Source organism: Micromonospora sonchi (genome assembly GCF_014646235.1).
Classification (GTDB): Bacteria; Actinomycetota; Actinomycetes; order Mycobacteriales; family Micromonosporaceae; genus Micromonospora; species Micromonospora sonchi.
This window is the reverse complement of sequence record NZ_BMNB01000010.1, coordinates 1-57671: the sequence shown is the minus strand read 5'-3', so window position 1 is coordinate 57671 and position 57671 is coordinate 1. Positions and strand designations below refer to the sequence as shown.

The 57671-nt window shown below is 72.1% G+C and carries 48 protein-coding genes and 2 pseudogenes (1 of these 50 running past the window's edge); 21 read left to right on the top strand and 29 right to left on the bottom strand.

Going from position 1 to position 57671, the window contains the following annotated elements; all coding sequences use genetic code 11:
- Together IEY61_RS12725 and IEY61_RS31165 are read right to left on the bottom strand one after the other, a co-directional pair.
- Nucleotides 1–92 (bottom strand): annotated as a pseudogene (locus IEY61_RS12725) (DUF397 domain-containing protein) (its annotated part extends 85 nt beyond the left edge of the window); the annotation flags it as partial.
- Nucleotides 93–128: 36 nt separating this feature from the next.
- Entirely contained in the window at nt 129–299 is a 171-nt protein-coding gene (locus tag IEY61_RS31165; RefSeq protein ID WP_229705861.1) for a Scr1 family TA system antitoxin-like transcriptional regulator, read from the bottom strand.
- Between the two features lie 239 nt (nt 300–538).
- Here IEY61_RS31165 and IEY61_RS12720 point away from each other — a divergent pair, with 239 nt between their 5' ends.
- On the top strand, nt 539–3799 hold the full coding sequence (locus IEY61_RS12720) for an NACHT domain-containing protein (RefSeq protein ID WP_373293148.1): 3261 nt from the start codon (nt 539–541) through the stop codon (nt 3797–3799).
- Between the two features lie 70 nt (nt 3800–3869).
- Here the strand turns inward: IEY61_RS12720 and IEY61_RS12715 are convergent, their stop codons facing one another.
- The 7 genes from IEY61_RS12715 to IEY61_RS12685 all read right to left on the bottom strand — a co-directional run bounded on the left by IEY61_RS12715 (nt 3870) and on the right by IEY61_RS12685 (nt 11083).
- Complete coding sequence (locus tag IEY61_RS12715; RefSeq protein ID WP_189043813.1) at nt 3870–6179, bottom strand: HelD family protein; 2310 nt, start codon at nt 6177–6179, stop codon at nt 3870–3872.
- Between the two features lie 531 nt (nt 6180–6710).
- On the bottom strand, nt 6711–7022 hold the full coding sequence (locus IEY61_RS12710) for an antibiotic biosynthesis monooxygenase family protein (protein WP_189043811.1): 312 nt from the start codon (nt 7020–7022) through the stop codon (nt 6711–6713).
- Nucleotides 7019–8272, bottom strand: coding sequence for a beta-ketoacyl synthase N-terminal-like domain-containing protein (locus tag IEY61_RS12705; protein WP_189043809.1), 1254 nt, complete (start codon nt 8270–8272; stop codon nt 7019–7021). Before IEY61_RS12705 ends, IEY61_RS12710 begins: the two co-directional genes overlap by 4 nt.
- The gene (locus IEY61_RS12700; RefSeq protein WP_189043807.1) at nt 8269–9543 is read right to left on the bottom strand and encodes a beta-ketoacyl-[acyl-carrier-protein] synthase family protein; all 1275 of its coding nucleotides are present in this window, start codon (nt 9541–9543) and stop codon (nt 8269–8271) included. Before IEY61_RS12700 ends, IEY61_RS12705 begins: the two co-directional genes overlap by 4 nt.
- On the bottom strand, nt 9540–9938 hold the full coding sequence (locus IEY61_RS12695) for a cupin domain-containing protein (RefSeq protein WP_189043805.1): 399 nt from the start codon (nt 9936–9938) through the stop codon (nt 9540–9542). The genes IEY61_RS12700 and IEY61_RS12695 overlap by 4 nt, the downstream gene beginning before the upstream one ends.
- Nucleotides 9931–10710, bottom strand: a complete 780-nt coding sequence (locus IEY61_RS12690) for an SRPBCC family protein (protein ID WP_189043803.1) — start codon at nt 10708–10710, stop codon at nt 9931–9933. Before IEY61_RS12690 ends, IEY61_RS12695 begins: the two co-directional genes overlap by 8 nt.
- Before the next feature lie 46 nt (nt 10711–10756).
- A complete protein-coding gene (locus IEY61_RS12685; RefSeq protein ID WP_189043801.1) occupies nt 10757–11083 on the bottom strand; it encodes a TcmI family type II polyketide cyclase in 327 nt (108 codons plus the stop codon).
- Nucleotides 11084–11479: 396 nt separating this feature from the next.
- Between IEY61_RS12685 and IEY61_RS12680 the strand changes: the two genes are divergently transcribed.
- The 5 genes from IEY61_RS12680 (at nt 11480) to IEY61_RS12660 (ending at nt 15628) form a co-directional block, all read left to right on the top strand.
- Nucleotides 11480–12280, top strand: coding sequence for an AfsR/SARP family transcriptional regulator (locus IEY61_RS12680; protein ID WP_189043798.1), 801 nt, complete (start codon nt 11480–11482; stop codon nt 12278–12280).
- Between the two features lie 116 nt (nt 12281–12396).
- On the top strand, nt 12397–12744 hold the full coding sequence (locus tag IEY61_RS12675) for a TcmI family type II polyketide cyclase (RefSeq protein WP_189043796.1): 348 nt from the start codon (nt 12397–12399) through the stop codon (nt 12742–12744).
- Nucleotides 12745–12756: 12 nt separating this feature from the next.
- The gene (locus IEY61_RS12670; protein WP_189043794.1) at nt 12757–14106 is read left to right on the top strand and encodes an FAD-dependent oxidoreductase; all 1350 of its coding nucleotides are present in this window, start codon (nt 12757–12759) and stop codon (nt 14104–14106) included.
- A 352-nt stretch (nt 14107–14458) separates the two neighbouring features.
- Nucleotides 14459–15280, top strand: coding sequence for a helix-hairpin-helix domain-containing protein (locus IEY61_RS12665; RefSeq protein WP_189043791.1), 822 nt, complete (start codon nt 14459–14461; stop codon nt 15278–15280).
- 141 nt (nt 15281–15421) lie between these two features.
- Nucleotides 15422–15628 (top strand): hypothetical protein, encoded by a 207-nt coding sequence (locus tag IEY61_RS12660; protein WP_189043789.1) that lies wholly within the window; start codon nt 15422–15424, stop codon nt 15626–15628.
- 75 nt (nt 15629–15703) lie between these two features.
- Here the strand turns inward: IEY61_RS12660 and IEY61_RS12655 are convergent, their stop codons facing one another.
- From IEY61_RS12655 to IEY61_RS12640, 4 genes and pseudogenes are all read right to left on the bottom strand, one after another.
- Nucleotides 15704–17248, bottom strand: coding sequence for a hypothetical protein (locus IEY61_RS12655; protein WP_189043787.1), 1545 nt, complete (start codon nt 17246–17248; stop codon nt 15704–15706).
- A 446-nt stretch (nt 17249–17694) separates the two neighbouring features.
- Nucleotides 17695–18531: a DUF5995 family protein gene (locus tag IEY61_RS12650; protein ID WP_229705860.1), complete on the bottom strand. Its 837-nt coding sequence runs from the start codon at nt 18529–18531 to the stop codon at nt 17695–17697.
- Between the two features lie 107 nt (nt 18532–18638).
- Nucleotides 18639–21509 (bottom strand): helix-turn-helix transcriptional regulator, encoded by a 2871-nt coding sequence (locus IEY61_RS12645; RefSeq protein ID WP_189043785.1) that lies wholly within the window; start codon nt 21507–21509, stop codon nt 18639–18641.
- A gap of 94 nt (nt 21510–21603) precedes the next feature.
- Nucleotides 21604–21831 (bottom strand): annotated as a pseudogene (locus IEY61_RS12640) (hotdog fold thioesterase); the annotation flags it as partial.
- A 283-nt stretch (nt 21832–22114) separates the two neighbouring features.
- Between IEY61_RS12640 and IEY61_RS12635 the strand changes: the two are divergent.
- Nucleotides 22115–22873, top strand: coding sequence for a class I SAM-dependent methyltransferase (locus tag IEY61_RS12635; protein WP_189043783.1), 759 nt, complete (start codon nt 22115–22117; stop codon nt 22871–22873).
- A gap of 121 nt (nt 22874–22994) precedes the next feature.
- Nucleotides 22995–23411: an MBL fold metallo-hydrolase gene (locus IEY61_RS12630; RefSeq protein WP_189043781.1), complete on the top strand. Its 417-nt coding sequence runs from the start codon at nt 22995–22997 to the stop codon at nt 23409–23411.
- A gap of 83 nt (nt 23412–23494) precedes the next feature.
- Here IEY61_RS12630 and IEY61_RS12625 read toward each other — a convergent pair whose 3' ends face one another.
- Complete coding sequence (locus IEY61_RS12625) at nt 23495–24760, bottom strand: MFS transporter (protein WP_373293141.1); 1266 nt, start codon at nt 24758–24760, stop codon at nt 23495–23497.
- 165 nt (nt 24761–24925) lie between these two features.
- On the opposite strand from IEY61_RS12625, the gene IEY61_RS12620 reads away from it, so the two are divergent.
- Nucleotides 24926–25906 (top strand): LacI family DNA-binding transcriptional regulator, encoded by a 981-nt coding sequence (locus tag IEY61_RS12620; RefSeq protein WP_189044087.1) that lies wholly within the window; start codon nt 24926–24928, stop codon nt 25904–25906.
- A gap of 44 nt (nt 25907–25950) precedes the next feature.
- Here IEY61_RS12620 and IEY61_RS12615 read toward each other — a convergent pair whose 3' ends face one another.
- Nucleotides 25951–26577 (bottom strand): TetR/AcrR family transcriptional regulator, encoded by a 627-nt coding sequence (locus tag IEY61_RS12615; protein ID WP_229705859.1) that lies wholly within the window; start codon nt 26575–26577, stop codon nt 25951–25953.
- 68 nt (nt 26578–26645) lie between these two features.
- On the opposite strand from IEY61_RS12615, the gene IEY61_RS12610 reads away from it, so the two are divergent.
- Nucleotides 26646–27803 carry an FAD-dependent monooxygenase gene (locus tag IEY61_RS12610; protein ID WP_189043775.1) on the top strand — a complete coding sequence of 386 codons (1158 nt, stop codon included), beginning with the start codon at nt 26646–26648 and terminating at the stop codon, nt 27801–27803.
- 29 nt (nt 27804–27832) lie between these two features.
- Here IEY61_RS12610 and IEY61_RS12605 read toward each other — a convergent pair whose 3' ends face one another.
- A complete protein-coding gene (locus IEY61_RS12605; protein WP_189043773.1) occupies nt 27833–28264 on the bottom strand; it encodes an NUDIX hydrolase in 432 nt (143 codons plus the stop codon).
- Between the two features lie 44 nt (nt 28265–28308).
- Here IEY61_RS12605 and IEY61_RS12600 point away from each other — a divergent pair, with 44 nt between their 5' ends.
- Together IEY61_RS12600 and yidC are read left to right on the top strand one after the other, a co-directional pair.
- Nucleotides 28309–28602, top strand: coding sequence for a DUF6412 domain-containing protein (locus IEY61_RS12600; protein WP_229705858.1), 294 nt, complete (start codon nt 28309–28311; stop codon nt 28600–28602).
- An 87-nt stretch (nt 28603–28689) separates the two neighbouring features.
- Nucleotides 28690–29520: a membrane protein insertase YidC gene (gene yidC / locus IEY61_RS12595; protein ID WP_189043771.1), complete on the top strand. Its 831-nt coding sequence runs from the start codon at nt 28690–28692 to the stop codon at nt 29518–29520.
- Between the two features lie 54 nt (nt 29521–29574).
- On the opposite strand, the gene IEY61_RS12590 is transcribed toward yidC, so the two are convergent.
- From IEY61_RS12590 to IEY61_RS12575, 4 genes are read right to left on the bottom strand one after another with little or no spacing between them, the layout of a single operon-like run.
- Nucleotides 29575–31908 carry a beta-xylosidase/alpha-l-arabinosidase gene (locus IEY61_RS12590; RefSeq protein WP_189043768.1) on the bottom strand — a complete coding sequence of 778 codons (2334 nt, stop codon included), beginning with the start codon at nt 31906–31908 and terminating at the stop codon, nt 29575–29577.
- Between the two features lie 36 nt (nt 31909–31944).
- Nucleotides 31945–32805, bottom strand: a complete 861-nt coding sequence (locus tag IEY61_RS12585) for a carbohydrate ABC transporter permease (protein WP_189043766.1) — start codon at nt 32803–32805, stop codon at nt 31945–31947.
- Nucleotides 32806–32807: 2 nt separating this feature from the next.
- Nucleotides 32808–33806, bottom strand: coding sequence for a carbohydrate ABC transporter permease (locus IEY61_RS12580; protein WP_189043764.1), 999 nt, complete (start codon nt 33804–33806; stop codon nt 32808–32810).
- Entirely contained in the window at nt 33803–35113 is a 1311-nt protein-coding gene (locus IEY61_RS12575; protein WP_189043762.1) for an extracellular solute-binding protein, read from the bottom strand. Before IEY61_RS12575 ends, IEY61_RS12580 begins: the two co-directional genes overlap by 4 nt.
- Nucleotides 35114–35252: 139 nt before the next feature.
- Here IEY61_RS12575 and IEY61_RS12570 point away from each other — a divergent pair, with 139 nt between their 5' ends.
- Both IEY61_RS12570 and IEY61_RS12565 read left to right on the top strand, forming a co-directional pair.
- Nucleotides 35253–36260, top strand: coding sequence for a LacI family DNA-binding transcriptional regulator (locus tag IEY61_RS12570; RefSeq protein ID WP_229705856.1), 1008 nt, complete (start codon nt 35253–35255; stop codon nt 36258–36260).
- A gap of 170 nt (nt 36261–36430) precedes the next feature.
- Nucleotides 36431–37456 carry a hypothetical protein gene (locus tag IEY61_RS12565; RefSeq protein ID WP_189043760.1) on the top strand — a complete coding sequence of 342 codons (1026 nt, stop codon included), beginning with the start codon at nt 36431–36433 and terminating at the stop codon, nt 37454–37456.
- A gap of 47 nt (nt 37457–37503) precedes the next feature.
- Here IEY61_RS12565 and IEY61_RS12560 read toward each other — a convergent pair whose 3' ends face one another.
- From IEY61_RS12560 to IEY61_RS12550, 3 genes are read right to left on the bottom strand one after another with little or no spacing between them, the layout of a single operon-like run.
- Nucleotides 37504–37968, bottom strand: a complete 465-nt coding sequence (locus IEY61_RS12560) for a hypothetical protein (protein WP_189043758.1) — start codon at nt 37966–37968, stop codon at nt 37504–37506.
- Nucleotides 37943–38572, bottom strand: coding sequence for an RNA polymerase sigma factor (locus IEY61_RS12555; protein WP_189043756.1), 630 nt, complete (start codon nt 38570–38572; stop codon nt 37943–37945). Before IEY61_RS12555 ends, IEY61_RS12560 begins: the two co-directional genes overlap by 26 nt.
- A 22-nt stretch (nt 38573–38594) precedes the next feature.
- A complete protein-coding gene (locus IEY61_RS12550; RefSeq protein ID WP_189043754.1) occupies nt 38595–39908 on the bottom strand; it encodes a S8 family peptidase in 1314 nt (437 codons plus the stop codon).
- A gap of 205 nt (nt 39909–40113) precedes the next feature.
- Between IEY61_RS12550 and IEY61_RS12545 the strand changes: the two genes are divergently transcribed.
- Nucleotides 40114–42720 (top strand): CHAT domain-containing protein, encoded by a 2607-nt coding sequence (locus tag IEY61_RS12545; RefSeq protein ID WP_189043753.1) that lies wholly within the window; start codon nt 40114–40116, stop codon nt 42718–42720.
- Between the two features lie 117 nt (nt 42721–42837).
- Here IEY61_RS12545 and IEY61_RS12540 read toward each other — a convergent pair whose 3' ends face one another.
- Genes IEY61_RS12540 through IEY61_RS12515 form a run of 6 tightly spaced genes read right to left on the bottom strand, consistent with a single transcriptional unit; the run spans nt 42838 to nt 48699 of the window.
- The gene (locus tag IEY61_RS12540) at nt 42838–43734 is read right to left on the bottom strand and encodes a DUF6807 domain-containing protein (RefSeq protein WP_229705855.1); all 897 of its coding nucleotides are present in this window, start codon (nt 43732–43734) and stop codon (nt 42838–42840) included.
- Complete coding sequence (locus IEY61_RS12535; RefSeq protein WP_189043752.1) at nt 43731–44342, bottom strand: hypothetical protein; 612 nt, start codon at nt 44340–44342, stop codon at nt 43731–43733. The genes IEY61_RS12540 and IEY61_RS12535 overlap by 4 nt, the downstream gene beginning before the upstream one ends.
- Nucleotides 44326–45201 (bottom strand): carbohydrate ABC transporter permease, encoded by an 876-nt coding sequence (locus IEY61_RS12530; RefSeq protein ID WP_189043751.1) that lies wholly within the window; start codon nt 45199–45201, stop codon nt 44326–44328. Before IEY61_RS12530 ends, IEY61_RS12535 begins: the two co-directional genes overlap by 17 nt.
- A complete protein-coding gene (locus tag IEY61_RS12525; RefSeq protein WP_189043750.1) occupies nt 45201–46184 on the bottom strand; it encodes a carbohydrate ABC transporter permease in 984 nt (327 codons plus the stop codon). The genes IEY61_RS12530 and IEY61_RS12525 overlap by 1 nt, the downstream gene beginning before the upstream one ends.
- Nucleotides 46185–46215: 31 nt before the next feature.
- Nucleotides 46216–47550: an ABC transporter substrate-binding protein gene (locus IEY61_RS12520; protein ID WP_189043749.1), complete on the bottom strand. Its 1335-nt coding sequence runs from the start codon at nt 47548–47550 to the stop codon at nt 46216–46218.
- 18 nt (nt 47551–47568) lie between these two features.
- A complete protein-coding gene (locus tag IEY61_RS12515; protein ID WP_189043748.1) occupies nt 47569–48699 on the bottom strand; it encodes a LacI family DNA-binding transcriptional regulator in 1131 nt (376 codons plus the stop codon).
- 237 nt (nt 48700–48936) lie between these two features.
- On the opposite strand from IEY61_RS12515, the gene IEY61_RS12510 reads away from it, so the two are divergent.
- The 6 genes from IEY61_RS12510 (at nt 48937) to IEY61_RS12485 (ending at nt 57424) form a co-directional block, all read left to right on the top strand.
- The gene (locus IEY61_RS12510; RefSeq protein WP_189043746.1) at nt 48937–50265 is read left to right on the top strand and encodes a Gfo/Idh/MocA family protein; all 1329 of its coding nucleotides are present in this window, start codon (nt 48937–48939) and stop codon (nt 50263–50265) included.
- A 24-nt stretch (nt 50266–50289) separates the two neighbouring features.
- Complete coding sequence (gene uxaC, locus IEY61_RS12505; RefSeq protein WP_189043744.1) at nt 50290–51717, top strand: glucuronate isomerase; 1428 nt, start codon at nt 50290–50292, stop codon at nt 51715–51717.
- Nucleotides 51714–53015 carry an enolase C-terminal domain-like protein gene (locus IEY61_RS12500; RefSeq protein ID WP_189043742.1) on the top strand — a complete coding sequence of 434 codons (1302 nt, stop codon included), beginning with the start codon at nt 51714–51716 and terminating at the stop codon, nt 53013–53015. The genes uxaC and IEY61_RS12500 overlap by 4 nt, the downstream gene beginning before the upstream one ends.
- The gene (locus tag IEY61_RS12495; protein ID WP_189043740.1) at nt 53006–54496 is read left to right on the top strand and encodes a mannitol dehydrogenase family protein; all 1491 of its coding nucleotides are present in this window, start codon (nt 53006–53008) and stop codon (nt 54494–54496) included. Before IEY61_RS12500 ends, IEY61_RS12495 begins: the two co-directional genes overlap by 10 nt.
- Before the next feature lie 173 nt (nt 54497–54669).
- Nucleotides 54670–55845: a Gfo/Idh/MocA family protein gene (locus tag IEY61_RS12490; protein WP_229705854.1), complete on the top strand. Its 1176-nt coding sequence runs from the start codon at nt 54670–54672 to the stop codon at nt 55843–55845.
- Nucleotides 55846–56056: 211 nt separating this feature from the next.
- Nucleotides 56057–57424, top strand: coding sequence for a pectate lyase family protein (locus IEY61_RS12485; protein ID WP_189043736.1), 1368 nt, complete (start codon nt 56057–56059; stop codon nt 57422–57424).
- The last annotated feature ends 247 nt before the right edge of the window (nt 57425–57671 follow it).

Here is a 57671-nt window from a genome sequence, read left to right as displayed (position 1 = left end):
GCGACAAGGCCCGGCAGGTTGTCCGCGACCTCGACACAGTTGCCGCCGTTGTCACCGCTGCGGGTGCTCTTGAGCCAGCGCACACCGGTCAAATGACCCGGAGGAGAACTGCCTCGGAGAGGACCACCTCAAACTTCGGTGCGGGTGGGAAGGCGACGTTCCAGGAGCGATTGACGTTGTAACCGGACCTCGACCAGCCGCTCCCGTTCGTCTTTTGAGATGCGCGAGCGATTCTGATAGACGCCATGGGCATAGCACCTCTTCTGGAGCAGCCCGGGATTCTGCCGATTGAACTGCATCGCCTCGTTGGCGCCGGCTATCTGGGGTGGCGGCGGCTGAGGATCACCACGTACCGGCAGGGGCGGTCGGTGACGTTGTGGTAGGAGCAGGGTGCCGGTTCGCCGAGTTCGAGGCAGTCGCCGGCAGGCAGGTCGTGTTCGACGTCGCCCTCCCGGAAGCGCAGGCGGCTTCCCGACGCGGGCCTCCGGCCGAGCCCAGGTGAGCCGCCACGTTCCGGGCTGCGTACGCCCGGGCGGTGATGGGACACTCCAGTGTGCTCAGACCCTCCTCGCGCCGTGGTTTGACCTACGCCGACGCCGTGCGGTTGCTCGGCGCCGGAGACAGCCCGTTCATCTCCGCTCTCGGCCGGCTCGCCGGCGCGGGCGGCACGGCGCTGAGCGTCGCCACGCTCGGCGCGATCGATCTCTTCGCCGTCCGCGACGAGATCGTCAACTACGGCAACCAGGCGGTACGCGGCATCCGTGAACGCCTCTCCGGCCTCGGCCGGTACGACCGCACCCAACGCCTGGTCGCCGCACACACCGTGCTCGTGATCAGCTCGTTCTTCGAGGCGTTCGACGAGACCCTGACCGCGATCGGCGTCGACCCCGCCGAGCTGGAGATCACCCTCGCCGAGCAGGTCGCCCTGGGCGCCCGCACCAACGCCGAGTTCGAACGGCTCGGGGTGCTGAACGCCCTCGTCGACCACCAGGTACCGCTGCCCTCGCCCCTCGTACCGTTCGAGGTGCTCACCGCCCAGCTCAATGACTACTTCCGCGACCTGATGGGATCGGTCGTGGTCTTCGTCAGCAAGCTCGTCGGCGGTGAGAACGCCATCCGGGGCATCGAGTTGTACTTCAACGAGGACGAGCCGCAGCGTGGCATCGCGGCCACCGCACTGCGCCGGTACGAGATCGGCTACCGGTCGCTCGCCGCCGAGGTGCCGGAGTTCGTCATCTGGGCGGCGATGACGGACGCGGCCGCCAGCCGGGCCACCACCCGACGGATCGGTACCGAACTCGCCCGGCAGTTCGCCGAGCTGACCACGGGCCTGGCCGGCATCCGTGCACTGCTGGCGGATCTCGCGGCCGGAAACGCCGCCACCAGCCGGATCGATCTCGCGGCTCGGTACCGCCGTGAACTCCACAGTCCCGTCCTCGCCATCGGCGACCTGCCCGATGGCGTCACTCTGCCCACCACCGCCGCTCTCTACGTCAACCCGCGGGCCCGGGTAGGCGCGGCCGAGTCGGACGCGCGGGTGGCCACCGAGGCGTGGTGGGCCGACGCGATCGTCGTTGCGGACCTACAGCCGTTCCTGGCCGGCTATCTCACCGGCCCGGAGGCGGTCACCGGGCCACTGCTGGTGCTCGGCCAGCCCGGCTCGGGCAAGTCGCTGCTGAGCCGGATCCTCGCCGCGAACCTCCCGCCGACGGACTTCCTGTGCGTACGGGTGGAGCTGCGCTCAGTCGCCGCGGACGCGTCGGTTCAGGAACAGATCGAGAGCGCTGTCTACCAGAGCGTCGGGGAGCGGTTGGCCTGGCCGGAGCTGGTGCGTTCGGCAGGGGGCGCGCTGCCCGTGGTGCTGCTCGACGGCTACGACGAGCTGCTTCAAGCGTCCGGGGTCAACCGCGCCAACTATCTGGAGCAGGTCCGCGACTTCCAGCGACGGGAGGCGGAACTGGGCCGCCCGCTGGCGGTGCTGGTGACCTCCCGGACCGTCGTCGCCGACCGGGCCCGGGTACCGGAGGGCAGCATCGTGCTGCGCCTGGAGCCGTTCGACGAGCCACAGATCGACCGCTGGCTAAGCGTGTGGGCCGCCACCAACAAAGCCGGCCTCGCCCGCCGCTCGCTCGTACCGCTGACCACCCCGGTGGCGCTGCGCTACCGCGAGCTGGCGGAGCAGCCGCTCCTGCTGCTGATGCTGTCGTTGTACGACGCCTGGGACAACGCACTGCAAGCCACGGCCGGTGGACTCGACCGCGCCGAGTTGTACGAGCGGCTGTTCACCGACTTCGCCCGCCGCGAGATCGGCAAGCGGGAACCCGCAACCCCCGCCGGCAGTGACCGGGCGGCAGTCGGCCGGGAGATCCGCCGGCTGGAGTTGATCGCCCTGGCGATGTTCAATCGCGGCGCCCAGCTCATCACCGAGGCGCAACTCGACGCCGACCTGGACCAACTGTTGGGCGAGGACCGGGTGGAGCCGGCCCGACCCGACGGGTACGACCGCCCACTCACCGCGGCCCAACTGCTGGTGGGACGGTTCTTCTTCATTCACGAGTCGACGGCTCGGGAGGGTACCGACGCCCCGCAACGCAGCTTCGAGTTCCTGCACGCGACCTTCGGGGAATTCCTGGTGGCCCGCCGCGTGGTGGGCACCCTCGCCGAGTTGGCCGAGGAACGGGCACACCAGCAGCGGCGAGACTTCCCGGGCACGCTGGACGCCGGGCCGCTGTACGCCTGGCTGTCGTTCGCGGTGCTGGCGGGCCGCGCCCCGGTCATCGAGTTCTGTCGCGTGCTGCTGGCGCGGTTCTCTTCGGACCTGCACCAGCAGTGCCGCGCCCTGCTGTACGCCCTGCTCCGGGACGCCGGACACCCCCAGCCGACGTGGTCGCTGGCGAACTACCGGCCGGTGCGGCAGGCAGTGTCGGCCCGGCACGCCGCCTTCACCGCGAACCTGGTCACCCTCATGGTGCTGCTCAGCCCGGACGGGATCGACTCGGACGACCTCTTCCCACCCGCTCAGGGATCGTCGTGGCGTTCACACGCGCTGCTCTGGGAGAGCCAACTGCCGAGCGACGGGTGGTACAGCCTGTGGCAAACCGTGCGGATGACGTACCGGTTTCCCGAGGGCATCAGCGTGCTGGACCTGCACAAGGCCCGGCCCGAAGGTCATCTCGTGTTGGAAGACGGCGCAGCGGTCACTCTCGCCGGGTCGCTGCCGCTCGGCCCGACGAGAACGGACCTCGGCAACAGCGACGCGTTCCGCGACTACAGCGACGCGTTCCGCGACTACAGCGTCGCCGCTGCCAGTCCGGTCGGCGGGTGGCTACGGGAAGCTGCGTTCCGGTCGGACGGCTACTTCACCCGCATCCTCGCTCACAGCTTCACGCCCTTCTGGCGGTACGTCGCACTCGACCAGGTCCGGATCTATGCCGCCGGCCCGCCCGGCACCGACGCGGCAACTCTGCTGGAGCTCCTGCTCGCCCCCGAGCCCTTCGACGACGACTCACTGCGGCGGCGGATCGAGGCGTACACCCTGTGTGTTGACGCTCTCCATGACAACGAGGCGATGCCGGCGCTGGTCATGCGCGCCCTCGCGGCGGACGCCGCGCGCATCGCCCCGGCCACCGTCCTCGAGGTGCTGTCGATGATTCTCACGACGCCCTCAGCCAACCGCCCCAACCACTTGATCCGTCACGGGAAAAGAGTCGCGGAGATCCTGGCGCGGGTGCACGTCAGGGGAGGTGCCCCACATCTGATCCGCTCTGTCTACATGACGTACGAGAAAGCCGTCCGGTAGGTCAGCGGGCCGTTCGAGGTCACGGCGAGGTCGGTGTTCGAGCGGCTCGGCATCCCCTTCCCCGAATACCTCAGCCGGTAGGCCGCTCGGCGGGGTCGGCGTCCCGCAGGGCGGCGGGCAGCGCCGCGTGGTGCAGGACGACCAGGGTCGCGACGGCTCGGGTGAGTACGACGTACAGACGGTTCATGCCGCGCGGCTCGGCGGCCACGATCTCGGTCGGCTCCACGACGATGACGTGGTCGTACTCCAGGCCCTTGACCAGGCTGGCCGGGACCACCACGACGTCGGGCGCGTCGACGAGCCCGGCGAGGGTCTCGGCCCGGTCGTCGGCGGCGATGACGGCGACGGTCGCGTCGCGCGGGGCCTGCCGTACCGCGTCGCGGAGCGCGGTGTGCAGGTCGTCGACCTGCCGTACGGAGAGCGTGCCGCCGGGCCGGTACGACCGGGTGGGCGCGCTCCCGGGGGCGAGGGCCCGTGCCGCGTAGTCCGCGATGACCTGCGGCACCCGGTAGCCGGTGCGCAGCTCCAGGGTGCGGATCTGGCGCTTGCCGATCCGGGCGAGCAACTGCGGCCAGGTGTCGGCCGCCAGTGGATGGGTGGCCTGCCCGAGGTCACCGACGACGGTCATCGAGGCGTACTCGACGCGCCGGGCGATCATCCGGCACTCCATCGGGGACAGATCCTGGGCCTCGTCGAGGATGACGTGCAGGTACGGCTCGTCGGCGGCGGAGTCGTCGTCGGGTTCCTCGACCGGCAGCGGCTCGGCCAGCACCGGCACGTAGCCCTCCTCGCCGTGCGGGTCGAAACCGTCGGTCCAGCCGACGACGTGGTGCCCTTCGCGGAGGATGACCGCCTCGGCCCAGCGCTGCGCGGCGCCGATCGCGTCGTTGTCGATGGTCGGTCCGGCGAGGGCGAACGGGGTCGCCAGGTTGGGGGCGTACAGCTCCCATCCTTCCCGCAGCCCGCAGCTGAGCACGAAGGTCGCCACCGTCCGGGTGCCGGTGGTCAGCTCGCGCAGCCGCCACTCGGGCTCGGGCGCGCGCGGTGCGGCGGGTGGCTCGCCGAGCAGCTCGGCCAGTTCGTCCAGGAGCGGCACGTCGTCCACGGACCAGTCGGTGCGGCTGCGGTACGTCGCGGCCAGCGTCTCGGCGGCCTCGGGGTCCAGGCCGATCACCCGGTTGGCGTCGCCGAGCCAGCCGAGCACCTCGGTCGGGGTCAGCGTGGGCCACCAGGCCCGCCGGAAGCTGTGCAGCTCGTCGCGATCGCCGACCTCCTCGGCGAACAGCTTCCGGTCGAGGTGCCGGCCCTCCACCTGCTGCCACAGGGCGTCCACCAGCACGGCGGCGGCGGTCGGGCCGGCGGCGTTGGGCCCGGTGCCGCTCGCCTCGCAGCCGACGCGGACCCGACGGCGGGCCGCCGCCAGCTCCGCCGCGTCGAGCGTGAGCACCTGGCCCGCGTACACCAGTCGCAGCCGGCGTGGTGCGCTCGGCGGCGACTGCCAGCCCAGCTCGACCAGCACGTCCCGCATGCGCTCGTCGCCCTTGATCCGCGCGACGTACGCGCGGTCCCGGCGGGTGGCGGTCACCCCCTCCACCAACTCGCCGAGGGACCGCAGGTGCACGCTCTCCTCGCCGAGCGAGGGCAGGACCCGGCTGATGTAGCGGGTGAAGACCGTGGAGGGACCGACCACCAGGATGCGGCCGTCGGTGAATCGGCCCCGGTTGGTGTAGAGCAGGTACGCGGCCCGGTGCAGCGCGACCTGGGTCTTGCCGGTGCCCGGTCCGCCACTGATCAGGGTGACGCCGGGGGCGGGTGCCCGGATGGCCTCGTCCTGTTCCCGCTGGATGGTGCTGACGATGTCGCGCATGTGCGGCCCACGCGAGCGGCGCAGCGCGGCCAGCAGCGCCCCCTCGCCGAGCACGCGCAGGTCACCGGCCCGCTCCGGGGAGAGCACGTCGTCGTCGAGGTCGATCACCTTCGGGCCGCGGCAGATGATGACCCGGCGGCGCACCACGCCGAGCGGCTCCCCCGACGTCGCCCGGTAGAACGCCGCAGCGGCCGGCGCCCGCCAGTCGACCAGGAGCGGTTCCAGACCGTCGCGTACGCCCAGCCGGCCGATGTGGAAGCTCTCGCCGTCGTCGAAGTCGAGCCGGCCGAAGACGATGCCCTCCGCCTCGACGTCCAACGCCCGCAGCCGCACCGTGGCCTGGTGCACCATCGCGTCCCGTTCGACCAGGCCGGTGGCCGGGCCGCCGGCCGCCCGCCGGTGGCCCTCACCGGCGAGGTCGTTCGCCCGCGCGCGCATCCCCTCCAGCAGGTCGTAGACCCGGTCCACGACCTGCTGCTCCGCAGCGATCTCCCGGCCCCTGACATCAGACACGATGGCCCCCCGAACGCGTGGCTTGACTGTCCGGCGAAGCGTATGACCAGCTCAGGGGCGGAAAAATCAGTCTTCGCGACGATCCGAAGGGCGATTTCGCCCCCTACAATGAAAGTGGCACCGGAAGACAGATCACTTCGCGCCGGGGCGATCCCGCGCCACGCCGGGCTGCGACGGCGTCGCGATCGTCTGGGTCTCGCTTCGCCTCGTCCGGGCACCGGCCCGACCCGATCGCAACGCCACCTGACGGGTCGCCGGTGGGGCGGGCGGAGGGGCGATCCGGTGCCGAGGATCGGCGGGTTCGGCCGGACAGTGCAGCGGGCCGGTCATGGAATTGCCACCCCCACGTCGGTGCGCGCGGGTACGGCCCGCGGGTTCTGCCTGCTAAACCCTATGGCAGTACGCATTCACGTTGCCAGATGCAAATGGCTGACCGAAACGGCCGACTGGCGGGATTGCCGACGTGGTTCCCGAGGAGGCAGGATCGGTTCTGTCTGCCGACGCTCAGTGAGCAACGGATGACACAGGCGATCAGGCCGGGACCGGGGTCTGGGCGTGGACGTGAAAGCGCAGCGAACGGGCGTCGGTGAAGCACTCCCGCATGGGCCGGACCAGGTCGCGGTGCTCGGGGCTGCGTTCCCACGCCTCGAAGTCGGCCAGGCTGTCCCACTCGCTGGTGATCAGCCACTGTTCCGGGTCGGTCGACGAGCGGCACACCTGGTCGACCAGGTGGCCCGGTACGCCGTCGGCGACCAGGTGCCGGACCGCCTCGTACGCCCGCAGGAAGTCCTCGGTGCGTTCGGCCGGCACCCGGACCAGGAAGACCACTCGTCCTCGCGTCATCGTCGATCCTCTCCGGCCGGTGCCGCCCCGCGCAGCACCAGCGCGCTGTTGAATCCGTCGAAGCCCCGCGCGCAGACCAGCGCCACCCGGGCACGCGGACGCCGGTGCTGGCGCAGGAAGTCCAGCTCACAGCCGTCGGCGACGGTCTCCGGGCCGGCCGACGCGGGCAGCGTGTCGTGCCGGTAGGCGAGCAGGGCGGTGGCCACGTCCAGCGCCGACCCGCCCTGGTGCGCTCGCCCGGTCAACGCCTTGTGGGTGCTCACGGGCGCCGCGTCGCCGAAGACCGCCCGCAGCGCGGTGGCTTCGGCGCGGTCGTAGCGGGGCACCCCGAGCGCGTCGGGGACCACCACGTCCACCTCGGCCGGCTCGGCCTCGGCCCGGCCCAGCGCCAGCCGCATCGCCCGGGCGTACTGGTGTGGGTCGCCGGCCGAGGTGGCTGAGGTGTGCACGGCGTCGTGGGTGGCGCCCCAGCCGGCCACCTCGCCGTAGATCCGGGCACCGCGGGCCGCCGCGTGGCCGTACTCCTCGAGCACGAAGACCGCACCGCCCTCCGCCGGCAGGTAGCCGCAGGCCGCGGCGTCGAACGGCCGGTAGGCCCGCTCCGGGTCGGCCGCCTCGCTGAGCAGCCCGGAACTCAGCTGACAGGCCAGCGCGTACGGGCTCAGCGGGCACTCGGTCGCCCCGGCCAGCACCACGGAGGCGCCGCGCCGGATCGTGCGTACGGCGTGGGCGAGGCTGTCCAGCCCGCCGGCCGACTCCGTCACCAGCACCCCGCACGGCCCCTTGGCCTGGTGCCGGATGGACAGCTGCCCGACGCTGGCCGCGTAGAACCAGGCGATCGACTGGTACGCGCCGACCGTGCGCGCCGGAGACGACCAGAGTCGTTGCAGTTCCCGCTGACCGAACAGGTTGCCGCCGGAGGAGCTGGCCAGGGTGACCGCCCAGCCGTACGGGTCGGGTGCCTGCTCGGGCAGACCGGCGTCGGCCAGCGCCAGCCGGGTGGCCGCGAACCCGAGGTGGGTCCAGCGGTCGGTCTGCACCAGGGTGCGGTTGTCGATGTGGCGGGCCGGGTCGAAGTCCGCCACCTCGCCGCCCAGCCGGGTCGGGTATCCGCTGGCGTCGAAGAGGGTGATCGGCCCGGTGCGGCGCTGGCCAGAGAGCACGGTACGCCAGTGCTGCTCCGCGCCCACGCCGCTGGGGGCGACCACCCCGATCCCGGTCACCACCGCCCGACGCCGCCGCTCCGTCACGCCGACACCTCCCGGGCGAGCCGGCGGAACAGCATCGCCGACTGGAAGCCGCCGAAGCCGCTGCCGACCGAGAGCGCCACGTCGACCGGCACCTCCCGGGCGGTGTTCGGCACGTAGTCCAGGTCGCACTCCGGGTCCCGGGTGGCCCAGTTGGCCGTCGGCGGCACCACACCGAACTCGATCGCGAGGGCGCAGGCGGCCATCTCGATCGAGCCGATGGCGCCCAGTGAGTGCCCGACCATCGACTTGATCGAGCTGATCGGCACCCGGTACGCGGCCGGGCCGAGGGCCCGCTTGAACGCCGCCGTCTCGTGCCGGTCGTTCTGCCGGGTGCCGGAGCCGTGTGCGCTGATGTAGGAGACGTCCTCGGGACAGAGCCGGGCCTGGCGCAGCGCGTCGGTGATGGCCAACCCCATCTCCTGGCCGTCCGGGCGCAACCCGGTCATGTGGTAGCCGTTGCTACGGCTGGCGTAGCCGGCGACCTCGCAGTAGACGTGCGCGCCGCGCCGGCGGGCGTGACCGGCCTCCTCCAGCACCAGCACCGCAGCCCCCTCGGCCAGCACGAAGCCCCGCCGGTCGGCGTCGAAGGGCCGCGAGGCGTGCGCCGGATCGTCGTTGTCCGGGCTGGTGGCCTTGATGGCGTCGAAGGAGGCGACGGTGACCGGGGAGATCGGCGAATCGGCGGCGCCGGCGAGCAGGATGTCCGCCTCACCGTCCGCGATGAGCTGGTGGGCGTACCCGATGGCGTCGATGCCCGAGGTGCAGCCGGTGGAGACGACCTGCGCCGGGCCGTGCAGCCCGTACCGGCAGGCCACGTCGGCGGCCAGGGTGCTGGGCACCAGTGCCGAATAGAGGTACGGGCCGCCGAGCGCGGCGTCGACCAGCCAGTGCCGGCCACGGTCGCTGACCGTGACGTACTCCTGTTCCAGGGCCATGGTGCCGCCGACGGCGGTGCCGAGCACGACCCCGGCCCGGTCACGCTCGGCGTCGGTCAGCTCCAGGCCGCTGTCGGCGACCGCCTCCGCGGCGCAGGCCAGCGCGAACTGCACGTACCGGTCGGCGCGTCGTTGCTGCTCGGCGGTCAGCCCGGCGGCGTACGCGTCGAAGTCGCACTCGGCGGCGATCTGGGAGCGGAACGGCGACGGGTCGAAGAAGCTGATCCGCCGGGTCGCCGTACGTCCCTCGGTGAGGTTCTTCCAGAACCGGTCCCGGGTGACGCCGCCGGGCGCGACCACTCCGATGCCGGTGACCACGCTGCGACGGCTGGTCACGATGCTTCCCGCTGCTCAGCCGGCTCGGTGTCGACGTGACCGAGTTCCGGCCGGGGGGCCAGCGGTCCGAGGTGGAAGACCACCTCGGCGGGCAGGTGGCCGGTGTTGCGCAGCCGGTGTCGGACGTTGCGGGCCACGAACAGCGCCTCGCCGGCGGCCAGCGGCACCGGTTCGTCGTCCAGGTCGACGGTGATCGAGCCGCGTACGACGTAGAGGAATTCCTCGCTGTAGGGGTGGTAGTGCTCGGCGATGCGCTCCCCCGGCGCCATGGTGGCCACGCCCATGAAGCCGGAGGTGCTGCCGACGGTACGGGGGCCGAGCAGGACCCGCAGCTCGCCGCCGCGACGGCGGTCGGCGGGCACGTCCCGGGCGGCGACCATGGCCAGGTCAGTCATCGTCGTCCCCCGTCCCGGCGCCGCGCTCCCCCGCCAGCCGCTCGATACGCTCCTTGATCACCGTCAGCTGCACCACGCTGTTGGTGTTGATCCGCTCGGTCATTTCGGCGTTGTTCACCGGTGCGGTCGGCTTCATCGCGAAGTCCTGCGTCCAGGTCATTCGGACGCCCTCCGGTTCCTGGCGGTAGGTCCAGTGGATGTGCATGTGCTCGAAGGGGCCGGTCTCCACCCGGCGGGCCCGCACCTGCCAGGTCGTCGGATCGGGGGTACGCTCGCTGACCCAGCTCCACACCACCCCGTTCTCGTCGGGATGCATGGTCAGCCGGAACCGGACGGTGTCACCGTCGCGGCCGAGGATCTCGGCCTTCGCGTACTCGGTGAACAGGTTGGGCCAGCCGGCGACGTCGTTGGTGACCGACCAGACCAGCTCGAGCGGCGCGACGATGAGGATGCTGTTCTCGGTGTGCCCGGGCGGGTCGTCGGACGCCGGATCGGCGGGCGCGGGCGGGCCGCCGGAGATCGTCGGGTCGGCACGCCCGGCGACCAGGTCGGCCACGGCGGGGATGCTCAGCTGGGCGGCCTGCTCGGGAATGGTCACCCGCCACCGGTCGGCGACGACCGCGGCGAGTTCGAGCAGCGCGAGGGAGTCCATCCCCAACTCCTCAAGGGAGGCGGCCGGCGCGCGGGCAGCGGCGTCCGGGTCCAGGCCGCAGTTGGTCACCAGGATGTCGGTTATCTCGCCGGTCAGCGAGCGGCCGTCGGTGACGGTCATGGTCTCCTCCTCGGGTGTACGGGGCTAACCGCGCGCGCGGTGGCGGTCACGAGCACCGTCCGTCGAAGCGGTAGAAGCAGCGGGCCATGGCGTCCCGGGGCGAACGCCAGTCGGGCAGGTAGGGCGTGATGAAGGGGCGCAGCCGGGCGCTGACCCGCTCGAACTCGGGATGTTCCCGGGCCGCCGCCACCGCGCCGTCGCCCGGCGAATCGGTCTCCAGCAGGTGCACGTACAGGTCGTGCAGCCGGTACAGCGACCGGTGCCGGACACCCACCAGGTGGGGCAGTTCGGTCGTGTCGGACTCGGCGAAGATCTCGGCCACCGCGTCCTGGGCGCTCGGTACCACCTTCGCGATGATCACCGTTCGATCCATGCCGGTCCTCCCCGTGGTGCGGTGGCGACGCCTCCCGGCGTCCTGACGACTTCCGACACCATGCGGAGGCCGACGTCACCCGAGCGTCATCGAGACGAAGCGACACGACCGTCCATGGTGACGCTACGTTGACGCAACCTGTGAATAGGCTGAAAGCGCCCGACCGCATGATCGGCAAGGTTGTTCCAGTTCAGAGCCGACTTCACGGATGGCAAAAGGTCAGCTTGTCGACATCGATGTTGACTCAGAGTAACTGTTATTGATAATCTTCGCGACGGTCTGACCCAGCTCCGCACGCATCCGCGCGCGGCCCAGCTAGTCGACGGTGGCGTCCCGGCGACCGTGCCGGGATCCGACCGAGACCCGCAGCCGACGTGTTTCTCAGGGGGTGCCGACGTGGCCGCCGATCCGCCCGCCCGAGAACACCGGAACGTCAAGGTGGAGCTGCACCTGCTCGGCGGCTTCCGTCTCACGCACCGCGGCACGCCGGTGCTGGTGCCCCGGGGCCTGCAACGGGTCATCGCGCTGATCGGGCTGCGGCCCGGCGCGACCCGTACCCATCTCGCCGGGTTGCTGTGGCCGGAGGCCACCGAGGAACGGGCGCTGTCGTCGCTGCGGACCGCGCTGTGGCGGCTGCGCCAGGACCCGTACTGCCCGCTGATCATCACCGCCGACACCGTCCGTCTCGACCCGGCGGTACGGGTCGACGTCGACGATCTGGAAGTCACCGCCGCCCGGGTACGCGACGGCCAGGCGCCGGACGACGCCGCGCGGGCGCTCACCGCCGGCCGCCACGACCTGCTCCCCGGCTGGTACGACGACTGGGTGCTGACCAACCGCGAACGGCTACGCCAGCTCCGGCTGCACATGCTCGAACAGGTCGCCGGCCAGCACCTGGCCGCCGGGCGGCACGGCGAAGCCCTCGAGGCCGCACTGGAGGCGATGGCCGCCGAACCGCTGCGGGAGACGCCGCACCGGCTGGTCGTCCGCATCCATCTCGCCGAGGGCAACGCCTTCGAGGCGGTGCACGCCTTCTACGTCTACCGGGATCTGCTGCTCCGGGAGCTGCGCCTGGAGCCCTCCCCCGCGATGACCGCGCTGCTCGACGAGACCCTCGAACCGATCCGCCGGGCCAGCCGGCCGGCACCTCGACCACCGCGGCACCCGAACACCCGGCCGACGTTCCAGGCCCGCTGACCGCCGTCACCGCAGCACCCGGGCCCGTTGACGGGCAGGTGACAGTCCTGGATACAGGGTGAGCGGATCGTGGCCCGGCGACGAGTCCGGGCACGACCACCGGTGAGAGGGGTCCGATGAGCCGTCTAGTCATCGTCAGCAGGATCACCCCGGGCGCGGAGGATCGGGTGGGACAGATCTTCTCCGAGTCCGACTCGACCGAGTTGCCCGGTCTGACCGGGGTACGCCACCGCTCGCTGTACTGCCTGCACGACCTGTTCGTACACCTGATGGAGACCGACGAGGTCGGCCCGGACGCCCTCGCGGCGGCCCGCAACCACCCGCTCTATCTCCAGGTCAACAAGCGGCTCTCCACGCACACCTCGCCGTACCTGCCCACCTGGCGCTCGCCGCGCGACGCGATCGCCAACTGCTTCTACCGATGGGACGCCGCCGATGTTCCCGCGCCGCGCGCCGCCGGCTGACCAGGCGAGATCGTGGCGACCCGAACCCCGCACGTACTGATCATCGGCGCCGGCACGGGCGGTCTCTGCCTGGCGCACGGGCTGCGCCGGGCCGGCATCGGTGTCGCCGTCTACGAGCGACACCGCACCCGTGCGGACGGGCTGCTCGGCTACCGGGTGGGCATCGGCCCGACCGGCAGCCGGGCGCTGCGCGACTGTCTGCCGCCAGAGCTGTTCAAGACCTACCTCGCCACCTGCGCCCGCTCGCCGCGCTACTTCAACGTGCTGAATCAGAAGCTGCGCCACACGGCGTCGTTCCCGCTGCGGCCGGACAGCCATCCGGTCGACACCGAACGGTCGGTGGCCCGGATGACGCTGCGTCAGGTGCTGCTGACCGGGCTCACGGACGTGGTCCACTTCGACCGCACCTTCACCCGGTACGCCCAGCACGACGACGGCACCGTCACGGCCCACTTCGCCGACGGCACCACGGCCACCGGCGACCTGCTGGTGGCGGCGGACGGTACGCATTCGGCGGTCCGCCGCCAGCATCTGCCGCACGCGGTGATCCGGGACGCCGGCACCATCAACATCGCCACCCGGATCCCGCTGACCGAGCACACCCGGTCGCTACTTCCGCCGACCGTGCAGCGAGGCATCTCGCTGATCTTCGGCACCGGCGGCGTGATGGGCGTGCTGCACGTGATGGAGTTCAAGTGGGACGCCCACGGCCGGCTCAAGCCGGACGTCTCCCCGGCCGACGCGGCGTTGCTCGCCGACTGGCCCGGGCTGCGCCACGACACCACCCGGGACAACATCAACCTGGTGGTCTGGAGCACCGCCCGCCGCTTCCCCGCCGACGTGATGAGCCGCCGCGGCGCGGAGCTGATCCAGGTGGCCCTGGACCTGACCGCCAACTGGCACCCGCGCCTGCGGGAGTTGCTGAGCCGGGCCGACCCGGGCAGCGCCCTACCGATCCGGGTCTCCACCTCGGAGCCGGTGCCGGCGTGGAAGAGCAGCACCGTCACCCTGCTCGGCGACGCGATCCACACCATGACACCCGGACGCGGAGTGGGTGCCAACACCGCGCTGCGCGACGCGAACCTGCTGCGACGTCAGCTGATCCTGGCCGCCGCCGACGCGAAGACCCTGGTGCAGGCGGTCGCCGACTACGAGGCCGCGATGCTGCCGTACGGCTTCGCCCGGGTGGCCGACTCGTTGAACCGCAGCGGAACCAACGGCGACGACCGGATGTACCGGCCGGTCTTCGGTCGGCTCGCCCTGCTCGGCGCCCGCGGGTACTTCCGGGTCACCAGCCGGGTGCCGCCGCTGCGTCGCAAGTTCGTCGACGACTTCTACACCTACCGGGGCGAGCAGGACTGAACCGCCTCCACCGCGCCCGTCACGTCGCCCCGGGTGAAGAATCACCGCTGGCCGCGCAGGGGCGGTTGTCACCAGGCACGTCATGTCACAGGGACATTTTTATGTCTCTGTGACATGACGACTGGTCGATGATGCGCCCTTCGTGGCGACGCTCCTACGGCGACCAGCGCCCGCCCGCTCATCCCTGTCGATCAACCCCACACTGTCCGTTTCGTACCGGCCACCTGCGGTAGCCCTCCGTGCGTCCGCACGGACTGTTACCGAGGCTGGCTGTTGCCTCCGCCACGCGTGTGCGAAGCTGCGGCGAGCTTTTCTCGCGACGATCCGGACGTGAACTTCAGGGAGGTTTGCCGTGGGCGAGTCCTTCGGTAACTGGCTGATACTGCTCGTGGTGCTGCTGGCCGGGCTGGCCGGCGGCTGGCTGCTGCTGCGCGGCCGACGCAACGATGCGCCCGCGCGGACGAGCGGCGCCACCACGGAGGCGACCGAGCCGGCACCAGCCACGACCACTGACACCCAACAATCGAGCACCACCGCAGCACCCGCCGAAGCGGCCACCAACGAGCCGGCCGCCGCCGAACCGGCTACTGAGCCGGCCGTCACCGAACCGGCCGTCACCGAACCGGCTACTGAGCCGGCCATCACCGAACCAGCGCCGGCGGTGGTCGCCGAACCCGCCCCGGCCGCTGCGACCTCGGACACCACCACGCCGGAGCCGGCTACGGCCGACCCGGTCACCGCGCCCACCCCCGACCCGGTCACCGCACCCGTGGCGGACACCGAACCCCAACCGGCGGACGCGGAGCCCCAACCGGCGGGCGCCCTGGAGGAACCGACCGTGGCACCCGTCGAGGAGGTGGCCGCGCCGACGACCGTTGCCGGCTCGTCGCCGCGACGCAAGGCGACCGCCAAGCGGGCTCCGGCCGCCAAGAAGATTCCCGCCACCACTGTCGAGGATGCCGACGACGACTTCCGGCGCATCCAGGGTGTCGGGCCGAAGATGGCCGCCGCCCTGCACGGCGCAGGAATCCGGACCTTCCGCCAACTGGCGGAGCTGGACGAGGCGGCGCTACGGGAAACGATCCGGGGTGCCGGGCTGCGGGCCACGGCCAGCGTGGCCACCTGGCCCCAGCAGGCGAAGATTCTGGCTGCCCAGGCCGGCAGCGACGCCTGACAACCGTCGCTGAGCCGCCGTCGGCATCCGCTGGCCGGCCGGCACAGGCACGACCCCGAGCAACATCGGGGAAAGTGTTGCCTCCGGTCGGGGTGGGTACAAGGCCGGTCACCTCGTACCCGCCCCGAGTGGAGGAGAGCCATGCGTGGCACGTCGATATTCGGAGTCCTCGTCGTGATCTGGTTGATCATCGGCGCAGTCGCCGCCGGCCAGCGCGGCTACTACACCGACGAGGAGACCAACTGCGCCGAACTCGGCACCATCCTGGTCACCATCGTCGCCGGACCGTTGAACTACGTCGGCGCCAACCCGAAAGTCGACTGCGAGCTGCCCCAGCCCTCGCAGTGACGGCGGTGCGGGGATCGACCACGCGGTTCCGCCCGCCTCCGGTCACCGGGACCGGCGGCGGGCGGAGTGACGCCCTCAGCGGAAGCAGTGCGAGATCGGCACCTTGCTGCCGAGACAGTTGGTCGGATCGTTCTCGATGACGACGCTCTCCTCGTCGATGTGGACCTGGGCCCGCTCGGCGTGGATGCCGCCCCCCTTCACGGTGGCGCGGTTGCCGGTCACGCGGCTGTCGTACAGCTTGGCGGATCCGGCGGCGACGAACAGCCCGGCGCCCCGGGACTGCCGACCCACGGCGGCGTTGCCGGTCACGTCGCTGGTGCGCACCAGCAGGTTGGACTTCTCCGCGTAGATGCCGCCGCCGCGGCCGCGGGTGGTGTTGCCGCTGACCACACTGTCGTCCATCGGCAGCAGGCCCTGCACGGTCGAGATGCCGCCGCCGGAGACGGCGGCGAGATTGTCCCGGACCGTCAACTGTCGCAGCACCAGCACCGCGTCGGAGTTGGCCAGCCCACCGCCGATCTGCGCGCTGTTCTCCGCGACCAGGCTGTCGACGACCTTGGTACGGGCGGAGAAGCTGGCCAGGCCGCCGCCCTGCTCAGCGGTGTTCTGGACGAAGGTGGAGGAGTAGACGTCCCCGGCCGCCCGGTAGTTGGCCAGGCCGCCGCCGTAGCTGTTCGCGTTGTTGTGCCGGAACTCGGTCCGGTGCATGACCATCACGCCCCCGTTGAGCAGGCCCCCGCCCTTGCCCTGGGTGCCGGCGGCGCGGTTGCCGACCAGCGTGCTGTCGGTGATCTGGAGGTTGCCGTCGTTGAAGATGCCCCCGCCACCACCCTCCGCCGACAGGGAGGTGCTGTCGGCGACCGTGACCCGTTCGAGCACAGCGGTCGCGCCGTGCACGATGTGGACGCTGCCACCGTCCGCAGCCGATCGACCGTTGCGCAGGGTCAACTCGCGCAGGGTCAACTCGCCGCCGTCGCGGACGGTGAAGAACCGGAAGTTCTTCGCGCCCGCCGCCCGGGCGATGGTGGCGCCGGAGCCCTCGATGGTGATCCCGTGGTAGATCACGGGTAGACCGGCCGTGTCGTCGGCGGGGTTCGTCGGTGGCGCCTCCGCATCGCCGGGGGTCTCGGCGGCGTCGGCGGCCTCCCGCGCGTCGCGGATCCCGCCGTCGTACTCGTCGACCTGGCGGAACGCGTGCGTCAGGCGATAGGTGCACCCCTGGGCCAGGCGCAGCGTGGCACCGCCCTTGGCGTTGGCCTGGACCAGCGCGGCGATGAGCCGGGCCGAGTCGCAGGGCACCTGCACCGCCGCTCGACTCGGCGGGCGTCCGTTGCGCGCGCTTTCCGGATCGGTCGCCTGGTCACCGTCCTCGTCCCGGTCCCACCCGGGTGCCTGCTCCCGCTTGCCCTCCGGCGCCCGGTCCGCCCCAAGCACGTCGGTTTCGACCAGGGCCTGTCCGGACGGTGGCGGCGCCGGTTGGTCGCGGTCAGCGGCCGAGGCGGCGACGGTGAGGCCCGCCGCGCCAGCCACCAGGCTGCCCGCCACCAGGCCGCCGGCCAGCACCCAACGGGACCGCCGTCTGGGCGTGGCGGGCCCTCGGCTCCCTTCGTACGTGGACATCAGCTTTCTGCCTTTCGTGCGAAACACGGCCGCACCGGTATCGGGCGCGGAGCGGCTGATGTCGCCTCAGCCACCAGAGGCACCGTATGGCGCAGGAAGGCAGATAACCGGCATACATGAATGATTAAGCCATTCGCGCTCATGTCCTCGGAGCGCACCGAGCCACGCGCTCCCCCGGCCGGGTGCAACGGCGCGGGGTGGCGGGGCGGGGTCCGGGCCGTGCGGCGGGACGGCGCCGGGGCACAGCGGTCATGGCCGGGGGCGTACCCGGTGAGGGCCGGCCGACACCCCCCCCGGAGCCGGCCGGCCCTCTGATCCCCCGTGGTCCCCCCTGGTCCCCCGTGGTCCCCCCTTGCCCCCGTGGTCCGATCCGGGCGACGCCGCCCGGCGGGTCGGACCGCCCCCGCGCTCCACGCGCAGCAGAGCGCGGGGACCCCCCGTCCCGGCTACTGCAGAAGCGCCCCGAGAGGCGACAGCAGCAACCGACCGAGCGCCGCGGCCGCATTGTCGAGTCGCTTGCGCTCGCGTTCGTGTCGGTCCGGGTCGTGCCGGCACCGCCAGATACGTTGTGCGTTACGCCAGGCGACATCGCGCGTGTACCCGATCAGCTCACCCTGATACCAGTCGTCGATGTTGCCGTTGAGCATGTCGATGAGCAGTTGCCACCGATCCAGGTAGCCCCGACGCAGGTCGGGGATCTTGTCGGCGAAGATCTTGTTGATCTCCAGATAGTCGTGGTGTTGGTCGCTGCCGTTGACCGGCTCGGACTCCAGGTGGGCGAAGGTGGTCACCAGCGCGAACGGCAGATCGAAGTTGATGTGCGCGTTCACGCCGGCCGCCGCCGAGGGCAGCGGGCGCGCGTCCGGGCCACACATCCGCTCGAACAGGCACGCCCAGGCCTTCGGCGTGCCGGGGCTGCGGTCGCTCCACAGCCGCAGCGCGTCGAAGTAACGCGCGGCGAACTCCACGTCCAGCCGGGACAGGAAGACCGGATCGACGAACCGATCGGCGTAGAGGCCGTCCAGCACGCTGCTGGTGATGACGAGGTACAGCCGGTTGAAGTCGGCCAGTGGACAGCTCTCCATCAGCGGAGGCAGCCGGACCAGCAGCTTCTGCAACTCGGTCAGATGCTCGACCACGGCGGGCACGTCGGCCGGGTGATCGGCGAGCAGGTCGACGATGTCCCGGTGCACCGGCCCCCAGACCGGTTCGATCGTGCCGGCCTCGCCCTCCGCGCCGCCGTGAAACACCACCGCACCGAAGCCGGTGACTCGCTCACCCATGCCTTCTTCTCCGCCCTGGTCGCCGGCGCCGCCGTACCTCGCCGGCACCGCGCTCAGCCTGTCAGCCAGGCGGAGCGGCGACATCAGTAGAACGACGTATCCGACCCCTACCGGCGGCTGTGCAGGAAGATGGCGCTTGCCTGGACCCGGGTACGCACGTGCAGCTTGTCGAAGATGTGCGAGACATGGACGCCGATGGTCCGCTCGCTGATGAACAGCCGCTGGCCGATCTCCTTGTTGGTCAGGCCCTCGGCCACCGCGGCCAGCACCTCGCGCTCGCGGGCGGTGAGCGCGGCGAGTTCCTCGCCGCCCGGCCCGGCCGGCGGCGCCGCGCTCTCCGCGCGTTCCTCCAGCCCGATCCGGGCCCGGCCGGCGAGGGTACGCATCTCCTCGGCCAGCGGCACCGCGCCGAGTCCCTGCGCCGTCTGGTACGCCTGCCGCAGCAGCTTGCCGGCGGTGGCGGTCTGGCGTCGGCGGGCCAGCAGCGCCTCCGCCTGCCGCAGCCGCGAGTAGGCCGCCGGATACGGGTGGTTACGACGGTCCCACTCGGCGGCGGCCCGCGCCCACAGCTCCGGGTCCGCTCCGTCGAGGCGGCTCACCTCGGCCGCGCAGAGCGCCAGGTACCCGTCGACGACGTCGCGTACCGGCCGGGCCGCCCGCTCGCTCTTGCGGGCCACCCGGTCGGCGATCTCCCGCAGTCGGCGCACCGCGGTGTCGTCGACCGCGACCGTGCGGCCGGCGTACGCCTCGGCCTCGGCGCGCAGACCGTGCCAGACGAGCACGGCGAGAATGACCAGGTCGTCGGAGCGGGTCTCGGTGAGGCCGCGCTGCACCGCGTGCCGGGCCAGGTCGTGACGCCGCTGCCACATCGCCAGCCCGGCGCGCAGGGTGAGCAGGGGGATGACGTGCCGGGCCCCGCCGTCGGCGAGCATGGTGGCCGCCGCGTCGAGATCCCGGTCGGCGGCCTCGGTGTCGCCGTAGCCGACCGAGAGCCGGCACCGGGCCAGCAGCAGCTCGACCGCGTCCGCGCCGGAGGGCCGGTGCCGCAGCGCCGCCGCGACGACCTTCTCCGCCTCGGACCACTGCCCCACCCGAAACAGGCCGTTGGCGGCGATGGCCAGCAGCCGGGTCCCGTAGCTGCGGCCCAACCCCAGTTCGGTCACCCGCTCGGCGCCCCGGCGGGCCACCACCACCCCCTCTTCGAGGATGTTCAGCGGGCCGGTGAGCAGCTCCGCCAAGTGCAGGTAGGCCAGGGCCACGTCCTCCGGGCGGCCCGCGCGCTCGGCGGTCGCCAGCGCCCGGCGCAGCACGGCCAACCCGGCGTTCGGATCCTGACGGTACGCCTCGGAGAAGCCCAGCGCCATGCTGGCCAGCACCACCTCGGTGGTGGCCCCGTCGGCCTGCTCCGCGAGGGCCAGCGCCTCCCGCGCCCGCTGGCCGGCGTCGGCGTACCGGCCCAGGTGCAGCAGCAGCTCCGCCAGGCGGGCGGCGGCGGTGGCCCGCTGCCGGGGCGTGCAGTCGGCGGCGTCCAGCGCGTGCTGGTACTCCGCCTCGGCCAGCGCCGAACGGCCCGCGGCGGCGAGATAACGGGCCCGGCGGATGTGCAGCTCGCAGGCCGGGAGATCGGTGTCGGCGTCGGCCAGTTCCTCCAGCAGGGACAGTGCCCGGGCGTACTCACCGCAGTGGTGGGCGGCCTCGGCCGCGTGCCCGAGCAGGGCGGTGTGGTCCACGTCGGGCAGGCCCCCGGCCAGTTCGACCGCGACCGACCAGTGCCGGTGCGCCTCGGCGTAGCCGTACAGTCGCTCGGCCTCCCGGGCGGCGGCCAACGCCGCCGGCAGCGCCCGCGCCGGCTCGCCGGCCAGCCGCCAGTGATGCGCCAGCCGGGCCTGGTGCAGCTCGCCCGGCGCCGAGGTCAACGCCTCGGCGTAGCGGCGCTGCAGCACGGCTCGCTCGGCGGGCAGCAGCTCGTCCGCCAGCACCTCCGCGACCAGCCGGTGGCGCAGTCGGTAGCCGTCGTCGGAACCGACCAGCAGCCGGTGTGCGACCGCCGCGCGGACGGCGTCCAGCAGGTCGTGCTCGGGCAACCCGACGACCTGGGCGAGCAGCCAGTGCTCGACCGGTTCCACCCCGGCGGCGACCGCGTGCACGGCCCGGTGCGCCGGCCCCGGCAGGGCGTCCACCCTGGCCAGGAAGACCTCACGCAGGGTGTCGGAGAGACCGTCCCGGCCGTCACGCAGATCCCGGGAGAGTTCCTCGACGACGAACGGGTTGCCGCCGCTGCGCCGCCACAGTTGCTCGGCCGCCTCGGGCGCCAGCGGACGGCGCACCACCGCCGCGGCGAGCTGCTCGGTCGCGGCCCGGTCCAGCGGGGCCAGGTCGATCACCCGTACCGACCGCAGCCGGCGCAGCTCGGTGAGCACCCGGCGCAGCGGATGCGCGCCCTGGAGGGACTCCGAACGCACCGCCGCGAGCACCGACAACTGGAGGTCACCCAGGCCGGCGAGCAGGTAGAGCAGCAGCTGGCGGGTGGTCCGGTCGAGCCACTGCAGATCGTCCAGCACGAGCACCACGGGGCGTCCCGCCGCGATCACGCTCAGCCCCCGGGAGACCCGCTCCAGCAGCGCGCCCGCGCCGTCCGGACCGGTCGCTTCCTCGGTGAACACCGCCAGCAGCGCACGGACCGAGGCAGCGTCGGGCGGGGCCAGGTCGGCGTCGAGTCGGCGTAGTGCCTGGCGCAGCGGGTGCAACGGCGAGGCGTCGCCGATGTCCAGACAGGAGCCGGTGAGCACCAGGGCATCCCCGTCGCGCAGCCGCTCACCGACCTCGCGCAGCAACCGGGTCTTGCCCACGCCACTCTCGCCGGTGAGGAAGACGGCGGCGGTGTTTCCCGGCGCCACCGCGTCGAGCAGCGCGGCACGCACCGTCGCCACCAGTTCGGCCCGACCGACGAGCGGTGTGGTGTCCACGTCGCTGGCCATGGCTCGCAGCCTAGCCACCGGCCCCCTTCTCGCTCTACTGCCGCCTGGCCGCACTCCTACGCCTCGCGTCGACATCGCGCCCAGTGGTGGGGGTCGGGCGGACGAAGGTGATCTCACCGCTGGCGGCGACGGTGACCGGGCCGTGGCTGTTGCACGCCAGCGCGAAGGCCGTGTCGGCCAACAGGAACACGAACCCGCCGTGGGCTATCCGGTGGCCGTTGACCATGTCGGCGGTGATCCTCATCCGGGCGACCGCCACGCCGCCGCCGGCGCTGACCAGCTCGATGCCGAGCCGGTTGGACGCGACATCGGCATCGAACATCTCGTGCGCGGCGGTGCGCTGCGGATCCACGCTGGCTCCCGGGTCCCGATCGGCCGGGCGGTCCTCGCCCGGTGGGACATCATGTCATCGCCGGGTCGCCGCCCGTACGCACCCGGAGAGGGGTGTGGGGCCGACCGGCATCACCGTCGACCCCACGATCATCACTTTGCCATTAAACCGACGGGCGGTCCATCGCCGTCCGCCAGGCCGGGCCGTTCTAGCAATTGCAAAACTGTGGCAATAGTTCTGGACAGCGCCGACACCCGTAACTAGCGTGATCGAGATGAGTCCTTACATCGCCGACGTCGACGCGTGGCAGGAAAGCTGGGATCGGCAGCAGGAGGCGTACCTGCCGGACCGGGAGCACCGCTTCACCGCCATGCTCGACGCGGTCGACGCCATCCGCGACACCGCACCGCCGCGGCTGCTCGATCTGGCCGGCGGCACCGGCACGATCTCGCTGCGGGCGCTGCGCCGCTTCCCCGACGCCGAGCTGACCCTGGTCGATCTCGACCCCGCCCTGCTCGCCCTCGCCGCCGCCGCGCTGCGCGACCGGGTCACCATCGTCACCGCCGACCTGGGCCGCACCGACTGGCACACCACCCTGCCGCATCGTGGGTACGACGCGGTGCTCACCGCCACCGCACTGCACTGGCTGCCCGCCGACCGGCTGGCCACCCTCTACGGCGAGGTTCACGACCTGCTGCGGCCGGGCGGCCTGCTGGTCAACGCCGACCACATGCCGGACGACACCCTGCCGAAGCTGACCGAACGCCTGCTGGACCGGGCCCGGGAGCGACGGCAGGCCCGGTACGCCGCTGGCGCCGCCCTGTCCTGGTCCCAGTGGTGGGAGCAGGCAGAACGGGACGAGGCGCTGGGCCCCCTGGTGCGGCAACGGCACGCCATCTACCCCGCCGGCCACAGCCCGGAGTGGAACCCGCCGATCTCCTGGCACCTCGCCGCCCTCACCAAGGCCGGCTTCACCGAGGTGGGCACCCTCTGGCGCGGTGGTCCCGACGCCGCCGTCGTCGCCGTCCGCTGACCACCCGACACCCTCAAGATCCGCACAACATCAGGGAAGATGTTGCCTCATCAGCCGGCGAGGCAGCATCTTCCCCGAAAGTGCTGCCGAGGGCCGAGTACGCGGAAAAGGGGGTGGTGGCGTGGTCGAGTTTCAGCAACTCGCGGGACGGGTCTGGGTTTGTGCGGGGGACCCGGATCCGGATTTCGTGCAGGCCGGTGTCGCGCTGGTCGCCGACGAGCGCGGGAGCGTCCTGATCGACGCCGGGCAGAGCCCGTCGCATGCCCGGGAGATCCAGCTGGCGTTGGCCGCCGCCGGTCTGCCGACGCCTCGCTGGCTGGTCTACACCCACCACCACTGGGACCACGTCTGGGGTGCCTGCGCCTGGCCGGACGTGGAGATCGTCGGTCACGTCACGGGCGCCGAGTTGCTGCGCGCCGAGGCGGCCCGGCCGTGGAGCATCCCGTACCTGCGTGCGGAGGTGCTCTGCAACCGGCGGCTGGGGCCGAGCTTCCCGGCGTACTGGTACGCCACGTCTCCAGCCACAGCCCGCCGATGACCCTCGCGGCAGCCCGCGCGGCGATCGTCCGCTGATCCGCCAACGGGGCTGGTTGGCGAGCCGGTCCTCGGGCCGTCGGTCGGTCACGCGTCCGGGGTCGGTGCGCCCGCCCGCGCCGGCACCCCGGTGCCGGCGGGCGGACGGGCCGCACGGACCAGCAACAGCGTCGGCAACAGCAGCAGCGGTACGACCACCAGCGCCCGCAGCGTGCCCACGTGATCGCCGAGCAGGCCGAGCAACGGGGGCCCGGCGAGGAACGCGGTGTAACCGATCACCGCGACCACGCTGACCCGGACGTGGGCGTGTTCCTCCTCGTCGGCGGCGGCGCTCATGCCGACCGGGAAGCCGAGCGAGGCGCCGATGCCCCACAGCGCGACGCCGACCACCGCGACCGGGCCGGAGCCGGCGAGCACCGCCAGGCCGGCGCCGACGATCGCGAGCACGATGGTCGTGGCGAGCACCGGTCCCCGCCCCCACCGATCCAGCGCCACCGTGCCGAGGGTGCGGCCCAGCGTCATGCCGACCACGAAGACGCCGAAGACCGCCGCGCCGGCCGCCTCGCTGAAGCCGTACCCGTCGATGAAGGCCACCGCGAGCCAGTCGTTGGCGCTGCCCTCGGCGAACGCCGCGGCCAGCACCAGCAGGCCGATGAGCAGGGTCCGCGGCTCACGCCAGGCGGCGAGCAGCCGCCTGCGCCGGCCGGCCGCGGTGCCGGGATCGGCGTCGGGCTCGGCCGGTAGGAACGCCCGCGCCCCGAGCAGGGTGCCGGCGAGCACCAGCACGGCCAGCACGCCGAGGTGCGGGCCGACCGGTACGCCCAGCCGGGCGGCGCCCGCGCCGAGGCCGGCGCCGGCCACCGAGCCGAGGCTCCACGCGGCGTGGAACCGGGGCATCACGGTCCAGCCGAGCCGGCGCTCGACGGCGGCGCCCTCGATGTTCATCGCCACGTCGCAGCTGCCGGAGCCGTAGCCGACGGCGAACAGTCCCAGCGCCACCCCGGGCAGCGCCCCGAAGACGCCGGCCGACACGCCGGCGACGGTCAGCCCGAGCGCCAGGATTCCGGTGGCCAGCGCCACCGCGCGGGCCGCGCCGAGGCGCTGGGTGACCAGGCCGGCGGTGGGCATGGCGAGAATCGCGCCGGCGGACATGGCGAGCAGCACCAGGCCGAGCCGGCCGGGGCTGAGGCCCAACTCGTCGCGGATCGCCGGTACCCGGGAGAACCAGGTCGCCACGGCCAATCCGTTGAGCGCGAACACCACCGCGACGCCGTTGCGGGCGGCCAGCACGGCGCGGGACGGTCCCGGGCTGGGCGGGGGTGTCACGACGGGGGTGGTGACGGCGGGGTCCACGTACGTTCCGGTCCTCTCCTCGGCAAGGTGCTGGTAAGGATCACACACCTGGAAGCGCTACCAGCACAATCGGCTCCAGGTGCTTACCCGGCCGACCGGGGGCGCGGCATGATGCGGGTGGGCGCCCGCACCATCGGGCGGATGAGCGGCAACAGGGAGTACATCATGATCACGGCAGGCCGGCCGGCCACCCTCGACGACGTCGCCCGTGCCGCCGGGGTGTCCCGGTCGACGGCGTCGCGGGTCATCGCGGGTACCGGGTTCGCCTCGCCGGTCGCCCGCGAGCGGGTGCGAACCGCCGCCGACCGGCTCGGTTACGTACCCAACACGGCGGCCCGGGCACTGGTGCGTGGCGGTGGCGTACGCCTGCTGGTGGCCGTGGCCGGCACCAGCCCGGCGGTTCTCGACGACAGCTACGTCGACCAGGTGGTGAGCGCCGCCGCCCGGGTCTGCGCGCCGCACGGTCTGGGCGTGACGGTGCAGTGGCTGCCGCTGGACGCGCCGGGGCTGCTGACCCGGCTCACCGCCGACCGGGCCGTGGCCGGCCTAGTGCTGGTCAACACCACCAGCGCACTGCTCGATCTGGTGCCGCTCCGGCTGCGGGGGCGGGCGGTGTCGATCGGCATCGGCTCGGCCACCGTGCCGTCGGTGGACATCGACAACGCCGGCGGCACGGGCTCGCTCGTGCGTCATCTGTACGCCGGCGGTCGCCGCCGGATCGCGATGGTCACCGGCCCCCGCTGGCTGGCCTGCGCCGACCGCTCGGTTCAGGCGTACCGGCGGCTGCTGGGCGACGCCGGCCTGCCGACCCGGGAGGTGGTGGGTGACTTCAGCGCGGCCCGGGGCCGGGCGGCCGCCCGGGAGGTGCTGCGCCGCTGGCCGGACACCGACGCGATCGTCGGGATCAGCGACGCGACCGCGCTGGGGGTGATCAGCCAACTGCGCGCCGACAGCGTGCGGGTGCCCGACGACGTCGCGGTGACCGGGTTCGACGACATCCCGTTGGCCTCGGCGACCGCGCTGACCACGGCGAGCCATCCGGTCCGGCGGATCGCCACGGCGGCGGCGACCATGGTGCTGGAGCAGCGCCCGAAGCCGGACCGCACGCTGTTCCCGTCGGCACCGGTGCTCCGCGAGAGCGCCTGACCGGCGTCGGCGCGACGGGCGGGCTAGCCGGAAGCTGGTCTGGTTCAGGTGGTGACGGCGCGCAGCAGGTCGCGGACGGCGGCGGTCAGATCGGCACGGCTGGCCGGGGTGCCGGGCGGCGGCGCGTCGAGCGCCCCGGCGCCGACCAGCCGGTCGAACAGCAGCCCGTCGACGAACGCGACGAACTGGTGCCCCTGCCGTCGGGGATCCGGGGCGCCCGCCCGGGCGAGCAGGTCCACCGCCTGTGTGCGGAGTACCGTGCCGTGCTCCAGGATCGTCCGCAGCTGCGGCCGATGGACCGCCTCCAGCAGGCAGGCGTACCGGGCCAGGGTCCGGTGCCGGCCGGCGGAGAGCCAGTGGTCCAGCACACCGGCGATGCCGGCGGCGAGCTGGTCCAGGTCGGCCGGGGAGAGCCGCGGGCCGGGTTGCCCGGACGGCGCCGTGGTGGGTAGCTGACGGTCGCCGAGGTCGGCCCGGTCCAGGTCGGCCAGCCGCTGGACGACCGCCTCGACGAGCGCCTGCCGGGTCCGCAGGTAGGCGGAGGTGGTGCCCGCGGGCATGCCGGCCCGGACGTCCACCGCCCGGTGGGTCAACCCCCGCATGCCGCTCTCGGCCAGCAGCGCGATGGCCGCATCGGCCAGCACTGCCACCCGCTTCGTCCGTCTGGTCAATCCGTCCGCCTCCGGTCCGTTTCTACGCATGTAGTATGCCCTTCTACAGGCGTAGAAAGGTGTGGTTCATGACGGACAGGCACGCGGTGGTGGCCGGAGCGGGCATCGGCGGACTGGCCGCCGCCCTCGCGCTGCATCGACGCGGCTGGCGGGTCACCGTGCTGGAGCGGGCCCCCAAGCCGCGTGAGGTCGGTGCCGGGATCACCCTGATGGCGAACGGCGTCCGCGGGCTGGACGCGCTCGGACTCGGCACGCCGGTGCGCCGGATCGGGCGGGCCGACGGCCCCGGTGGGCTGCGCGACCGGACCGGCCGCTGGCTGTCGCGGGTGGACGCCGACGAGATGAACCGCCTGCTCGGCACCACCGCGCTCGGCGTACACCGGGCCGCCCTGCACCGGACCCTGCGCGAGGCGCTGCCACCGCAGGCGCTCTGGACCGGCTGCGCGGTGCAGGACGCGGACCCGGACACCGGCGTGGTGCGCTACCACCGCGACGGCGCACCGGCGCAGCTGCGCGCCGATCTGGTGGTCGGCGCCGACGGGCTGCGCAGCGTGCTGCGCGGTCTGCTCTGGCCGCAGCTTCCGCCCCCGACGTACAGCGGCTCGACAGCCTGGCGGGCCGCCATCGCCTACGACGGGCCGCTGGCCACGACGGCCAGTTGGGGGCCCGCCGCCGAGTTCGGCATGGTGCCGCTCGGCGACGGCCAGGTCTACTGGTACGGGGTGGTCGGCGCGCCGGCCGGCCAGACCGCCCCGGACGAGCTGACGGCGGTACGCGAGCACTTCGGCCACTGGCACGACCCGATCCCGACGCTGCTCGCCGCCACCCCGCCGGACGCCGTGCTGCGCAACGATCTCCACCACCTGGCCACCCCGTTGCCCAGCTTCGTGCGCGGTCGGGTGGCGCTGCTCGGCGACGCCGCACACGGCATGCTGCCCCACCTCGGGCAGGGTGGCTGCCAGGCGATCGAGGACGCGGTGACGCTCGGCGCCCTCGCCGACCCGGCCGCCGACGTGCCGGCGGCGCTGCGCGCGTACGACCGGGCGCGCCGGCCCCGCAGCCAGCGCATCGCCCGCGCGGCGGCGCAGCTGGCGCGGCTCGGCCAGCAGCTGCGTCACCCGGCGGCGATCGCGGTACGCGACACGATCCTGCGGTTGACGCCGGGCCGGATAGCGCTGCGCGGCATGGCCCGCCACGCCGACTGGCACCCACCACGGGTCGGCTGAGCCGCCTGGCGTCGCTCAGTCGGCGGGGTTCAGTCGGCGGCGGCCAACGAGGTGAGTTCGGCGTACTCCGGCGAGGCCAGGAAGCGGGTCAACAGCTGCGCCGTACCCGGGGTGTAGGGTCGCCCGTCCAGGATCTCGTCGGCGGAGAGGAAGACGAGGGCGGCACCCTCACCGAGCACGATGTCCTGCTGCCGGGCCCGGGTGGGCGCGCAGAAGTAGTGCTTGACGCGGTCCTGGTCGGGCAACTCCTGGCGGGCGTACCACCGCAGTCCCTCCGTCACCCGCAGCCCGGTCTCCTCCCGCAACTCCCGGCGGGCGGTCGTCTCCGGGGTCTCCCCCGGCTCCCCGTGCCCGCCCGGCAGGCCCCACACGTTCGGGTGGTACGGGGCGTACGCGTCGCGCAGCTGCATCAGCAGCCGGCCGCGCCGGTCCACCAGCAGGACGCAGGAGATCGGAATCATCGCCCCAAACTAGACGAGCAGCCCCGGGTTGCACCCTGCCGGCTATGGTTGTGGCTGTGATCGGGCTCGGCGTGCTCTGGTACCTCGTCGGTGTGTTGGCCGACGTCGGTGCGTCGAGCATGCTCTCCGGCACGGCCGCGGCGACCGGCGTTCTGTTGACCGTCCTGCTCGCCGCCGCGAATCTGCTGCACCGGGTGGTCGCCGACCCCGACCTGCGGATCACCCGCCGGATGCTGCGCGAACGCGCCGGACGCACCGGCATACCCCGCCATCGCGACCCCGACGCCGCCGGCCGGGCCCGGCCCAGGGCCCCGACGACGCCCCTCGCGGTCGTCTGAGCCTTTTCCTGCCCGCTCCCCGACGACCGCGACTGACTGTTCCATCACCTGTTCGTCAGTCTTCAGTCGCACTTCGAGGGGTGCTTCATGTCCATGATCTACGCGTCCATCTCGGCAATCCTGCTGTTCTGGCACGCCGCCTGGCAGTTGCTGTTCGGGGACACGGCCGTGCTCGGCACCAGCTGGTCGTGGGTGCTCGGCATCGTGTTCCTGGTGCTCACCGTCCGGACCATCCTGTTCCCGGTCTTCGTCAAACAGATCAAGTCACAGCGGGCGATGCAGGCGCTGCAGCCTCGGATCAAGGAACTTCAGGAAAAGCACAAGAACGACCGGGAAACCCTGCAGCGGGAGCTCGTCGAGCTCTACCGGACGGAGCAGGCCAACCCGCTGATGGGCTGCCTGCCGATGCTGGTGCAGATCCCGGTCTTCCTGGGCCTGTTCCACGTGCTGCGGCATCTCAAACCGACCATGCCGGAACACCTCAAGACGCTGTACGGCTGGACGGTCACCCAGTTCGACAGCGCGTCGTCGGCGAAGCTGTTCGGCGCGCCCGTCGCGGCCAGCTTCCGCTCCACCGCGGCGGAGCTGGACCTGCTCGGCGCCGACGGTGTCACGGTCAAGGCGGTCGCCGCGATCCTGATCGTCGCGATGATCGCGACGACCTACCTGAGCAGCCGGCAGTTGATCCTGCGCACGGGGTGGGCCGAGGACCCGCAGCAGCGGATGGTGCAGCGGCTGATGCTCTACGGCATCCCGCTCTCGCTGCTCGTCTCGGGCCTGATCTTCCCGATCGGCGTGATCATCTACTGGGTGACCACGAACCTGTTCAGCCTCGGCCAGCAGACCTGGGTCCTCCGCAAGTACCCACCCCCGTCCACCAAAACGGCGCCGCACCCCGCACCCGCCCCGGTCCCCTGAACCGAGATCCTGGTACGTCACGTCGGCCGTGACGTACCAGGATCCGCAGTGGGGTCAGTGGTGCAGCGTGGTGGTGGTCCAGCGGGGAGAGGCGCTGGTGACGGGGGTCGGATCGCCGGTGAGGGTGATCCGGGTCTGGGCGTGACGGTGGGCGCTGGTGCCGACCCAGAGCTCGACGTCGCCGGGCTCCACGATCCGGGTGAGGGAGCGGTCGGAGAAGGCCAGCCGGGTGGTGGGCACCGCCAGTTCGACCGTGACCGACTGGCCCGGCTCCAGTTGGACCCGCTGGTACCCGAGCAGCTGTGCCACCGGCCGGGTCACCGAGGCCACCAGGTCGTGACCGTAGAGCTGGACCACCTCGGCACCGGCGCGGGTGCCGGTGTTCGTGACGCGTACGGTCACCGGGATCGTCCCGTCGGTCGGCACCGTGGCGGGCACCGACAGGTCGGCGTACTCGAACGTCGTGTAGGACAGTCCGTGGCCGAAGGGCGCCGCGGGCGTCGTGGACAGGTTGGTCACCTCGCTGCCCTCGCCGAGGGCCGGATGCAGGTAGGAGTACGGCTGCGCGCCGGCCGAACCGGGCAGGCTGACCGGCATCCTGCCGGACGGGTTGACCCGCCCCGAGAGCACTCCCGCGATCGCTCCGGCGCCCTCCTCACCGGGGAAGAACGCCTGCACCACCGCCGCACACCGGGCCAGCGCCCAGCCGACCGCGTACGGCCGGCCGGTGAGCAGCACCAGGACCACCGGTCGACCGGTGGCCAACACCCGCTCGACGAGTTCCCGCTGGACACCGGGCAGCTCCAGGTCGTCCCGGTCACAGCCCTCGCCGACCGTGCCGCGCCCGAACAGGCCGGCGTGGTCGCCGACGACCAGTACGGCGACATCCGCGCCGGACGCCGCCGCGACGGCCTCGCCGAATCCGGACCGGTCGTCGCTGTCCACGTCGCAGCCCCGCGCCCAGCTGACCCGCTCGGCGCCGAACTCGACCCGCATCGCGTCGAGCACCGTCGGCGCCTCGACGCCGCTCTCCACGTCGGGATGCTGGGCGAGCACGTGGTTGAGGAAGGAGTAGCACCCGAAGAGCGCTTCCTGCCGATCGGCGTTCGGGCCGATGACCGCCACCCGCCGGTCCGCAGGGAGCGGAAGCGCCTCCTGGTTGCTGACCAGGATGATCGACTCCTCCGCGAGGCGGCGGGCGATCGCCCGGTGCTCGGGCGAGTCGAGGTCGATCGACCGGACCGGCTCGTCGGTGAAGGTGGCGTCGAGCAGCCCGAGCTCCAGCTTCTGGCGCAACACCCGCAACACCGACCGGTCGATGACCGCCTCGTCGAGCCGGCCGGAACGCACCGTCTCCACCAGGGTCAGGTAGGCGTCGCCGGTCGGGAGCTCGATGTCGACGCCGGCGGTGAGTGCCTGCACCGCTGCCTCCGCGTGGTCGCCCGCGACGTGGTGCAACAGGTTCAGGAACGCCACGCCGAAGTAGTCGGCCACCACGGTGCCGTCGAAGCCCCACCGGTCCCGCAGCACTCCGGTGAGCATCGTGGGGTCGGCGGCGACGGGCACGCCGTCGATCTCGGCGTAGGAGTGCATGACCGAACGCGCATCGCCGTCGAGGATCGCCATCTCGAACGGCAGGAGCAGCACGTCGGCGAGTTCGCGCGGACCTGCGTGCACCGGGGCGAAGTTGCGTCCGGCCCGCGAGGCGGAGTACCCGACGAAGTGCTTGAGCGCGGCGTGCACTCCCTGGGACTGCAGGCCCCGCACGTACGACGTGCCGAGCGTGCCGACCACGTACGGATCCTCGGAGATGCACTCGTCGACCCGGCCCCAACGCGGATCCCGGATCACGTCGAGCACAGGGGAGAGGCCCTGGTGCACGCCCAGGGCCCGCATCGACGCCCCGATCGCCGCCGCCATCTCGCCGACGAGGTCGGGGTCGAAGGCCGCGCCCCAGGCCAACGGGGTGGGGAAGGTGGCCGCCTTCCACGCCGAGAGCCCGGTCAGGCACTCCTCGTGGACGATCGCCGGGATGCCGAGCCGGGTGCCCGTCACCAGATCCGCCTGGAACTTCCACAGCCAGGACGCGCGGGCGACGGCGTCGACGGGGCGGGTGCCATAGGCCCGGGTGAGATGGCCCAGCCCGTGCCGGGAGGCGTCCTCCAGCCTGCCGACGCCGCTGAACTCGCCCTGCAAGGGCGCGACCGCCTCGCCGTCCTCCTTCTCCCAGAATCCGACCAGCTGCGCGACCTTCTCCTCGATCGTCATCCGGCCGAGTAGCTCGCGTACCCGCGTCTCCCCCGCCGCTCGGTCGGAGCGGTCGTGGCGCGGTTGCGGCTGGGTCGGTGTTGTCGCCGGCGCGCCCACTACCCCGTGGACCTCAGTCATGCTGTGTATCCCCTTTGTTGCTCGTGCCGCTGTCGCTCAGCCCTTGACCGCGCCCTGCAGGCCACCGACGATCTGTTTCTCGGCGAATGTGAAGAAGAGTAGTGCCGGCAACATCGCCAGCGACGTGAAGGCGAGGATTCCCGCCGTGTCGGAGGTGTACTGGCTGGAGAAGTTCTGCACCCCCAAGGGCAGGGTGTGCAGGCTGGCGTCGCCGAGGACCAGCAGTGGCAGCAGGAACGCGTTCCAACTCGCCACGAACGCGAGGATCCCGACGGTGACGAGCGCGGGCCGCGACAGCGGCAGCACGATGCGCCAGAGGAAGCCGATCCGTCCGGTGCCGTCGATCGCGGCGGCATCCTCCAGTTCGCGGGGGATGGCGGACAGGAAGGGTCGCAGGATCACGACGGTCAGTGGCAACTGGAAGGCGACCTGCGGCAGGATCACCGCGTAGTACGAATTGATCAGGTTCAGGTCGCGCAGCATGAGGTAGAGCGGCAGGATCGCCGCCCCGGCCGGGAAGAGCAGACCGAGGGTGAAGAAGGTGTACAGCACCTCGCGTCCCCGGAAGGTGTACCGGGCGAGCACGAACGCGGCACTGACCCCGAGCAGCACGACGCCGAGCGTGGTGCCCAGGGCGATCACCCCGCTGTTGAACGTCTGCTGCCAGAAGTTGCTCTGCGTCAGCACCCTGGCGTAGTTGTCCCAGACCCACGGACTGGGCAGCCCGGCCGGGTCCGCGACGATCTGCGGGGTGGTACGGAAACCACCGATGACCACGTAGACCACCGGGGTGATCGACACGGCGGCGACCGCGAGCGCCAACGCGTAGGTCAGCGGGCTGCTCCACGTGATGGGTCGGCGGTTGACGGACGAGGACTGCATGGCGTTCGCGGTCATGGTCACTTCGCCCTTCCGGTGACGGCGCCCTGGATGTCACGACGCAGCAGGAAGCGCTGGAAGATCAGCGCCGCGACGAAGGAGATGACGAACAGGATCACGGCCACCGCGTTGCCGTAGCCCCACAGCCGGGCGAAGAACCCGTTGTCCACCATGTACGTCGCCATGGTGGCCGACGCGCCCAGCGACCGTACCGCGGGCACCGAGGTGACCCAGATGATGTCGAAGACCTGCAACGAACCGATCATCGACAGGAACATCCAGATCCGGATCGTCGGGCCCAGCAGCGGCAGCGTGATGTGGCGCTGGGTCTGCCACCAGCTCGCCCCGTCGATCGCAGCCGCCTCGTTCAGCTCCTGCGGCACATTGGACAGACCGGCGAGCAGGAGGATGATGGCGAAGCCGACGTACTTCCAGGTGAGGACGAACAGCAGTGTCCAGATGACGATGTCGAGGTCGGCGAGCCACGCCTGCACCAGACCGCCCAGGCCCACCGCCTCCATCAGCGCGTTGAGCGTGCCGGCGTCGGAGAGCAGCAGCTTCCACATGATGCCGACGGTGACCTCGGCCAGCACGTACGGCACGAACGCCAGCAGCCGGAACAGGGTGCGCCCGCGGAAGCTGCGGTTGAGCAGCAGGGCCACGCCCAGGGCGATGGGGCCCTGGATCAGCAACGACCCGAAGACGATGATGGCGTTGTTGCGCAGCGCGTCCAGGAAGATCGGGTCCTGGAAGGCGAGGACGTAGTTGTCGAAGCCGACGTAGTCGGTGGGCGGCCCGACGCCACGCCAACGGAAGAGGCTGTAGTAAAAGGCGAAGCCGATCGGCACCAGTACGAACATCACATACACGATGACCGCTGGCGTGGTGAGACCGATGATCTCGTACCACTTGCGTCGGGTCTCGGCCGCGCGGTAGGACGACCGCTTCGCGGGCCGGCGCCCCGCCGGCGGCGCGGTCGCGCCGCCGGCGAGGTCCAGGGTGGGGTTGGTGGAGGTCACTTGCGTGCGGCCGCCTTCATCGCTTCGACGACCTTCTCGGGCGTGCCGTTACCGGCGAAGATGGCGACGATCGCGTCGTTCATCGCGTTGCCGACCGTGCTGCCGAACGCGGTGTCCAGCCAGAGCTGCACGTAGGTCGCCTCGGTGGTGGCTTCCAGGATCGACTTCAGCGCGGGGTCCGCGACCCCGGCCTCGGCGCCCTTGGCCACCGGCAGGCCGGTGCCGGTCTCGGCGTAGCCCTTCTGCACCTCGGGGCTGACGATGTACTTGAGGAACTCGACGCACTCCGCCGGGGCGTTCTTGGCGCAGGCGAAGCCGTCGCCGCCGCCCAGGGCCGCCTTCGGGTCACCCGGGGAACCGGCGATCGCCGGCACCGGGAACCAGCCGATGAACTTGCTGAGCGCCTCCTTGTCGGCGGCGACCGTGTCCAGCGTGCCCTTGTTCCAGTCGCCCATCAGCTCCATCGCGGCCTTGCCGTTGGCGAGCAGACCGTTGGCGCTGGTCGGGTCGTTCTGCCCCGGCGTGGCGATGAAGTTGGGCTGGAACGGCTTGGTGTCGATGAACGCCTTCAGGTCCTGGCCGGCCTTGACGAAGCACTGGTCGTCGAAGTTCAGCTCCAGGGAGGCCTTCTTCAGCGTGTCGACCGAGCAGGCGCGCAGCGCGAAGTTGTACCACCAGTGCGCGGCGGGCCACTTGTCACCCGCGCCGACGGCGATCGGGACGACGTTGATCGCCTTGAGCTTGGTGACCGCCTCGTTGAGCTCGTCGAACGTGGTCGGCGGCGCCGCGATGCCCGCCTTGGCGAACATCTCCTTGTTGTACCAGATGCCCTCGATGCCCATCCGGAACGGCAGGCCGTACTGCTTGCCGTCCACCTGCCAGATCCCGGCCGCGCCGCCGATGTTGGCAACCTCGTCCTTGGCCTGGTCGGTGATGTCCTTGAGGTAGTCGGCCTCGACCTGCTCACGGATCTCGCCGCCGCCCCAGGACTGGAAGATGTCCGGCGGGTCGTTGCTGAGCAGCGCGGCGGGAAGCCGGGTGCGCTGGAGCTGGTTGGTCTCGATGCCCTCGATCTCGATCGTGACCGTGGGGTGGAGCGTGTTGAAGTCCTTGGCGACCTTCTCCCAGTAGGTCTTGCCGGGCCCGTCCTGCGAGGCGTTGTGCCACCAGGTCAGGGTCACCGGATTCTTGAACAGCTCATCCTTGGATGGAGCCTCGCTCTCGCCGCCGCCGCCACATCCGGCGGCAAGCAGAGCGGTGGTGATGGACAGCGCTAGGACGCTGCTTGCGCGGCGCTTTATAGCCACGGTGTCTCCTCGACTAGTCAGTCGCGGTGTTTCGGCCTGCGGGGGAGTTTTTCAGCCCCGTCATGGAGTGTCAATCGGTGTCGATAACGTTTTCGACTCGGCTGCGGAGGGCCATGATCTGCCCTCTATCATCATCAACGTGGCGTTCCCGCAGCGTGTGAACATGTCGGACGTGGCCCGTGCGGCCGGCGTCTCAGTGGCTACCGTATCCAAGGTCGTGAACGGCCGGTACGGCGTGGCACGCGCGACCGTGGAGCGGGTCCAGCAGGTCATCCAGCAGCTCGGTTACGAGGCCAGCCTGGGGGCGCAGAGCCTGCGCAGTCACCGTACGAACGTGCTGGGCATCCTGGTCGCCGAGTTCGAGCCCTTCTCCACCGAACTGCTCAAGGGCGCATCCACGGCGGTGGCCGGCACGGGCTACCAGTTGCTGGCCTACTCCAGCGGCGACGGCGCCGGCACGGCCATCGGCTGGGAGAGACGTTCCCTCGCGCGCCTGTCCGGAACGCTCATCGACGGCGCGGTGATCGTCACGCCGACGGTGGTGGAGACCAAGCAGGGCTTCCACGTCGTCGCCGTCGACCCGCACACCGGCCCATCGGGCCCGCCCACGGTCGACTCCGACAACTTCGCCGGCGCCGTGCTCGCGACCGACCACCTGCTGTCGCTGGGTCACCGCCGGATCGGGCACATCAGCGGACGCCCCGACCTCGAGTCGTCACGATTGCGGGAGGCCGGCTTCCGGAAGGCCATGGCCGATGCCGGCGTGACCGTCGACGAGCGGCTGGTACGCGTCGGCGGGTTCCGGATCGAGAGCGCCGCCGGCACCGCCGGCGAACTGCTCGCCCTCCCCGACCGGCCGACCGCGGTCTTCGCAGGGAACGACCTCTCCGCCATCTCCACGATGAACGTCGCCCGGGAGATGGGTCTCGCCGTGCCCGACGACCTGTCCGTGATCGGCTTCGACAACATCCCGGAGTCCGCCCTGGTCAACCCGCCACTGACGACGATAATGCAACCGCTGCAGCAGATGGGCGCCGAGGCGCTGCGCCTGCTCGTCGACCTGATCGCCGGCGTGGAACGCGACATCCACATCCGGCTTCCCACCGAGTTGGTGGTCCGCGCCTCCTGCCGGGCGCTGCCGGTCTGACCGGGAACGGCTCGGGCGAATTTGCCGGTCCTCGCGCCATCTGACAGCGCGGCGATCCGCCGACGGTATTTCCGGGCCCCCGGCCGGCTCCTCAAAGACGAAACCGCGCCGACACGGTACGGAAACACCCGCCGGGTCGGCCCAGTCCCCGTCGATGGGAGAAACCTGTCATGAACAGTGCAGGGAGACGTGTCCGCAGAGCCGCCCTGGTGGTCCTCGCGGGCGCGGCGCTGACCGGTCTGCTGTCGGTCACCGCAGCCACCGCCGCGCCCATCGGGGCGCCGGAGCGGGCTGCCGCGGCGGCCCGCACCGATGTCTACATCTCCGACGTCGCCGCCGACGTCGGGATCGAGCCGCACTCGCTCAATCCGCTGTGGACCAGCCCCGACATCAAGGTCTGCCCGACCGCCGTGGAGTGCGCCGTCAGCCAGAACCCGATCGTCGGAGCGACCAACTACGTCTTCGTCAAGCTGCGCAATCCCGGGCCGTACGGCTCGGGCACCAGCAGCGGCGTGCTCCGGGTCTACCGGACGACGCCCGGTGGCGGCGCGGTCTGGCCGACCCACTGGACGCAGATCGGGGCGGCCAACGTCACCGCCTACGCGGGCGTCACGACGGTCACCATCCCGTGGACCGGCGTGCCCGGGCCGGGTCACTTCTGCCTGATCGCCCGCTGGGTCTCCGGCTCGGACCCGATGACCTTCGAGGGTCCGGACATCAGCACCAACACCCGCCACAACAACAACATCGCGTGGCGCAACGTGGACTCCGTCCGGCTCACCGTCGGCGCGAATCCGGTCGTGCGGCCCTTCGCCATCGGCAACTCGCTGACCGTACCGTCCAGGAACGACCTGGTCTTCGCGGCGGCCGAGCCGCTACAGGCCATGGGCGGTCGGGTGGTCGTCGACCTCGGTCCGGAACTCTTCGAGCGCTGGCGGGCCGGCGGCGCGGTCGGCACCGGCGTACGCCCGGTCGGCCGGACCCAGGTGGAAATCGTGGAGCCCGCCAAGGCCAGCCTGGGCAACCTGCTGCTGAACCCCGGTGAGCGGGTGGAGTTCTCGCTGCTCTTCTCGGCTCAGGCCGCGTCCGACAAGGAGATCGCGCTCAACGTGACCCAGTTCGGGCCGGACACCAGCGGGGCCAGGTGGACCGACCTCGGTGGCGTGCAGTATCTGATCAGCGCCGACAAGCGATAGCCGAGCACCCTCGCGGGGGCCGCGGGCCGGACGGCCCGCGGCCCCCGTCAGCGTAGGCAGACCCAGTCGGTGACCACCGCGTGTCCGCCCACGTCGGCGCGGAGCTGGATCGGACCGGGCGGCGGCACGCCCAGCGAGAAGAGACCCACCGCGTCGACCGGGGCCTCGTCGTAGGTGCCGCTGGTCGTGCGGGCACTGACCCGACCGCCGCCGGCCGGGGAGAGCTGGCCGACGATCCCGGCGTCGGTCACCTCGATCTCCACCACGACCGGGCCACCGCCGAAGGAGAGGGTCCGCGCGGAACCCGCCGAACGGGTCAGCCCGACCAGCTGCGCCTGGCTCGCCGAGTCGAAGGTCAGCTCGGCCAGGGTCAGCTCGGCGTCCACCGTCCGCCAGGCGAACGCCGCCCGCGCCGCCGTCAGGTATTCCTGAGGAACTCCCCCGGCGTCCCACAGGGCCGACGCCAGCTCCGCCGTCAACCGGTCGTCATCGACCGGCGGCCACGGCTCCATCGCGTTCGCCCCCCTTCCTTCCGGCGCCGCCAAGGCCAAGGTACGGCGCGAGGGCCGGAGAGTCGCGCAGCCGGCGCAGGCAACGGCCCTGGGTCGGCCCGATGCTGCCGATCGGTACGCCCAGCCGGTCGGCGGCTTCCCGGTAGCTCAGCGGCGGATCGGCCGTCAGCAACGACAGCAGTTCCTGGCAACGTGGCGGAAGCTGGGCGAAGCCCTCCCGCAGCGCCTGTCGCCGCTCGGCACGCAACAGGTCCTCGTCCGGCGCCACGGCATCCGCCCAGGTCCCGTGGCACGCCTCGAGTGCGGCGTCGGACGGGTCGACCGGCTGGGTACGCCGGCCGAGGCGGGACATCCGGTAACACTCGCGCCGGGTCGTGACGGCCAGCCAGGCGCCCAGCGCCTCCGGGTCGCGTACCTGATCCAGGTGTTCCACCAGCCGCAGCCAGACGGTCTGGTTGACGTCGGCCGCGTCCGCGCCGACCAGGTCATGGGAGCGGATCACCGAGTACACCAGCGGGGTGTACCGGCGCACCAGCTCGGTCCACGCCGCCTCGTCCCCGCGCGCCGCGTCGGAAACCAGAACGGTCGCGCTCCGACCGGTCACCACGGCACCGCCGTTGCGGCGCTCATCCGACGAACACGCCGTAGTCGGGATGCCAGCGCGGCGCCGCGAGCAGGGCCAGCCGCGCCGCGTCGGCGCTCTGCCCGCTGGCGGTCATCAGGGCGGCGAGCCGGCCGGCGACGTGTGCCGCGGCGAACGAGGTCCCCGCCCAGGTGGCGAACCCGTGGAACAGCCGGGTCGGCCGGCCCGGCAGCGGCAGTTTACCTGCGACGTACGTGCTGTCGCGCCGACCGAGGGCGCAGGCGTCGACCCACGGTCCGAAATTGCTGTAGGTCGCCGGCAGCACACCGTTGGGGCCGGTATCGACCGCCGCGACCGCCAGGACCCGGTCCAGGGCGGCCGGCCAGAGCGGTCGGTTGATTCCGGCGTTGCCTACCGCCGCCACCACGGCGGTGGTCGGCGGCAGTCCGGCCACGGCGTTGGCCAGCGGCAGCGAGGGCTGATCGTCGAGGGTGAAACCACCCAGCGAAAGATTCACCACGGACACCTCCGGCGCGAGCCGGCCCAGGGCGGCCACCAGCATCGCCTCGTCACCGACGCCGGTGGGGTCCAGTGCCGACTCCGGGTCGACGCGTACGCCTGGCGCGGCCTGCCGGACCACTCCGGCGACGAACGTGCCGTGGCCGCCCTGCGGGGCGAGCACGTCGGCGTGCACGTAGAGCGGGTCCTCGTCGTCGGGCTCCGGCAGGTACGCGCCGCCGAGCCACTCCGGGTGAACGGCACCGGCCTGCCGCCAGATGCCGGTGTCGCAGATGCCGACCGTCACCCCCGCCCCCTCGCCGAGCCGAGCCGGATCCGGCGGTGGCAGGGCGGCGACCGCTCTGGGCGGCCCGCTCGGGTTGCCCATGATGTTGCCCAGGCCGAGCAGCACGTGGTGCGGTTGGACCGCGGGCACCCGCTGGCCGGGCCACTGCCGGGGGTCGCGCAGCTTCGTCACGACTGCGGGGATGTCGGTCTCCCCGGCGAACAGCAACCGGGTGACCCCGGCGAACCGGTCGGCGATGGTCGCCGGAAAGCCGGCGTTCCTCAGCCAGGCGGCAACCCGCTGGGCGTCGGCGTCGGCGGCGAGCAGTTGCCGGGGGCGGTAGAGGATCTCCCGGCCCGCAGCGGTGTGCCGCCGCACGTCGCGATCGGCGTTGAGCGCTTCGGCGAACGCGATCTGGTAGGCCCTGTCGTCGTCGGTGTCGCCGAGCGCCCGTGCCGGACGCAGCCCGACGCCGAGCGGCACCGCGGCCACGGTCAGGGCGGACGCCGCCAGGAGCCACCGTCGGGACAGGCCATGATCGGGACAGGGCGCGATGGGGTGATCAGGAAGCACGGGGTCCTCCAAGGATCGTCCGGGCAGCGGCACGCGCCGCTGGTGGCCGGCGCGTGCCGCTACCAGCGGCGCGTGCGGCGAATTTCCCGGACCTCACCGATTCTTTCAAATGATCGGTGAATGTCAATCGGCTGAGTGACGGATCCGTCACGTGGAGTCCGGTGTCGATGTTGACGCGCCGCCATGGATGGTGAACTCTTTGTCCATGCCGGACAGCACCGATGCCGGTGCCGGGAACGCCCAGGCGGCGCTCGACACCGTCCAGCGTTGTCCGCGCGACGCGATCACGGCCGCCCAGCGGGTGCTCGCCGCCGGACCCGCCGACGACGAACGCTCCACCGCCCACCGGGCCATCGGCCTGGCCCTGCGGGAGCTCAACGATCTGCCCGGCGCGCTGCGCCACCTGCGACGGGCGGTACGGACCGCCGGCACCGCCCGGGCCGCCGCGCTGGCGCGGATGAGCCTCGGTTACGTACTGGCCAACGCCGGCCGTACCGCGGCGGCGCTGCGGGCGGTGACCGCCGCGCTGCCCGAGCTGACCGGCACGGACGCCGGGCGGGCCCGGATGCAGCGGGGGGTGGTGCTGCACTACCGCGGCCGCTACGACGAGGCGGTGCGCGACTACGGCCACGCCATCGACATCGCCCAACGCGACGGTGACCTGCTGCTGGAGGCACGGGCCCGCAACAACCGGGGCCTGCTCAACGCCCACCGGGGCACCGCCGGTGGCGCCGACGACCTCTCCCGGGCCGCGGCCGTCTTCCGCGAACTCGGGCTCGACCTCGCGGCCGCCGACGCCCGCTGGAACGGCGGTATCGCGGCCGGCCAGCGCGGTGACATCGCGGCGGCGTTGCGGTGTTTCGCCGCCGTCGGCGAGGAGTACCGGCGACTCGCCGTGCCCCGGCCGGCGTTGCTGCTGGACCGCGTCGAGTTGCTGCTGTCGGTGCCGCTGGTCGACGAGGCGGTGCAGGTGGCCGCCGTGGCGATCCGGGAACTGCGCCGCCGCGGGATGGCCTCCGACCTCGCCGAGGCACTGCTGGCCCAGGCCCGGGCCGCGTTGCTCGCCGGTGACCTGGACACCGCGACCGCAGCCGCGGCGGCGGCCCGGACCCGGTTCCGGCGCCAGGGTCGCCGGACCTGGGCCGCATTCGCCCGGCACGTCGAGCTACGCGCCGAGTTCCGCCGGGGTACCCGCACGCCGGCCCTGTTCAGGGCGATGGTGCGGACCGCCGACCAGCTCGACGCCACCGGATGGCGAGATCCGGCGCTGATCACCCGCATCGACGCCGGCCTGCTGGCCGCAGCCGCGGGCCGCACCGATCGCGCCAGGGACCTGTTCGCCACGGCCGCCCGGACGCGCGGTCGGGGCACCGCCCCACGACGGGCACAGGGCTGGTACGCCCTGGCGCTGTGGCGCCAGTTGGACGGTGACGAATCCGGTGCGGCCCGCGCCCTCCGTCGCGGCCTGGCCGTGCTCGACCGGCACCGCACGTCACTCGGCGCCACCGAACTGCGGGCCCACAGCGGGGCGTACGGGCAGGAGCTGGCCGCCGAGGGTCTGGACATCGCCGTCCGGGCCGGCGCACCGGCCCGGGTCCTCGCCTGGGCGGAGCGGTGGCGCGCCAACACGCTACGGATGCGCTCGGCACTCCCGCCCGACGACCCCGACCTGGTCGCCGCCCTCGCCGAGCTGAGGATGGTCAGCGGTCTGCTGGGGGACGCGGTGCTGGCCGACCGGCCGGTGCGTGCCCTGCGCGGCCGGCAGGCCCGACTCGAGCACCGCATCCGCGACCTGGCCCGGCGGGTGCCCGGAGGAAGCGGAGTGCTGGCCCCGCCCACCGTGGATGCCCTGGCCGAGCGGCTCGGCCCGCGTGTGCTGGTCGAACTCGTGGCGCACGGCGATCGGCTCCGGGCGGTGCTGGTCCGCGACGGCCGGGCCAGCCTGCACGACCTGGGCCCGCTCACCGAGGCGGCGAGGCTGGCCCGCTGGCACCGCTTCGGGCTGCGCCGGCTGATCACCACCGGCGACTCGGCCGCCGCGCGGGCCGGTGCCGCACACGCCGCCACCGCGCTCGACAGTCAGCTCTTCGATCCGTTGCGGCGACGCCTGGCCGACCGCGCCCTGGTGATCGTTCCGGTCGGGGTGCTGCACGGCGTCGGCTGGGCCGGGTTGCCGACCTGCGCCGGTCGCGCCGTCACGGTCGCCCCGTCGGCCACGGTCTGGCTCGCGGCGGATCAGCGAGAGGCGGCGGTCGGACCGCCAGTCCTGGCCAGCGGCCCGCGCCTGCCGGCCGGGCAGGCCGAGGTCCGCCGGCTGGCCCGGGTGCTGCCGGGATCCCGGCTGCTCACCGGAGCGGACGCCACCGCCGACGCGCTGACCACGGCCCTGGACGGCGCCGGGATGGTGCACATCGCGGCCCACGGCACGTTCCGCGCGGACAATCCCCAGTTCTCCACCCTGGAGCTCGCCGGCGGGCCGCTGTTCGCGTACGAGTGGGAACGCGTCGCCCGTCCGCCCGGCTGCGTGGTGCTCTCCGCCTGCGAGTCGGGGCTGACCGGCCTCCGTCCCGGCGACGAGATCATGGGTTTCGCGGCGGTGCTGCTGGCCCTGGGCACCCGGTGCCTGATCGCCACGGTGTTGCCGGTGCCGGCCGAACCGACCACCGCGCTCATGCTGGACCTGCATCGACGGATGCGGGCCGGCGCCCAGCCGGCACCGGCCCTCGCCGACGCCCAGCGGGCGTTCGTCGCCTCCGGCGACGGCACCGCCCGGGCCACCGCAGCGGCGTTCGTCTGCCTGGGCGCCGGCTGACGGGTCCGACTACGGGTTTAGTCAGGCGGGGACGGACACACGACCGACTCCGTTTCGGCGGAATGGCGGTCACCCGCCCACCCAGATACCGCCATTCCGCCGAAACGGCTGCCCCGGTCACTGAGTCAGAATGGCGGCGGTGCGGCGATCGAGTCTGCCGTCGGCGACGACGACGCGGTAGTGGCTGTGCCGGCTGGTGTCGGCGGGGATGGTCGTGGTCTGCTCGAAGGCGAAGGCCACACAGACCCCGGGATACATCGTGGTCCGGACGAACCACCGGTCGCCCGGCCCGAGACCGCTGAAGACCAGGGTGTACGCCCCACCCTCCGGCGCCCGCCCGGTCATCGCCACCCACGGCTCGGCACACCCGTTGACCGCCTCCTCGCCATCGAGCGAAGCGGTGAACACCTCGGGCGGCTCGGCGGCCACCGCCCGCCAGAAGAATCCGCCGTAGCCGGCCCCGCCGGGGCGGCCGTTGGTGGCCGGGCTGCCCAGCACGACGTCCCGGTGGGCGGGGGCGGTGAGGATGCTGCTCACCTCCAACCGCCAGGCGCCGCCGGGACCGGGCACCCGCGAGGCGGTGAGGGTGCGGCGCTCGGTGAGCAGGACGTCGCCGGCCGGGTCGCACCAGTGCAGCCGGTGGTCGAGCCGGTCGGCCGACCGGTGCTCCCATCCGGTGTGCACGATCCGGCCGTGGTCGGCCCGCCAGGTGTAGCCGAGGTCGCGCACGTAGGTGCGCCCGCCCCAGAGGTTGGTGCCGTTCACGTCCTGCACCGCCAGGGAGGCGCCGAGGTGCCAGACGTGGTCGGCGGGCAGCGCGTCGCTGACCGGGGCGCCGGCCAGCGTACGCACCGGGTGCAGGAAGGGCCGGGGGCCGTGCCGGGCGTCGAGGTCGGGGGCGAGCACGTACCGGGCGACCGGCGTCCCGTCGACGAACAGATACGGGTCGTCGCCGGCAGCTGGCGTACCGTCGAGCGGCAGGTCCCGGCCGGCGGCGTCGGCGTCGGTGGTCACGACAGCTCCGTGCGGGTGACCGGCCGACGACGGGCGACGGCGTGCACGGCGGCCAGCGCGTACCCGGCGAGGATCGGCACCGCGACCGGGCTGACCAGCACCCCGAGCAGCGCTGCGACCACACCGGTGCCGGCCAGCCCGGCCCAGGTCGCGGGGTGGTCGAGGCAGGCGCGGGCGGCGCGGATGGCCGCCGACCGCCACCCGGTGCCGCCGGTGCGGCCCACCTCGACCACGATCGCGGCGGCGTACCCGAGCAGGGCCGCCGCGACCGCTGTGGTCAGGCTCAGCGCCACCGCGCCGCCCGGCACCCGACCACTGGCCAACGCGACCAGGTCGGCGACGAGCAGGCCGACGGCGGTGAGCCCGAGCAGGGCCACCGGCAGGCCCGGCAGCAGGCCCCGGCCGAACCGGGACAGGGTGCGCCGGGCGATGGGCCAGGTGCCGGTGGTGAGCCGGTCGTGCACGGCCGCGCTGGCGGTGCCGACCGCGGCGCCGGCGGTCAGCACCGGTGCCGCGGCCAGCACGGTCAGGATGCCCAGCAGCGCCAGATCGGCGGCGTCGCTGACCGTGTCGCGCCAGTCGCGGCGCTGCTCAGCCCTTGATTCCACTGGTGTTGATCCCCTCGACGAGCATCCGCTGGAACGCGACGAAGAACACGAAGACCGGCAGCAGGGACAGCACCGCCATGGCGAACATCGGGCCGACCGCGCTCTGGCTGGTCGAGTCGATGAACAGGGTCAGCGCCACCGGCACGGTGTAGTCGCTCAGGTTGGACAGGTAGACCAGTTGCCGGAAGAACTCGTTCCAGGTCCAGATGAACGAGAAGATCGCCGTGGTTACCAGCGCGGGCCGGCTCAGCGGCAGGATGACGTGCCGGAAGATGCCGAACGCACCGGCGCCGTCGATCCGCGCCGCCTCGTCCAGTTCGCGCGGGATGCCCCGCATGAACTGCACCATGAGGAAGACGAAGAACGCCTCGGTGGCGAGGAACTGCGGGATCAGCAGCGGCAGGTACGGCCAGTCGCCGCCGACCAGGCCGAAGCTGCGGAAGAGGATGTACTGCGGCACGATCAGCACGTGACTCGGCAGCAGCAGGGTGCCGATCATGACGGCGAACCACACCTTGCGCAGCCGGAACCTCAACCGGGCGAAGGCGTACGCGGCCAGCAGGCAGCTCACCGCGTTGCCGACCACGGTGAGCAGGCTGACCATCGCACTGTTGAGGAAGAACCGACCGAAGCTGACGTCGAAGTTGCTCCAGCCGTCGGTGTAGTTTCCCGGGGTGAAGTGCTCCGGCAGCAGCCCGATGTTGTTGACGATCTCCTGCTGCGACTTGACCGAGGTGCCGATCATCCAGATCAGCGGGTAGAGCACGACCGCGACGATGACCAGCAGGACGACCAGCCGCAGCCAGGAGCGGGTGCGCGGGCGCCGCGCCACGGGCGGGGCAACGATGCTCGCCACCATCAGCGGTCCTCCCCGTCGGAGTAGTGCACCCAGAACCGACCGGTGCTGAAGAAGATCACCGTGATGATCGCGATGGCGATGAGGAAGACCCAGGCCATCGCGGAGGCATAACCCATCTCCAGATCGGTGAAGCCGGTGATGTAGAGGTTGAGCGTGTACATCAGGGTCGAGTCGACCGGCCCGCCGGTGCCGTTGCTGAGTACGAACGCGGCGGTGAAGCCCTGGAAGCCGTTGATGGTCTCCAGCACCAGGTTGAAGAAGATCACCGGGGAGAGCATCGGCAGGGTCACGTTGACGAACTGCCGGAACGTGCTGGCCCCGTCCACCGCGGCGGCCTCGTACAGCTCGGTCGGCACCTGCTTGAGCCCGGCCAGGAAGATCACCATCGGCGCGCCGAACTGCCAGATGGCCAGCACCATCAGCGTCTCCAGGGCCCAGTCCGGGTCGTTGACCCAGGGCTTGCCCTCGATGCCGAACAGGGCGAGGAAGGAGTTGAACGCCCCCTCGCGGTTGAACATGCTCACCCAGACGATGGCCAGCGCCACGCTGCCGCCGAGCAACGACGGCAGGTAGAACAGGCCACGGAACAGCCCGACGCCGCGCCAGGCCCGGTTGAGCAGCAGGGCCACCCCGAGTGCCGCGGCCAGCTTCAACGGTACGGCGATCAGGGCGAAGCTGAGCGTCACGCGTACCGAGTGCCACCACGACGGATCACTGGTGAACATCCGCTCGTAGTTGGCCAGCCCGACCCACTCCACCTCGGACCACGGGGTGAGAATGTCGTAGTTGGTGAAGCTGAGGTAGAGCGACAACAGCATGGGGATCGCCGTGATGCCCATCAGGCCGATGAGCCAGGGCGACAGGAAGACGTAGCCGGCCAGACCTTCCCCGTGCCGGATCCGTCCGGTCCCACGCCGGGTGGCGGGGGGTCGGACGGATCCGGTGCCGCGGCGGGTCGGGTCGGGTGCCGTGGTCAGGGCCACGAACTGCTCCTCTCCGAGGTACCGCGGCGGGTCAGGAGGCGATCGCCGCCTTGGAGGCCTCGACGAACTGGGCGGCGGCCTCGGCGGGCGTGGCCCGGCCGTACTGGGCGTTCTCGCCAGCCTTGACCAGCTCGGCCTTGACCTTGCTGTGGCCCTTGATGGGCACCTGCGGCGACTCGCCGAACTTCTCGGCCAGCTCGCTCTCGACCGCGATGGACTGCTTCATCGCCGGGTCGGTGGCGTCGTCGCTGACCACCCGGCGCAGGTCCAGGTTGGACGACAGGCCCCGGTCGGTGCCGAGCAGCTTGACCGCCTCCGGGTCGTTGACCAGGAAGTTGATCACGTCGGCCGCGATGTCGGCGTGCTTGCTGCCCCGGAACACCGACCAGTACATCGAGGCGCGGGCCCACTGGGCGCTCGGGTCACCGGGGTAGGCGATGACGCCCAGTTCGTCGGCGGTGTTCTTCTTCAGCTCCGGCATCTGGTTCACCCAGACCCAGGAGGTCGCGGCCTTGCCGGTCACCACGAGCTGCTTGGTGATGTCGGTGGCGTTGCCCTCGTGGATGACGTCCGGCGGCGGGGTGGCGCCCCGGTCGCGGGCACCCTTCCACAGCTCGAACCACCTCGTCACGTCCTCGGCGGTGAAGCCCAGGTCGCTGCCGGCGTAGAGGTCCTTGCCCTGCTGGCGCAGCCAGACCCAGAACGCCTTGTAGTCGGCGCTGGGGTCCTGGGTGCCGGGGACGCCGGTCTTCTTGCTGACCTGTTCGGCCCAGGCGACGTGCTCCTCCCAGCTCATCCCGGTGGTCGGCTCGGGCAGCCCGTTCTTGGTCAGCAGGGTCTTGTTGTAGACCAGGCCCTGGGTGTTCTCCCCGGCGGCCACGCCGGCGAGCTTGCCGTCGACCACGCCGTACTGGAGCAGGCTGGGCGGGAACTTGCTGGTGTCGAGGTCGCCGGAGTCCTGGTACTTGTTGAGGTCCAGCGTGGTGTTGCGGGCGGCGTACTCGGCGAGGAAGTTGTCGTCGATCTGGAAGATGTCCGGCGGGTTGCCGCCGGCGGTGAGGGTGGCCAGCTTGTCGAAGTAGCCCTGGTTGGCCTGCCAGGTCTTCTCGAAGGTGACGTCCGGGTTCTTCTTGGTGTAGAGGTCGAGGGCCTGCTCGGTGAGCTGGGCCCGGGCCTCGCCGCCCCACCAGAAGATGGAGAGCTTGACCTTTCCGTCGGACGCGGCGTCGTCGCCGCAGGCCGCGGCCGCGCCGACCAGCGGCAGAGCCACCGCGGCGGCGAGCAGGCCGCGCAGGAATCGGCGGCGCAACAGGGGGGTACGGTAGGTGCGCCCGTCGGGGACGCTGGTGGGGGTTGCGGGGTGCATTGCGCTCACTCCTTGGCGTTAGGAGGCGACGACGTCACCGGCGACCACGCTCGGGGTGCCCGGGTCCGCACGGCGATGCGGGCCCGGGCCTGCGGCAGTGGCACCGGGACCGTCCCGGCCGGCGTAGGGGCCCGGCGCGGTGGAGTCGCGGATGACCAACTCGGTCTGGAGCATTACCTGTGCGGTGGTACGACGGGCGCCGACCGCCACGGCGGCACCGCCTCCCCGCCCGGTGCGCGGGAACTCGGTGTCGTGTTGCAGCAGCATGTCGACGGCCGTCCGGCCGGCGGCCGCGGTCGGCGTGGCCACCGTCGTCAGTTTGGGTCGGGTGAGCCGGCTCAGGGTGATGTCGTCGACCCCGACGACACTGACCTCCTGCGGCACCCGGACCCCGAGCGCGTCGAGCCCTTCGAGCAGGCCGATCGCCATCAGGTCGTTGTAGGCGAGCACGGCGGTGACGCCAGCGCGACGGACCTGCTCCGCCTGGGCCAGGCCGCCGGCCTCGGTGGGTGGGTTCGGGCCGAGCACGGTCAGCTCGGCCCCGGCGGCCCGCGCCGCCGCGCCGGCGGCCCGCCGCAGCTCCCGGCTGGTCCAGGAGCCGCGTGGCCCGGCGAGCAGGGCGATCTCCCGGTGCCCCAGCCCGGCCAGGTGCTCGATGGCCGACCGGGCGCCCTGCCCGACGTCCATCAGGACGCACGGTAGGCCGGCCAACTGGCGGTTGACCACCACCAGCGGGACTTCCCGGCTGAGCTGCTCGATCAGGCTGTTGCTCATCCGGGGGCTGCACAGCAGCACCCCGTCGACCTGCTTGGCCAGCGCGTGGACCAGTTCCTCCTCGGCGGCGGCGTCCTCGTTGGTGTCGGCCACGAAGACGTGGTAGTCGCGGTGGCGGGCCTGGCTCTCCGCCGCCTTGATCAGTGGCGGGAAGAACGGGTTCGCGATGTCCGCGATGATCAGCCCGATGTTGTGCGTACGCCCGGTGATCAGCGCCCGGGCGGCCCGGTTGGGCCGGTAGCCCAGATCCTCGGCGCATGCCAGCACCCGCACCCGGGTCTCCGGGTTCACCAGGTGCGGCGCGGAGAAGGTGCGGGAGACGGTGGAGATGTGCACGCCGGAGGCCCGTGCCACGTCCCGGATGGTGACTGGCATCCAGGCCCCCTTCGTCGATGTGTCGGCGGTCACGGTGCCGCCAATTAATGCAAACGGTTGCTCCACTGTCAACGGCGGTTGGTCACAGCTGTGTTGCGACACCGCTACCCCTTCCGGCCGCCAACGGGCACCAATTTGGACATACGGCGCGGATCCACGTCGCCGTATTGACGGGCAGGGATCGATCGTGGTTACTTCACTGCAAAGGTTTGCAAAGAGATCGAGGAGGATCGGTCCGTGTCACCGCAACCCGGCCGGCCGGCCCGGCACGCCGTCGTCGGCACCGGCGCCCGCGCCGAGATGTTCGTCCGGGCACTGGTCCGCGACCACGCCGACACCGCCGAACTGGTCGCGTTCGCCGACGTCAACCAGGTGCGGATGGACGCCCACAACCGGTGGCTCGGCGAGCTGGGACACCCGCCGGTGCCGACGTACCACGCACGTGACTTCGCCGCCATGCTGGCCAAGGAACGAGTCGACATGGTCCTGGTGACCTCGGTGGACGTCACCCACGACGAGTACGTGGTGGCCGCGCTGGATGCCGGCTGCGACGTGGTCACCGAGAAGCCGATGACCACCGACGCGCCGCGCTGCCAACGCATCCTCGACGCGGTACGGCGCACCGGCCGACGGGTGACCGTGGCCTTCAACTACCGCTACAACCCGCTGCACGAGCAGGTGCGGCGGCTGCTCGCCGAGGGCGCGGTCGGCGAGATCGGTTCGGTGCACTTCGAGTGGCTGCTCGACGTGCGCCACGGCGCCGACTACTTCCGCCGCTGGCACCGCGACAAGGCCAGCTCCGGCGGGCTGATGGTGCACAAGGCCAGCCACCACTTCGACCTGGTCAACTGGTGGCTGGACGCCACACCCGTGCAAGTGTACGCCGCCGGCCGGCTGTTCTTCTACGGCGAAAACGGTCGCCGGCACGGCTACGCCCGCGACTACGAGCGAGCGCACGATGCCCCCGCCGCCGACGACGACCCGTTCGCGCTGCACCTGGCCGAGCACCCCCGGCTGCGCGAGCTGTACCTGGACGCCGAACGCTCCGACGGCTACCACCGGGACCGCAACGTCTTCGCCCCGGGGGTGAGCATCGAGGACGACATGGCGGTGCTGGCCACCTACTCCACCGGCGCGACCATGACCTACCACCTCACCGCGTACGCCCCGTGGGAGGGCTACCGGGTGATGGTCAACGGCAGTCGTGGTCGCCTCGAGCTGGAGGTCTGCGAGAGCGAGTTCGTCAGCCCCGCCGCGGCCGGCGCGCTCAAGGGCGCCGCGTTGCACGGCGCCGAGGCCGCCGCCGAGGGCGGCGGAGCCACGCTGACCCTGCGTCCCTTCTGGTCGCCGCCGCAGCGCATCGAGGTCGAGGGGTACACCCGGCACGGTCACGGCGGCGCGGATGCCCGGATGACCCAGGTGCTGTTCGGCGGCGTACCGGATCCGCTGCACCGCGCGGCCAGCGCCCGCGACGGCGCGCTGGCCCTGCTCACCGGCCTGGCCGCCAACCGGTCCTTCGACACCGGCGCACCCGTGCGGGTCGCCGACCTGCTCACCCTCGACTGACCTCGACCACAGGAGCCGCACCCCGTGCCCACCTCGAACCGTCCCGACCTGCTCCTCCCCGCCGAACCGGGCCAACGCGCGCTGGCCCGGGAGCTGTACGCGCTGGTGGAACGGCTGCCCATCATCTCCCCGCACGGGCACGTCGACCCGGCGCTGCTGGCCGAGGACCAGCCATTCGGTGACCCCGCCCAGCTGCTCATCGTGCCGGACCACTACCTGACCCGGATGCTGCTCAGCCAGGGCGTCGCCCCGGGCGAGCTGGGCGTGCCCAGCCGCGACGGCAGCCCGGTGGAAACCGACGGACGCAGGATCTGGCGGCGCTTCGCCGAGCACTGGCACCTGTTCCGGGGCACCCCGTCGCGGCTCTGGCTGGAGCAGACCTTCACCGAGGTCTTCGCCGTCGACACCCGGCTGTCGCCGCAGACCGCCGACGAGATGTACGACGCGCTCGCCGCCAGGCTCGCCGAGCCCGACTTCCGGCCCCGGGCACTGTTCGAACGGTTCAACATCGAGGTGCTCGCCACCACCGAGTCGCCCCTGGACGACCTGGGCCGGCACGCCAAGCTCGCCGCCGACGGCTGGGGCGGGCCCGGCGGGCGGGTGGTCACCACCTTCCGCCCGGACAACGTGGTGGACCTGGAGTTCGAGGACTGGTCGGCCAACGTCGACCGGCTCGGCGAGATCACCGGCGAGGACACCGGCACGTACGCCGGCTACCTGGCCGCCCTGCGGTCGCGCCGGGAGGCGTTCATCGCCGCCGGCGCCACCTCCTCCGACCACGGGCACCGCACCGCCCGCACCCTCGACCTCGGCGCGGACGCGGCGGCGCTGTTCGACCGGGCCCGCCGGGGCCGGGCCGAGCCGGGCGACACCGAGGCGTTCGGGGCGCACATGCTGCTGGAGTTCGCCCGGATGTCGCTCGACGACGGGCTGGTCATGCAGCTGCACCCCGGCGCGGTGCGCAACCACAACCGGTGGCTGTACGCCCGGCACGGCCGCGACGTCGGCGGCGACGTCCCGCAGGTCACCGAATACGTGCACGCCCTGACCCCGCTGCTGGACGCGTACGGCAACGACCCCCGGCTACGGGTGGTGCTCTACACCCTCGACGAGGACACCTTCACCCGCGAGCTGGCGCCCCTCGCGGGCGGATACGCCGCCCTGCTGCTCGGCGCGCCCTGGTGGTTTTTGGACTCCCCCGAGGTGCTGCGCCGGTTCCGGGAGACCGTCACCGAGACCGCCGGCTTCTACAACACCGCCGGGTTCGTCGACGACACCCGCGCGTTCTGCTCCATCCCGGTCCGGCACGACGTGGCGCGCCGCGTCGACGCCGGCTTCCTGGCCCGGCTCGTCGCCGAGCACCGGCTGCCCATGGACGAGGCCGCCGAGACCATCGTCGACCTGGCGTACCGGCTGCCCAAGCGGGTCTTCAAGTTCGGAGCGAGCGCATGACCACCATCACCGACGTAACCGTGCACGACGTGCGGTTCCCCACCGCCGCCAGCGGCGACGGCTCCGACGCGATCAACCGGGGCGACTACTCGGCCACCTATGTGGAGCTGAGCACCGACGGCGGGCCGACCGGTGCCGGGTTCACCTTCACCAACGGCCGCGGCAACGAGATCACCTGTGCCGCCGTACGCGCCCTCGCCCACCACGTCGTCGGCCGCACCGTCGCCGAGATCACCGCCGAGCCGGTGGCCTTCTGGCGCTCGCTCGTCGCCGACGTGCAGCTGCGCTGGCTAGGCCCGGAGAAGGGGGTCATCCACATGGCCACCGGCGCGCTGGTCAACGCGGTGTGGGACCTGCGGGCCAAGCTCGCCGGCAAGCCGATGTGGCGCTACCTCGCCGAGCTGCCCACCGACGAACTGGTCGCCAACGTCGACTTCAAGCACATCAGCGACGCGCTCACCCCCGACGAGGCCGCCGCCCTGCTCGACAAGGGATTAGTCGGAGGGGTGGAACGGCTCGCGGTGCTCGAGGAGAGTGGTTTCCCTTCGTACACCACATCGGTCGGCTGGCTCGGCTACCCGGACGACAAGGTCCGGGCGCTGACCCGGGCGGCGTACGCGGCCGGGTGGCGGGCGATGAAGATGAAGGTCGGCGGACCGCCCGCCGACGACCTGCGCCGGGCCCGCATCATCCGCGCCGAGATCGGCCCGGACGCGCTGCTGATGATGGACGCCAACCAGGTGTGGGACGTCGACGAGGCGATCACCAACATGGCCGCGCTGGCCGAGGTCGATCCGTACTGGATCGAGGAGCCGACGCACGCCGACGACATCCTCGGCCACGCCCGCATCGCCCGCGCGGTCACCGAGCTGACCGGTGGCCGGTGCCGGGTCGCCACCGGCGAGGTGGCCGCCAACAAGGTCATCTTCAAGCAGTTGCTCCAGGCCGAGGCGATCGGCGTGATGCAGATCGACGCCTGCCGGGTCGGCGGCGTCAACGAGGTGCTCGCCGAGATCCTGCTGGCCGCCAGGTTCGGCGTGCCGATCTGCCCGCACGCCGGTGGGGTCGGGCTCTGCGAGTACGTCCAGCACCTGGCGATCTTCGACTACCTGCGCGTCGGCACCAGCCTGGACGGCCGGATGGTGGAGTACGTCGACCACCTGCACGAGCACTTCGTCGACCCGGTCCGCACCCGCGGCGGGCGGTACCTGCTGCCGACCGCGCCGGGCTACAGCGCCACCATGCACCCCGAGTCGATCGCCACCTTCCGCTTCCCGGACGGCCCGACGTGGCGGTGACCGTGGGCGCGTCCCGGCTCGACCTCGGCGCGCTGCGCCGGCTGCCGATCGACGCCCGCCCACTGGTCCGGCCCGGCACCGTGGCCGCCGGCGTGCTGCACCTGGGGCTCGGCGCGTTCCACCGCGCCCATCAGGCCGTCTACACCGAGCAGGCGATGGCCCTGGCCGGCGGCGACTGGGGCATCGTCGGCGTCGCCCCGCGCAACGCCGACCTGGTGCGGATCCTGGCCGCGCAGGACAACCTGTTCAGCGTGAGCACCCTGTCGGCTGCCGACCGGCACACCCGGGTGGTCGGGGCGTTGGCCGACGTCCGGCTGGCCGCCGCCGACCCGCGCGCGGTGGTGGCGCTGCTGGCCGACCCGGCGATCCGGGTGGTCACGCTGACGGTGACCGAGAAGGCGTACCAACTCGACCCGGCCGGTGGCACGCTGCGTCCGGATCCGGCGCTGGTCGCCGACCTGACCACCGACCGGCCGCCGGCCACCGTGCCGGGGCTGCTGGTGCGCGGCCTGCTGGCCCGGCACGCCGCCGACGCCGGGCCGATCTCGCTGGTCAGCTGCGACAACCTGCCCGCCAACGGTCGCCGGCTACGCGGCCTGGTCAGCCAGGCCCTGGCGTACGCGGGCACGCCGCAGGCGGTGGTCGACTGGGTCGACGCCCAGGTCGGGTTCCCGGGCACCATGGTGGACCGGATCGTCCCGGCCAGCACCCCGGACACCCTGGCGGCGGCCCGCCACGCGCTCGGCGTCGAGGACCTGGCCGCGGTGGCGGCCGAGCCGTACACCCAGTGGGTGATCGAGGACGACTTCCCCGGCGGCCGACCCGCCTGGGAGCGGGCCGGCGCGGTGCTCTGCGTCGACGCCGGGCCGTGGGAGCGGCTGAAGCTGCGCGCGCTCAACGGGGTGCACTCGGCCGCCGCCTACCTCGGCGCGCTCGCCGGGTGCGAGACCATCGCCGACGCCCTCGCCCTGCCGCACCTGGCCACCGTGCTGCGCCGGCTGCTCGCCGAGGACGTGGCGGCCAGCTTCACCCCGCCCGACGGCGTCGACGTGGTCGACTACGGCGAGCAGGTGCTGGCCCGCTTCGGCAATCCGGCGATCCGGCACCGCACGTTGCAGGTGGCGATGGACGGGTCGCAGAAACTGCCGCAGCGGATCCTGCACACCATCGCCGACCTGCGCGCGGCCGGTCGCCCGGCGCGCTGGGCCGCGCTGGTGCTCGCCGCCTGGATCCGGTTCGCCCAGGGCAGCGCCGACGACGGCCGCCCCCTCCCCCTGGACGACCCCCTCGCCGACCGCATCCGCACCGCCCTGGCCGCGGTGCCGCCCACCCCGGCCGGCGCCGTCGACGCGGTCCTCGCCCTCGACGAGATCGTCCCACCCGAGACAGCCGCGGACGCCCAACTCCGCACCGACGTCACCGCCTGGCTCACCGACCTCACCCACCACGGCGTCCCCCCCACCCTGGCCGGTGCGGCATGAGTGCAAGGAAGGGCCCCTTATTAACGCCTGGTGCAGAGGAAGGGCCCCTTATTAACACGCCTACCGCACCGGGCACGCCGGGCACGCCTACCGCGCCGGGCACGCCGGGCACGCCTACCGCGCCGGGCACCGCGAGCACGCCTAACGCGCCGGGCACCGCGGGCAGGCCGCGGGTGGCGCTGGTCGGGGCGAACGGGCACGGCCGCTGGCATCGGCGGGTGATCGGCCCGCTGCACGACGCGGGGCGGTTGCGGCTGGCCGCGCTGGTGGACACCCGGCCGATCGAGCCGGATCCCGCCGCACCGGTGCCGACCGGTACGCGGATCTTCACCGATCACCGTGCGATGCTCGCCGAGGTCGCGCCGGACGTGGTGGTGATCTGCACCCCGCCGCACACCCACCTGCCGATCGCCCGCGACGCGGTGACCGCCGGCGCTGACCTGCTGCTGGAGAAGCCACCGGTGCTCTGCACCGCCGAGCACGAGGAACTGGCCGGGTTGTTGGCCGCCACCGGCCGGGTGGCCCAGGTCGGTTTCCAGGCGCTCGGCTCGGCGGCGCTGACCGCGTTGACCGACGCGGTGGTGACGGGCCGGCTGGGTACGGTCACCGGGATCGCCACCGTCGCCGCCTGGCAGCGTCCGGACGCCTACTACGCCCGGGCCCCATGGGCCGGGCGGCGCCTCCTCGACGGCCGCCCGGTGCTCGACGGCGCGCTGGCCAACCCGCTGGCGCACGCGGTGATGCAGTGCCTGGCGGTGGCCGAGGCGGTCGCGGGCGAACCGGTCGAGCCGGCCGCCATCGAGGTGGAGCGGTACCGGGTCCGCCCGATCGAGGTCGACGACACGGCGGTGCTGCGGGTGCGGCCGCGCCACGGTCCGCCGATCGTGGCCGCGGTGACGCTCGCCGGGGAGGACTTCATCCCGGGAGAGGTGATCGTCACCGGCGACGCCGGCCGGGCCGTGCTGGAGTACCCGACCGATCGGCTGCTGCTGCCCGGCGGCGGCGCTGCCCGCGAGGTGCCGGGTCGCCGGGGACTGCTGGAGAACCTGCTGGACCACCGAGCCGATCCCGGGGTGCCGCTGATCGCTCCCCTGGCCCGTACCGCTGCCTTCACCGCCGTACTGACCGCCCTGCGGGCGGCGCCCGACCCCATCCTGCTCGACGGCGACCTGGTCGACGCCGTCGGCGCGGGCCCGCACCGGGTGCTGCGCGTCCGAGGCGTCAACGCCGTGCTGCGGCGGGCCGCCGAGAATGGCGTGCTGCCGTCGGAGGCGGGCGTGCGATGGGCGGTCCGACCGTGGCGGGCGGTGACGCCCCCGCTATTCCCGCTACCGGAGACGACGGAATAGGAGACGCCGCAAAGCCACTGCAAACAACCGGTCGACCCGTGACCGACGCCAACGCGATGAACAGCGGTTCCCGACCCGAAAAGGTCGGGCAAATCCCGGCCGAAATGAATTACTGCAACAAAGCTGCACATCCTTTATATTGACCTGGATCAAACAATAACCGTAGCCTTCGTGACAAACGAGAAACACGACGAAGGAACGGTACGAGTCAATGCGTACAATCGCTGTGGGCGCGGCATTGATCACGCTCACCCTGACCGTTGCTCCCGCCCCGGCAGCGGTCCACCCGCCGACCGGCGCAGGCGGCCCGGCGGCGTTGTCCCCGGCGGCGTTGGCCCCAGCGGTGTTGTCCCCGCTGGCCCGGCAGTTCGCCCGGCAGCCCCTGCCGACCGGCGACGGCTGGGCCGCCGCCGGGCCGGGCACCACCGGCGGCGCGGTGGCCACCGCCGACCAGGTCCATGTGGTCACCAGCCGCGCCGAGCTGGTCGCCGCGCTCGGTGGGGACAACCCCAAAATTGTGTACGTCAAGGGCACGATCGACGGGTTCGAGGGAGCCGACGGCCGACTGCTCGACTGCACGCAGCTGGCCGATCCCGGGTACTCGCTCGACGCCTACCTGGCCGCGTACGACCCGGCGGTGTGGGGTCGAACGGCGCCCACCGGGGCGCTGGAGGAGGCGCGGGTACGGTCGGTGACCAACCAGACCCGGCACACCCAGGTCAACGTCGGCTCGAACACCACCATCGTCGGGCTGCGCGGCGCACGGCTGACCGGCCTGACCCTGATGATCGACCGGGTCTCGAACGTCATCGTCCGCAACATCACCTTCGACGACGCCCGGGACTGCTTCCCGGCCTGGTCCCCCACCGACGGTGAGACCGGCAACTGGAACTCGCAGTACGACCAGGTCTCGGTACGCCGCAGCGAGAACGTCTGGATCGACCACAACACCTTCACCGACGGCACCAACCCCGACCGTGCCCAGCCGAGCTACTTCGGCCGCCCCTACCAGGTGCACGACGGGTCGCTGGACATCACCCACACCGCCAGCCTGGTCACCGCCTCCTGGAACCGGTTCGACGGGCGGGACAAGCTGATGCTGATCGGCTCCTCCAACACCGTCGGGCCGGACGTCGACCGGCTCAAGGTCACCCTGCACCACAACCTGTTCGACCGGTCGCTACAGCGGCTGCCCCGGGTCCGCTTCGGCCAGGTCGACGTCTACAACAACGCCTACCGGCTCGGCGGCGAGGGCTTCGAGTACGCCATCGGCGTCGGCGTGCAGTCCGCCGTGTACGCCGAGAACAACCACTTCACCCTCGGTGCCGGCATCGGCGCCGCCGATCTGCTCTACGACTGGGGCGGCACCGCGATCACCACCCGGGGCAACTGGGTCAGGCCGGCGGGCGGGGCGGCGCGTCCGGTCGACCTGGTGGCCGCGTACAACGCCGTACGCGATCCCGACCTGTCGCCCGACGCCGGCTGGGCTCCGGCGCTGCGCCACGGCCCGGTGCTGCCGGCCCCGCTGGTGCCGCTCGTGGTCGGCCCGCTCGCCGGCGCCGACCGCCTGCCGCTGTAGCCCGCCCGTTCTGCGGCACGGCACGTCGCCGCGGACCGAGCGGCCGGCCCACCACCGCACCGCTGTTAATAAGGGGCCCTTTCTCTACACCAGGCGTTAATAAGGGGCCCTTCCTTTCATCTAGTACGGCAGCCGCCATTGGCGGTCTGACCTGCCGGGATGTGGTGGGGGCGTGCAACGTGGACGCAGCCGCCTGTTGATCATGTGTTTGTGAGGACAACAAAATCGAAGGCGGCTGCTGCTGCCA

Coding starts and splice junctions, on each gene's coding strand:
- IEY61_RS31165 (WP_229705861.1), bottom strand. CDS start 299: ATGCAGTTCAATCGGCAGAATCCCGGGCTGCTCCAGAAGAGGTGCTAT.
- IEY61_RS12720 (WP_373293148.1), top strand. CDS start 539: ATGGGACACTCCAGTGTGCTCAGACCCTCCTCGCGCCGTGGTTTGACC.
- IEY61_RS12710 (WP_189043811.1), bottom strand. CDS start 7,022: ATGACGCGAGGACGAGTGGTCTTCCTGGTCCGGGTGCCGGCCGAACGC.
- IEY61_RS12695 (WP_189043805.1), bottom strand. CDS start 9,938: ATGACTGACCTGGCCATGGTCGCCGCCCGGGACGTGCCCGCCGACCGC.
- IEY61_RS12690 (WP_189043803.1), bottom strand. CDS start 10,710: ATGACCGTCACCGACGGCCGCTCGCTGACCGGCGAGATAACCGACATC.
- IEY61_RS12685 (WP_189043801.1), bottom strand. CDS start 11,083: ATGGATCGAACGGTGATCATCGCGAAGGTGGTACCGAGCGCCCAGGAC.
- IEY61_RS12675 (WP_189043796.1), top strand. CDS start 12,397: ATGAGCCGTCTAGTCATCGTCAGCAGGATCACCCCGGGCGCGGAGGAT.
- IEY61_RS12660 (WP_189043789.1), top strand. CDS start 15,422: ATGCGTGGCACGTCGATATTCGGAGTCCTCGTCGTGATCTGGTTGATC.
- IEY61_RS12655 (WP_189043787.1), bottom strand. CDS start 17,248: ATGTCCACGTACGAAGGGAGCCGAGGGCCCGCCACGCCCAGACGGCGG.
- IEY61_RS12650 (WP_229705860.1), bottom strand. CDS start 18,531: ATGGGTGAGCGAGTCACCGGCTTCGGTGCGGTGGTGTTTCACGGCGGC.
- IEY61_RS12645 (WP_189043785.1), bottom strand. CDS start 21,509: ATGGCCAGCGACGTGGACACCACACCGCTCGTCGGTCGGGCCGAACTG.
- IEY61_RS12635 (WP_189043783.1), top strand. CDS start 22,115: ATGAGTCCTTACATCGCCGACGTCGACGCGTGGCAGGAAAGCTGGGAT.
- IEY61_RS12620 (WP_189044087.1), top strand. CDS start 24,926: ATGATCACGGCAGGCCGGCCGGCCACCCTCGACGACGTCGCCCGTGCC.
- IEY61_RS12610 (WP_189043775.1), top strand. CDS start 26,646: ATGACGGACAGGCACGCGGTGGTGGCCGGAGCGGGCATCGGCGGACTG.
- IEY61_RS12605 (WP_189043773.1), bottom strand. CDS start 28,264: ATGATTCCGATCTCCTGCGTCCTGCTGGTGGACCGGCGCGGCCGGCTG.
- IEY61_RS12600 (WP_229705858.1), top strand. CDS start 28,309: ATGGTTGTGGCTGTGATCGGGCTCGGCGTGCTCTGGTACCTCGTCGGT.
- yidC (WP_189043771.1), top strand. CDS start 28,690: ATGTCCATGATCTACGCGTCCATCTCGGCAATCCTGCTGTTCTGGCAC.
- IEY61_RS12590 (WP_189043768.1), bottom strand. CDS start 31,908: ATGACTGAGGTCCACGGGGTAGTGGGCGCGCCGGCGACAACACCGACC.
- IEY61_RS12585 (WP_189043766.1), bottom strand. CDS start 32,805: ATGACCGCGAACGCCATGCAGTCCTCGTCCGTCAACCGCCGACCCATC.
- IEY61_RS12565 (WP_189043760.1), top strand. CDS start 36,431: ATGAACAGTGCAGGGAGACGTGTCCGCAGAGCCGCCCTGGTGGTCCTC.
- IEY61_RS12560 (WP_189043758.1), bottom strand. CDS start 37,968: ATGGAGCCGTGGCCGCCGGTCGATGACGACCGGTTGACGGCGGAGCTG.
- IEY61_RS12545 (WP_189043753.1), top strand. CDS start 40,114: ATGCCGGACAGCACCGATGCCGGTGCCGGGAACGCCCAGGCGGCGCTC.
- IEY61_RS12530 (WP_189043751.1), bottom strand. CDS start 45,201: ATGGTGGCGAGCATCGTTGCCCCGCCCGTGGCGCGGCGCCCGCGCACC.
- IEY61_RS12520 (WP_189043749.1), bottom strand. CDS start 47,550: ATGCACCCCGCAACCCCCACCAGCGTCCCCGACGGGCGCACCTACCGT.
- IEY61_RS12515 (WP_189043748.1), bottom strand. CDS start 48,699: ATGCCAGTCACCATCCGGGACGTGGCACGGGCCTCCGGCGTGCACATC.
- IEY61_RS12500 (WP_189043742.1), top strand. CDS start 51,714: ATGACCACCATCACCGACGTAACCGTGCACGACGTGCGGTTCCCCACC.
- IEY61_RS12485 (WP_189043736.1), top strand. CDS start 56,057: ATGCGTACAATCGCTGTGGGCGCGGCATTGATCACGCTCACCCTGACC.